The 53024-nt window shown below is 66.0% G+C and carries 62 protein-coding genes, 3 tRNA genes and 2 riboswitches (1 of these 67 only partly in view); of the genes, 39 read left to right on the plus strand and 26 right to left on the minus strand.

Annotation, left to right across the window (positions count from 1 at the left end):
• Positions 1–151: 151 nt before the first annotated feature.
• On the minus strand, positions 152–1582 hold the full coding sequence (locus ACWGQ2_RS10795; protein WP_452017074.1) for an NCS2 family permease: 1431 nt from the start codon (positions 1580–1582) through the stop codon (positions 152–154).
• 196 nt (positions 1583–1778) lie between these two features.
• Here ACWGQ2_RS10795 and ACWGQ2_RS10800 point away from each other — a divergent pair, with 196 nt between their 5' ends.
• On the plus strand, positions 1779–2774 hold the full coding sequence (locus ACWGQ2_RS10800) for a universal stress protein (RefSeq protein WP_452017076.1): 996 nt from the start codon (positions 1779–1781) through the stop codon (positions 2772–2774).
• 9 nt (positions 2775–2783) lie between these two features.
• Here ACWGQ2_RS10800 and ACWGQ2_RS10805 read toward each other — a convergent pair whose 3' ends face one another.
• Together ACWGQ2_RS10805 and ACWGQ2_RS10810 are read right to left on the minus strand one after the other, a co-directional pair.
• On the minus strand, positions 2784–3713 hold the full coding sequence (locus ACWGQ2_RS10805; RefSeq protein WP_452017078.1) for a cation diffusion facilitator family transporter: 930 nt from the start codon (positions 3711–3713) through the stop codon (positions 2784–2786).
• A 9-nt stretch (positions 3714–3722) separates the two neighbouring features.
• Complete coding sequence (locus tag ACWGQ2_RS10810; RefSeq protein ID WP_452017247.1) at positions 3723–4082, minus strand: metallopeptidase family protein; 360 nt, start codon at positions 4080–4082, stop codon at positions 3723–3725.
• A 156-nt stretch (positions 4083–4238) separates the two neighbouring features.
• Here ACWGQ2_RS10810 and ACWGQ2_RS10815 point away from each other — a divergent pair.
• The 9 genes from ACWGQ2_RS10815 to ACWGQ2_RS10855 all read left to right on the plus strand — a co-directional run bounded on the left by ACWGQ2_RS10815 (position 4239) and on the right by ACWGQ2_RS10855 (position 7685).
• Positions 4239–4311: transfer RNA gene (locus ACWGQ2_RS10815), tRNA-Glu, on the plus strand.
• A 61-nt stretch (positions 4312–4372) separates the two neighbouring features.
• Positions 4373–4446 (plus strand) — tRNA-Asp (locus ACWGQ2_RS10820).
• A gap of 56 nt (positions 4447–4502) precedes the next feature.
• A tRNA-Phe gene (locus tag ACWGQ2_RS10825) sits at positions 4503–4578 on the plus strand.
• Between the two features lie 147 nt (positions 4579–4725).
• Positions 4726–5169, plus strand: coding sequence for a pyridoxamine 5'-phosphate oxidase family protein (locus tag ACWGQ2_RS10830; RefSeq protein ID WP_452017080.1), 444 nt, complete (start codon positions 4726–4728; stop codon positions 5167–5169).
• 193 nt (positions 5170–5362) lie between these two features.
• On the plus strand, positions 5363–5815 hold the full coding sequence (locus tag ACWGQ2_RS10835) for an Asp23/Gls24 family envelope stress response protein (protein WP_452017249.1): 453 nt from the start codon (positions 5363–5365) through the stop codon (positions 5813–5815).
• A gap of 79 nt (positions 5816–5894) precedes the next feature.
• A complete protein-coding gene (locus tag ACWGQ2_RS10840; RefSeq protein WP_152224870.1) occupies positions 5895–6086 on the plus strand; it encodes a DUF2273 domain-containing protein in 192 nt (63 codons plus the stop codon).
• Complete coding sequence (locus ACWGQ2_RS10845) at positions 6083–6478, plus strand: hypothetical protein (RefSeq protein ID WP_452017082.1); 396 nt, start codon at positions 6083–6085, stop codon at positions 6476–6478. The genes ACWGQ2_RS10840 and ACWGQ2_RS10845 overlap by 4 nt, the downstream gene beginning before the upstream one ends.
• On the plus strand, positions 6475–7077 hold the full coding sequence (locus tag ACWGQ2_RS10850) for a DUF6286 domain-containing protein (protein WP_452017084.1): 603 nt from the start codon (positions 6475–6477) through the stop codon (positions 7075–7077). The genes ACWGQ2_RS10845 and ACWGQ2_RS10850 overlap by 4 nt, the downstream gene beginning before the upstream one ends.
• On the plus strand, positions 7074–7685 hold the full coding sequence (locus tag ACWGQ2_RS10855; protein WP_452017086.1) for a hypothetical protein: 612 nt from the start codon (positions 7074–7076) through the stop codon (positions 7683–7685). Before ACWGQ2_RS10850 ends, ACWGQ2_RS10855 begins: the two co-directional genes overlap by 4 nt.
• Positions 7686–7728: 43 nt before the next feature.
• Here the strand turns inward: ACWGQ2_RS10855 and ACWGQ2_RS10860 are convergent, their stop codons facing one another.
• From ACWGQ2_RS10860 to ACWGQ2_RS10870, 3 genes are all read right to left on the minus strand, one after another.
• Positions 7729–8583, minus strand: a complete 855-nt coding sequence (locus ACWGQ2_RS10860; protein WP_452017088.1) for a hypothetical protein — start codon at positions 8581–8583, stop codon at positions 7729–7731.
• Positions 8584–8585: 2 nt separating this feature from the next.
• The gene (locus tag ACWGQ2_RS10865) at positions 8586–9389 is read right to left on the minus strand and encodes an exodeoxyribonuclease III (RefSeq protein ID WP_452017090.1); all 804 of its coding nucleotides are present in this window, start codon (positions 9387–9389) and stop codon (positions 8586–8588) included.
• Positions 9390–10043: 654 nt separating this feature from the next.
• Positions 10044–10823: an IclR family transcriptional regulator gene (locus ACWGQ2_RS10870; protein WP_452017092.1), complete on the minus strand. Its 780-nt coding sequence runs from the start codon at positions 10821–10823 to the stop codon at positions 10044–10046.
• A gap of 139 nt (positions 10824–10962) precedes the next feature.
• Between ACWGQ2_RS10870 and ACWGQ2_RS10875 the strand changes: the two genes are divergently transcribed.
• Together ACWGQ2_RS10875 and ACWGQ2_RS10880 are read left to right on the plus strand one after the other, a co-directional pair.
• Positions 10963–11670, plus strand: coding sequence for a CoA transferase subunit A (locus tag ACWGQ2_RS10875; protein ID WP_452017096.1), 708 nt, complete (start codon positions 10963–10965; stop codon positions 11668–11670).
• Positions 11671–11674: 4 nt separating this feature from the next.
• Positions 11675–12325: a CoA transferase subunit B gene (locus tag ACWGQ2_RS10880; protein ID WP_452017098.1), complete on the plus strand. Its 651-nt coding sequence runs from the start codon at positions 11675–11677 to the stop codon at positions 12323–12325.
• Between the two features lie 295 nt (positions 12326–12620).
• Here ACWGQ2_RS10880 and nadE read toward each other — a convergent pair whose 3' ends face one another.
• Positions 12621–13442, minus strand: coding sequence for an ammonia-dependent NAD(+) synthetase (gene nadE / locus ACWGQ2_RS10885; RefSeq protein ID WP_452017100.1), 822 nt, complete (start codon positions 13440–13442; stop codon positions 12621–12623).
• A gap of 112 nt (positions 13443–13554) precedes the next feature.
• Here nadE and pyrE point away from each other — a divergent pair, with 112 nt between their 5' ends.
• Positions 13555–14124 carry an orotate phosphoribosyltransferase gene (gene pyrE / locus ACWGQ2_RS10890; protein WP_452017102.1) on the plus strand — a complete coding sequence of 190 codons (570 nt, stop codon included), beginning with the start codon at positions 13555–13557 and terminating at the stop codon, positions 14122–14124.
• Between the two features lie 21 nt (positions 14125–14145).
• A complete protein-coding gene (locus ACWGQ2_RS10895; RefSeq protein ID WP_452017104.1) occupies positions 14146–15153 on the plus strand; it encodes an alpha/beta hydrolase in 1008 nt (335 codons plus the stop codon).
• Between the two features lie 9 nt (positions 15154–15162).
• On the opposite strand, the gene ACWGQ2_RS10900 is transcribed toward ACWGQ2_RS10895, so the two are convergent.
• On the minus strand, positions 15163–15915 hold the full coding sequence (locus ACWGQ2_RS10900) for an HAD-IIA family hydrolase (protein ID WP_452017251.1): 753 nt from the start codon (positions 15913–15915) through the stop codon (positions 15163–15165).
• 176 nt (positions 15916–16091) lie between these two features.
• On the opposite strand from ACWGQ2_RS10900, the gene ACWGQ2_RS10905 reads away from it, so the two are divergent.
• The 3 genes from ACWGQ2_RS10905 to ACWGQ2_RS10915 all read left to right on the plus strand — a co-directional run bounded on the left by ACWGQ2_RS10905 (position 16092) and on the right by ACWGQ2_RS10915 (position 18306).
• Positions 16092–16730 (plus strand): TrmH family RNA methyltransferase, encoded by a 639-nt coding sequence (locus ACWGQ2_RS10905; protein ID WP_452017106.1) that lies wholly within the window; start codon positions 16092–16094, stop codon positions 16728–16730.
• Positions 16731–16867: 137 nt separating this feature from the next.
• Complete coding sequence (fbaA, locus tag ACWGQ2_RS10910; protein WP_452017108.1) at positions 16868–17887, plus strand: class II fructose-bisphosphate aldolase; 1020 nt, start codon at positions 16868–16870, stop codon at positions 17885–17887.
• Positions 17887–18306, plus strand: coding sequence for a DUF3151 domain-containing protein (locus ACWGQ2_RS10915; protein WP_452017110.1), 420 nt, complete (start codon positions 17887–17889; stop codon positions 18304–18306). Before fbaA ends, ACWGQ2_RS10915 begins: the two co-directional genes overlap by 1 nt.
• A 62-nt stretch (positions 18307–18368) precedes the next feature.
• Here the strand turns inward: ACWGQ2_RS10915 and ACWGQ2_RS10920 are convergent, their stop codons facing one another.
• Both ACWGQ2_RS10920 and ACWGQ2_RS10925 read right to left on the minus strand, forming a co-directional pair.
• Positions 18369–18854 (minus strand): DUF427 domain-containing protein, encoded by a 486-nt coding sequence (locus ACWGQ2_RS10920; RefSeq protein ID WP_452017112.1) that lies wholly within the window; start codon positions 18852–18854, stop codon positions 18369–18371.
• Positions 18746–19474, minus strand: a complete 729-nt coding sequence (locus ACWGQ2_RS10925; protein ID WP_452017114.1) for a hypothetical protein — start codon at positions 19472–19474, stop codon at positions 18746–18748. Before ACWGQ2_RS10925 ends, ACWGQ2_RS10920 begins: the two co-directional genes overlap by 109 nt.
• A 196-nt stretch (positions 19475–19670) precedes the next feature.
• Between ACWGQ2_RS10925 and ACWGQ2_RS10930 the strand changes: the two genes are divergently transcribed.
• The gene (locus tag ACWGQ2_RS10930; protein WP_452017116.1) at positions 19671–20960 is read left to right on the plus strand and encodes an adenylosuccinate synthase; all 1290 of its coding nucleotides are present in this window, start codon (positions 19671–19673) and stop codon (positions 20958–20960) included.
• Positions 20961–21012: 52 nt separating this feature from the next.
• Here ACWGQ2_RS10930 and ACWGQ2_RS10935 read toward each other — a convergent pair whose 3' ends face one another.
• On the minus strand, positions 21013–21510 hold the full coding sequence (locus ACWGQ2_RS10935) for a MarR family winged helix-turn-helix transcriptional regulator (protein WP_452017118.1): 498 nt from the start codon (positions 21508–21510) through the stop codon (positions 21013–21015).
• Positions 21511–21573: 63 nt separating this feature from the next.
• Between ACWGQ2_RS10935 and ACWGQ2_RS10940 the strand changes: the two genes are divergently transcribed.
• Positions 21574–22413 carry an alpha/beta fold hydrolase gene (locus ACWGQ2_RS10940; protein ID WP_452017120.1) on the plus strand — a complete coding sequence of 280 codons (840 nt, stop codon included), beginning with the start codon at positions 21574–21576 and terminating at the stop codon, positions 22411–22413.
• Between the two features lie 18 nt (positions 22414–22431).
• Here ACWGQ2_RS10940 and ACWGQ2_RS10945 read toward each other — a convergent pair whose 3' ends face one another.
• The 3 genes from ACWGQ2_RS10945 to ACWGQ2_RS10955 all read right to left on the minus strand — a co-directional run bounded on the left by ACWGQ2_RS10945 (position 22432) and on the right by ACWGQ2_RS10955 (position 24598).
• Positions 22432–22794, minus strand: coding sequence for a VOC family protein (locus ACWGQ2_RS10945; RefSeq protein WP_325788614.1), 363 nt, complete (start codon positions 22792–22794; stop codon positions 22432–22434).
• Positions 22795–22895: 101 nt separating this feature from the next.
• Positions 22896–23888: a DUF2804 domain-containing protein gene (locus ACWGQ2_RS10950; protein ID WP_452017122.1), complete on the minus strand. Its 993-nt coding sequence runs from the start codon at positions 23886–23888 to the stop codon at positions 22896–22898.
• Between the two features lie 11 nt (positions 23889–23899).
• A complete protein-coding gene (locus ACWGQ2_RS10955; protein WP_452017124.1) occupies positions 23900–24598 on the minus strand; it encodes a hypothetical protein in 699 nt (232 codons plus the stop codon).
• A 186-nt stretch (positions 24599–24784) separates the two neighbouring features.
• On the opposite strand from ACWGQ2_RS10955, the gene ACWGQ2_RS10960 reads away from it, so the two are divergent.
• From ACWGQ2_RS10960 to ACWGQ2_RS10970, 3 genes are all read left to right on the plus strand, one after another.
• On the plus strand, positions 24785–25234 hold the full coding sequence (locus tag ACWGQ2_RS10960) for an Hsp20/alpha crystallin family protein (protein ID WP_452017126.1): 450 nt from the start codon (positions 24785–24787) through the stop codon (positions 25232–25234).
• A 103-nt stretch (positions 25235–25337) separates the two neighbouring features.
• On the plus strand, positions 25338–26456 hold the full coding sequence (locus ACWGQ2_RS10965; protein ID WP_452017128.1) for an NAD(P)-dependent alcohol dehydrogenase: 1119 nt from the start codon (positions 25338–25340) through the stop codon (positions 26454–26456).
• Between the two features lie 41 nt (positions 26457–26497).
• Complete coding sequence (locus ACWGQ2_RS10970; protein ID WP_452017130.1) at positions 26498–27304, plus strand: carbon-nitrogen hydrolase family protein; 807 nt, start codon at positions 26498–26500, stop codon at positions 27302–27304.
• On the opposite strand, the gene ACWGQ2_RS10975 is transcribed toward ACWGQ2_RS10970, so the two are convergent.
• Positions 27301–28713: an amino acid permease gene (locus ACWGQ2_RS10975; protein ID WP_452017132.1), complete on the minus strand. Its 1413-nt coding sequence runs from the start codon at positions 28711–28713 to the stop codon at positions 27301–27303. The genes ACWGQ2_RS10970 and ACWGQ2_RS10975 overlap by 4 nt on opposite strands.
• Before the next feature lie 336 nt (positions 28714–29049).
• Here ACWGQ2_RS10975 and ACWGQ2_RS10980 point away from each other — a divergent pair, with 336 nt between their 5' ends.
• Both ACWGQ2_RS10980 and ACWGQ2_RS10985 read left to right on the plus strand, forming a co-directional pair.
• Entirely contained in the window at positions 29050–29622 is a 573-nt protein-coding gene (locus ACWGQ2_RS10980; RefSeq protein ID WP_452017134.1) for an RNA polymerase sigma factor, read from the plus strand.
• Complete coding sequence (locus ACWGQ2_RS10985) at positions 29594–30424, plus strand: hypothetical protein (RefSeq protein WP_452017136.1); 831 nt, start codon at positions 29594–29596, stop codon at positions 30422–30424. Before ACWGQ2_RS10980 ends, ACWGQ2_RS10985 begins: the two co-directional genes overlap by 29 nt.
• 95 nt (positions 30425–30519) lie before the next feature.
• On the opposite strand, the gene ACWGQ2_RS10990 is transcribed toward ACWGQ2_RS10985, so the two are convergent.
• Together ACWGQ2_RS10990 and ACWGQ2_RS10995 are read right to left on the minus strand one after the other, a co-directional pair.
• Entirely contained in the window at positions 30520–31011 is a 492-nt protein-coding gene (locus ACWGQ2_RS10990) for a CoA-binding protein (protein WP_452017138.1), read from the minus strand.
• Positions 31004–32365, minus strand: a complete 1362-nt coding sequence (locus tag ACWGQ2_RS10995; protein ID WP_452017140.1) for an O-acetylhomoserine aminocarboxypropyltransferase/cysteine synthase family protein — start codon at positions 32363–32365, stop codon at positions 31004–31006. The genes ACWGQ2_RS10990 and ACWGQ2_RS10995 overlap by 8 nt, the downstream gene beginning before the upstream one ends.
• A 121-nt stretch (positions 32366–32486) precedes the next feature.
• Here ACWGQ2_RS10995 and ACWGQ2_RS11000 point away from each other — a divergent pair, with 121 nt between their 5' ends.
• Positions 32487–32759, plus strand: coding sequence for a hypothetical protein (locus tag ACWGQ2_RS11000; protein WP_452017142.1), 273 nt, complete (start codon positions 32487–32489; stop codon positions 32757–32759).
• On the opposite strand, the gene acs is transcribed toward ACWGQ2_RS11000, so the two are convergent.
• The 4 genes from acs to ACWGQ2_RS11020 form a co-directional block, all read right to left on the minus strand.
• On the minus strand, positions 32756–34729 hold the full coding sequence (gene acs / locus ACWGQ2_RS11005; protein WP_452017144.1) for an acetate--CoA ligase: 1974 nt from the start codon (positions 34727–34729) through the stop codon (positions 32756–32758). The two genes, ACWGQ2_RS11000 and acs, sit on opposite strands and share 4 nt — an antisense overlap.
• Complete coding sequence (locus ACWGQ2_RS11010) at positions 34720–35586, minus strand: ABC transporter permease (protein ID WP_452017146.1); 867 nt, start codon at positions 35584–35586, stop codon at positions 34720–34722. Before ACWGQ2_RS11010 ends, acs begins: the two co-directional genes overlap by 10 nt.
• Positions 35586–36653: an aliphatic sulfonate ABC transporter substrate-binding protein gene (locus ACWGQ2_RS11015; protein WP_452017148.1), complete on the minus strand. Its 1068-nt coding sequence runs from the start codon at positions 36651–36653 to the stop codon at positions 35586–35588. The genes ACWGQ2_RS11010 and ACWGQ2_RS11015 overlap by 1 nt, the downstream gene beginning before the upstream one ends.
• A 120-nt stretch (positions 36654–36773) precedes the next feature.
• The gene (locus tag ACWGQ2_RS11020; RefSeq protein WP_452017150.1) at positions 36774–37601 is read right to left on the minus strand and encodes an ABC transporter ATP-binding protein; all 828 of its coding nucleotides are present in this window, start codon (positions 37599–37601) and stop codon (positions 36774–36776) included.
• Positions 37602–38012: 411 nt separating this feature from the next.
• A riboswitch (SAM riboswitch) is annotated at positions 38013–38127 on the plus strand.
• A gap of 35 nt (positions 38128–38162) precedes the next feature.
• Between ACWGQ2_RS11020 and ACWGQ2_RS11025 the strand changes: the two genes are divergently transcribed.
• The 5 genes from ACWGQ2_RS11025 to ACWGQ2_RS11045 all read left to right on the plus strand — a co-directional run bounded on the left by ACWGQ2_RS11025 (position 38163) and on the right by ACWGQ2_RS11045 (position 42086).
• Positions 38163–39557, plus strand: coding sequence for an LLM class flavin-dependent oxidoreductase (locus ACWGQ2_RS11025; RefSeq protein WP_452017152.1), 1395 nt, complete (start codon positions 38163–38165; stop codon positions 39555–39557).
• A 24-nt stretch (positions 39558–39581) separates the two neighbouring features.
• Positions 39582–39944 (plus strand): hypothetical protein, encoded by a 363-nt coding sequence (locus ACWGQ2_RS11030; protein WP_452017154.1) that lies wholly within the window; start codon positions 39582–39584, stop codon positions 39942–39944.
• Between the two features lie 105 nt (positions 39945–40049).
• Positions 40050–40823 (plus strand): alpha/beta fold hydrolase, encoded by a 774-nt coding sequence (locus tag ACWGQ2_RS11035; protein ID WP_452017156.1) that lies wholly within the window; start codon positions 40050–40052, stop codon positions 40821–40823.
• A 66-nt stretch (positions 40824–40889) separates the two neighbouring features.
• Positions 40890–41306 (plus strand): CoA-binding protein, encoded by a 417-nt coding sequence (locus ACWGQ2_RS11040; RefSeq protein ID WP_452017158.1) that lies wholly within the window; start codon positions 40890–40892, stop codon positions 41304–41306.
• An 18-nt stretch (positions 41307–41324) separates the two neighbouring features.
• The gene (locus ACWGQ2_RS11045; protein WP_452017160.1) at positions 41325–42086 is read left to right on the plus strand and encodes an SDR family oxidoreductase; all 762 of its coding nucleotides are present in this window, start codon (positions 41325–41327) and stop codon (positions 42084–42086) included.
• A gap of 3 nt (positions 42087–42089) precedes the next feature.
• On the opposite strand, the gene ACWGQ2_RS11050 is transcribed toward ACWGQ2_RS11045, so the two are convergent.
• Complete coding sequence (locus ACWGQ2_RS11050) at positions 42090–42641, minus strand: DUF6434 domain-containing protein (RefSeq protein WP_452017162.1); 552 nt, start codon at positions 42639–42641, stop codon at positions 42090–42092.
• Positions 42642–42851: 210 nt separating this feature from the next.
• Positions 42852–42957, plus strand: a riboswitch (SAM riboswitch).
• A 106-nt stretch (positions 42958–43063) separates the two neighbouring features.
• Between ACWGQ2_RS11050 and ACWGQ2_RS11055 the strand changes: the two genes are divergently transcribed.
• The 5 genes from ACWGQ2_RS11055 to ACWGQ2_RS11075 are packed head-to-tail and all read left to right on the plus strand — an operon-like array spanning position 43064 to position 48065.
• Positions 43064–43855, plus strand: coding sequence for a methionine ABC transporter ATP-binding protein (locus tag ACWGQ2_RS11055; RefSeq protein WP_452017164.1), 792 nt, complete (start codon positions 43064–43066; stop codon positions 43853–43855).
• On the plus strand, positions 43848–44513 hold the full coding sequence (locus ACWGQ2_RS11060) for a methionine ABC transporter permease (RefSeq protein WP_452017166.1): 666 nt from the start codon (positions 43848–43850) through the stop codon (positions 44511–44513). Before ACWGQ2_RS11055 ends, ACWGQ2_RS11060 begins: the two co-directional genes overlap by 8 nt.
• 20 nt (positions 44514–44533) lie before the next feature.
• Positions 44534–45952, plus strand: coding sequence for an LLM class flavin-dependent oxidoreductase (locus tag ACWGQ2_RS11065; protein ID WP_452017168.1), 1419 nt, complete (start codon positions 44534–44536; stop codon positions 45950–45952).
• On the plus strand, positions 45949–47163 hold the full coding sequence (locus tag ACWGQ2_RS11070) for an acyl-CoA dehydrogenase family protein (RefSeq protein WP_452017170.1): 1215 nt from the start codon (positions 45949–45951) through the stop codon (positions 47161–47163). The genes ACWGQ2_RS11065 and ACWGQ2_RS11070 overlap by 4 nt, the downstream gene beginning before the upstream one ends.
• Before the next feature lie 26 nt (positions 47164–47189).
• The gene (locus ACWGQ2_RS11075) at positions 47190–48065 is read left to right on the plus strand and encodes a MetQ/NlpA family ABC transporter substrate-binding protein (protein WP_452017172.1); all 876 of its coding nucleotides are present in this window, start codon (positions 47190–47192) and stop codon (positions 48063–48065) included.
• On the opposite strand, the gene ACWGQ2_RS11080 is transcribed toward ACWGQ2_RS11075, so the two are convergent.
• The gene (locus ACWGQ2_RS11080; RefSeq protein ID WP_452017174.1) at positions 48062–48889 is read right to left on the minus strand and encodes a DUF1206 domain-containing protein; all 828 of its coding nucleotides are present in this window, start codon (positions 48887–48889) and stop codon (positions 48062–48064) included. The genes ACWGQ2_RS11075 and ACWGQ2_RS11080 overlap by 4 nt on opposite strands.
• 121 nt (positions 48890–49010) lie before the next feature.
• Between ACWGQ2_RS11080 and ACWGQ2_RS11085 the strand changes: the two genes are divergently transcribed.
• Together ACWGQ2_RS11085 and ACWGQ2_RS11090 are read left to right on the plus strand one after the other, a co-directional pair.
• Positions 49011–49403: an MmcQ/YjbR family DNA-binding protein gene (locus tag ACWGQ2_RS11085; protein WP_452017176.1), complete on the plus strand. Its 393-nt coding sequence runs from the start codon at positions 49011–49013 to the stop codon at positions 49401–49403.
• Entirely contained in the window at positions 49400–49987 is a 588-nt protein-coding gene (locus tag ACWGQ2_RS11090) for a DUF1990 family protein (RefSeq protein WP_452017178.1), read from the plus strand. Before ACWGQ2_RS11085 ends, ACWGQ2_RS11090 begins: the two co-directional genes overlap by 4 nt.
• Here ACWGQ2_RS11090 and ACWGQ2_RS11095 read toward each other — a convergent pair.
• Both ACWGQ2_RS11095 and ACWGQ2_RS11100 read right to left on the minus strand, forming a co-directional pair.
• The gene (locus ACWGQ2_RS11095; protein WP_452017180.1) at positions 49920–50357 is read right to left on the minus strand and encodes a hypothetical protein; all 438 of its coding nucleotides are present in this window, start codon (positions 50355–50357) and stop codon (positions 49920–49922) included. The two genes, ACWGQ2_RS11090 and ACWGQ2_RS11095, sit on opposite strands and share 68 nt — an antisense overlap.
• 37 nt (positions 50358–50394) lie before the next feature.
• A complete protein-coding gene (locus ACWGQ2_RS11100) occupies positions 50395–50931 on the minus strand; it encodes a GNAT family N-acetyltransferase (RefSeq protein WP_452017182.1) in 537 nt (178 codons plus the stop codon).
• Between the two features lie 131 nt (positions 50932–51062).
• On the opposite strand from ACWGQ2_RS11100, the gene ACWGQ2_RS11105 reads away from it, so the two are divergent.
• Together ACWGQ2_RS11105 and ACWGQ2_RS11110 are read left to right on the plus strand one after the other, a co-directional pair.
• The gene (locus tag ACWGQ2_RS11105; protein ID WP_452017184.1) at positions 51063–51557 is read left to right on the plus strand and encodes a hypothetical protein; all 495 of its coding nucleotides are present in this window, start codon (positions 51063–51065) and stop codon (positions 51555–51557) included.
• A gap of 153 nt (positions 51558–51710) precedes the next feature.
• Positions 51711–52025 carry a hypothetical protein gene (locus ACWGQ2_RS11110; RefSeq protein WP_452017186.1) on the plus strand — a complete coding sequence of 105 codons (315 nt, stop codon included), beginning with the start codon at positions 51711–51713 and terminating at the stop codon, positions 52023–52025.
• A 103-nt stretch (positions 52026–52128) separates the two neighbouring features.
• On the opposite strand, the gene purL is transcribed toward ACWGQ2_RS11110, so the two are convergent.
• Positions 52129–53024, minus strand: partial view of a phosphoribosylformylglycinamidine synthase subunit PurL gene (gene purL / locus ACWGQ2_RS11115; RefSeq protein ID WP_452017188.1) — the final stretch only. Its footprint extends 1414 nt past the window's final position; 896 of the gene's 2310 nt are visible here — the last part of the coding sequence; the start codon falls outside the window, past its right edge; it ends in the stop codon at positions 52129–52131.

Genomic DNA, 53024 nt, shown 5'->3' on the forward strand with positions numbered 1-53024 from the left:
TTCCATGGGGCGGGGCTTCGGGGCGGTCACCCCTGGTTAGCCCCGCGGCCTCCCCCGCGGGTCAAACCGCGTAACCCCCCCCCCCTTAAACGGGCCGGCCCCCCGCCGGCGGGGGGGGCCACTTCCCTGATGCAGCTGCGGAGATAAGGGTTTAGACGCCCAGGGCAGCTTCGATCGGGCCGACGCAGAAGAAGACGGCGAATGCCAGGGCGACAATCCACATGACCGGGTGGACTTCCCGGGCCCGTCCCTGCACCGTGCGGATAAGCACGTAGGAGACGAAACCGGCACCCAGGCCATTAGCGATCGAGTAGGTGAAGGGCATCAGCACAATGGTCAGGAAGGACGGCAGGGCCAGTCCGATGTCCGACCAGTCGATCTTCGCCACCTGGGTGGTCATCAGGTAACCGACGACGACGAGTGCCGGGGCCACTGCTTCGAACGGCACCAGGTAGATCAGCGGGGTCAGGAACATGGCTGCGATAAACAGCAGGCCGGTGACGATCGATGCCAGACCGGTGCGGGCCCCTTCGCCGATGCCTGCGCCTGATTCAACGAACAGCTGGTTGGAGGAGACACTGGCTCCGCCGCCGGCGATCGCGCCCGCTGCGTCAACAAGCAGTACGCGGTCAACGTTGGGGATGTTGCCGTCCTTGTCGATGCTTCCGGCCCCGGTGGAGAGACCCACCATGGTTCCCATCGCATCGAAGAAGATGCTGAGCAGGATCACGAAGGCCAGCAGTGACGCGCCAATGATGCCCATCGTCTCAAAGGACCCGAAGAGGTTGAAGTTGCCGATCAGGGAAAGGTCGGGGGCGCCCCACTGCGGCATGCTCGGGGTGACCAGGGACCAGCCGGTTGCTACGCCTGCGCCCTGGCTGCCGGGGGCGGCAACGGTTTCAATGACGACGGCCAGCGCCGTGGAGGACAGGATGCCAATGAGGATGGCGCCGCGGACCTTGCGGGCCATGAGCACGATGGTGAGGATCAGGCCAAAAACGAACACGAAAGTCGGCCAGCCCAGCAAGTCTCCGCCGGCGCCAAGCTCTACAGGAACAGTGGTGCCGGCGGCGTCGGGGACGCGGCGGACAAAACCGGCGTTGACGAATCCGAGCAGCGCGATGAAGAGGCCGATGCCCACAACGATGGCGGTCTTGAGGCTCGCCGGAACGGCCCTGAAGACCGCTGTCCGGAACCCGGTCAGCACCAGGATAAGCATCGTGATGCCGGCCAGGACTACCAGGCCCATCACATCGGGCCAGGTGAGGTTATCGGTCGTGGCAACGGTGACGGCGACGAACGCGTTGACGCCCAGTCCGGTGGCCAGGGCGAACGGGTGCTTGGCCCACGCGCCCATGATGATGGTCAGGACGCCGGCCACCAGTGCCGTGGCCGCGGCGACGGCAGGGGCACCCAGGACGTTGCCGGCACCGTCTTCTCCTCCGAGGATCAGCGGGTTCAGGACCACGATGTAGCTCATGGCGAAGAATGTGGCCAGACCTCCGCGGATCTCCGTGGCAACCGTGGAGCCCCGCTTGGAGATTTCGAAATACCGGTCCAGTCTTGAACCTTGCTTGAGCATGACTGTTTTCCTCTGAGTGAGTGTTGTGGCTCGGGGATGTGCGAAAGCACCAGTTTCGATATTAGTCCTGCGGTGCCCCGAGCTTTTAATGCGCAGGTCGCGCCGAAATAGATACCGCCGCCTGCGAACCTTCGCGGGTAGGCTTTCAATAGGAGCGCAGCCAAGGGTGGCTGTGTGCACCCGAAGGGAGCCGATTGTGTTCGATGCTGAGTTTGAGGCGGACCCGCTCCGCTCCGGAATCGTGGTCGGTGTGGATGGCTCGGACCAGAGCATCTGTGCCCTCACCTGGGCTGCAAGGGAAGCCCGGCGGCGGCGTGTTCCGCTGCACGTAGTGACGGCCTACACCGTTCCCATCTTCGCGGCGTCGTCCATGGACGCCGGCTACACGGCAGTTGATGACGCCGTGATCCGCGACGGTGCCCGCTCCGTTCAGGAAAAGGCCCTGGCCCGCATCTCCCACGATGGTCTCGAGGTCATCTCCCGGGTTGAAACCGGGGATGCTGCCGCAGTCCTGCTGGAACTCTCCGAGGACGCGGATCTTATGGTGGTGGGTTCCCGCGGCCGCGGCGGATTCGTGGGGCGGCTCCTTGGCTCCGTCTCGAGTGCACTTCCGGCCCACGCCAAATGCCCCACGGTGATCGTTCCGCTGCGGACCGCCGGACGGCTGCCCGAAGCCGGTGTGTCCGTTCCGGCAGGATCCCCGGTGGCAGACGATGTGCACCAGGCCATCGTCGTCGGCGTTGACGGCTCAGAACACGGCCGTGCCGCCTCCCTGGTGGCCGCCGAACAGGCACGCAGCACCGGCCTGCCGCTGCGCATCGTCTGCGCACTGCCCCCGTTCAGCGGATCGCTGGCCTGGGTGCCTGCACCGCTGGACGTTGACGCACTGCACGCCGAACTGATGGAGCAGCTCAACGCTGGCCGGAACTGGCTGCAGAGCCACTTCCCGGACGTGGAGATGTCCGTGGAGCTCGTGGACGGGCCGCCGGCGGAAATTATGGTGGGGCGCACCGCAAACGTTGAACTGGTGGTGCTTGGCACCCGCGGCCGCGGCGGATTCGCCGGTATGCTGCTGGGCTCAACCAGCCAGAGCGTGCTGCACCACGCCAAGGGCCCCGTCATGGTGGTTCCGGACTACGACGATCCGCGTCTGGCTGACCGGGCGAAGTTTGGCCCGATGGCCGAAGAGTAGGAGCAGGACTCAGGCATGCCGTTCACCCTCGTGGACGGCATGCCGCTCCGGCTCGAGCTGGAAGGTGCAGTGCTCCGTGTCGAAGTGGCTGGAGAGGCAGTTCGAAAGCCGGTCCAGGATGGTGTCCATTCCGTGCGGTGTGAGGAACTCCTCATCCACAACCACGTGGGCGGAGAAGACCGGCACCCCGGAAGTGATGGTCCAGATGTGGATGTCATGGGCGTCCTGCACGCCGTCCACGCGGACAATGTGCTCCCGGATCATTTCGACGTCCACCCCCTGCGGCGTTGCTTCCAGGAGCACGTCGATTACTTCCCGGAGAAGCGACCACGCCCGCGGCAGGATCATCGCGGCGATCAGGAACGAGGCCCACACATCCGCCTGCTGGTAGCCGGTCAGGATGATGACGACGGCGGACACCACCACAGCGGCCGAGCCCAGCAGGTCGCCCAGCACCTCCAGATACGCCCCGCGTACGTTCAGGCTTTCCTTGCGGCCCGAGCGCAGGATCAGCAGGGACACCAGGTTTGCCAGTCCGCCGATGACCGCGGCGAACAGCATGATCCCGGTGTGGACTTCCGGAGCGTCACCGATCCGGCGGACGGCTTCCGTGAAGATGACAACTGCAATCACAATCAGCAGCACCGCGTTGGCCAGGGCCGCGAGGACTTCCGCCCTCTGGTAGCCGTAGGTGCGTTTCGACGTCGCGGGCCGGCCTGCTATCCAGGCAGCCAGCAGGGCAATCGAAACCCCCGCCGCATCCGAGAGCATGTGCCCGGCGTCCGCCAGCAGTGCCAGCGACCCGGAGATCAGTGCGCCGGCCGCCTGAATGACGACCACCGAGATGGTGATGAGGAAAACAGCCAGCAGCTTGCGGCGGTGCCTGCCGGTGGCGGTGCCTGACGGCAGCCCGTGGCTGTGGCCGGAATGATCACCCATAATTACAGGCTAGCCCCAGCCCAGTTCATGAAGCCGGGCGTCGTCGATCCCGAAGTGGTGGGCCACCTCATGGATAACGGTGATCCGGATTTCATCGACCAGCTCATCGCGGCTGTCGCACATGCGCATCAGCGGTCCGCTGAAGATGACGATCCGGTCCGGCAGTGAACCTGCTCCCCACCAGGAGTCCCGCTCAGTCAGGGGCGTACCGTCATACAGGCCCAGCAGCTCCGTCCCCGGGTCCTCGTGCGGGCCCGGAACGTACTCGTCCTCAACGAAGACCGCCACGTTGTTCATCGCCTTGGCCAGGTCCTCCGGAATGGAGTTCAGGGCGTCGTCGACGGCGGCTTCGAAGTCATCGGGGCTCATCTCGATCGGCACATTTCCACTCTAGCCGGGGGCCTGTGAAACCCGATTTTGGAAATCCCGTCAGTAGGCCCTATAGTTTTATAGGTCCGCAGCCGGGAAACACGACTGGAACCGAGAAGCCTCGGAGTCAGCCAAGTTGAACGCTGCGTGTTCTGAGCCCCCATCGTCTAGCGGCCTAGGACACCGCCCTTTCACGGCGGCGGCACGGGTTCGAATCCCGTTGGGGGTACTCACGAGAGTGGTAATTCAACCGCTGAAAAGCTGGTAGAGTTTACACTCGTGAAAAGCAAGGCCCTGTAGCGCAGTTGGTTAGCGCGCCGCCCTGTCACGGCGGAGGTCGCGGGTTCAAGTCCCGTCAGGGTCGCTCAGATTTTCTGAAGCGATTTGGAAGATCTCGGTGATCATCTTTCGATGATGCCCGGCTCTGTAGCTCAGTTGGTAGAGCGTTCGACTGAAAATCGAAAGGTCACCGGATCGACGCCGGTCGGAGCCACCAGCTAAGAAACCCCGTACTCAGTGAGTGCGGGGTTTCTTTCTGTCTGCGTGCATTTGGCCTCGTCCGGGACCCCGGAACACCGTTCACCCTTTCCTTCACCGTCACGGGACGGTTCACTTGAGCGGTCGAACCCTATGGAGGTCAAAGATGATTCCAAACAGTGAAGCGTTCCAGTGGGACTCCGTGAGCCCGCATGAGAACGAGGAGCTAAGCGAAGCTCAGTGCTGGTCCCTGCTGGGTGGCCAGGAAACCGGGAGGATCGCCTTCCTGCAGGACGGGAGGCTGCTGGTCTTTCCCGTGAACTACCTGGTGCATGATAAGTCGCTTTATTTCCGGACCAGCGAGGATAGCGGGCTGGCGCTGCTGCCGGGGGATCTGAATACGTCTTTCCAGGTGGACTCGCACGACGGCGAGGCCATGTCCGGCTGGTCCGTCCTGGTCAGCGGGCGCGCGAATGCCGTCAAAGACGAGTCGCTGCTGACCAAGCTGTGGGGGATGCGCAGCACTGCGCCCTACGGCGGCGGGCAGCGGAACATGTTCGTGGGCATCGATCCAACCCAGGTGACCGGCCGCCGCGTCCGGATGAGCTGAAGGCTCCCTGCCCAACGGAGCAGGTGAGGGGCTAGGCTTGGCTCTTATGGAAGATGCCCAGATCACTCCGGGAAACGGTCCTGCCGCTGCCGGAAACCAGCCAGTGAGCCCGACGCCGGCCGGTCCGGGTCCGGTCTCCCCGCCGCCGGGTCCCGGTCCCAAACCGAATACCGCAGTTCCGGCAGCGCCTCACGTGCCGCCGGGGCCTGCCGTTCCTCCGCCGGCGGGCGCCTCCAGTTCCGGGAATGAACCCGGCGGACGCACCTCCATCGCCGAACAGGCAGTGGCAAAGGTTGCCGCCATTGCTGCGCGGGCAGTTCCCGGGGTCCACTCGCTTGGCACCGGTGCCGGCCGGACCCTGGGAGCGGTACGCGACGCCGTCGCCGGCTCCGACAGCAGTGCCACTGCGGGTGTGAACGTCGAAGTTGGTGAAACCGAGGCTGCCGTTGACGTCACTCTGGTAGCTGATTACGGCATTCCGCTTACCGGTCTTGCCGACTCCGTCCGCTCCGCCGTGTATTCCGCTGTCGAAGATCTGGTGGGCCTGAACGTGGTGGAAGTCAACGTGTCGGTGGCGGATGTGCACATCCCCGACGCGCTGGATCCCCGTGCGGTCAAACGGCAGCCGGGCACGGTCCAGGACTGAAATGCGGAATTTTCCGGGCTTTGAAGGATCAACCAACGCTTATCCGGTCCCGCGCGGGACTGAAAGTAAGGCAGGAACAATGAAACCGACCGTGGTGGGTATGGCTGTGGGTGCCGTGCTGGCTTTCACCGCCCTTCTTTTTGATTTCTGGGGTTTCCTGCTGATGGCCCTGTTCATCGCGGTTGGAGCCTTCTTCGGCCGGGCCGCTGAGGGCAAGGTCGATTTCCGCAGCGTGCGGGACGCCCTCACCGGGCGCCGTTCGTCCTCATGAGCACTGCTGTTGTGCCGGGGGAAACCAAACCCCGCTCTGCTGCGCCGCTGGCCGGGCACAACCGGATCAGCACCCAGGCGCTGACCAGCACTGCCCAAGCCGTGGCTGCGGAACACTTTGGTGTTCCGGCCTCGGCGATCCGCGTTGTCTGGAGCGATGACCAGGGCCTGCTGGCCCTGTCCCTGGCGCTGCCGGTCACCATGCCGCCGCTGGGTGCCGTGGTGAAGGACCCGGGCCTGGTGGAGCGCACCGGCGGATCCGTCTGGGACCGGGTGCATGCCGCGAAACCGGCGCTGCTGCAGCGGATCACCTATCTCACCGGTTCAATTCTCTCCCTCGTGGACATCCGGGTGACCGGCATCCGCGTGCAGGAAGGGAGCCGGGTGAAATGACCGACACCACCGCTGCTCCGCCCACCGAGGGCTCCACCGGCCGGATCGTCCGGCGGGAAACCCATGCCGCACGGACCGCCCCGGCAGTGATCGCCGCCGTCGTCGGTATTCTGTTCTGCCTGTATGTCCTGCTTGAGTCAGTGCTGCAGTCCCTGGGACAGGACGAATGGCTGATAGACCCGCCCACCTTCGCCCACTGGCTCGCCGGGCTGCCGGGCGACGCCGACCCGCTGGTTCTGGGGCTCGCCGGTGCCCTGATCTTCCTGGCCGGCCTCTGGTTTTTCCTGATGGCGGTGCTCCCCGGCCGCCGTGCCCGCTACGCCATCCCCAACCCGCGTGCCGCCGTCGTGGTTGATGCTGAAGTTCTGGCCTCCTCCCTGGCCCGCCGCGCCCGTCTGACCGCCGGCGTCACCTCCAGCCAGGTGCTGGTGACCGTCGGCCGGACGCGGGTTGAAGTGAGGGTCCGCCCCACATCCGGAATTCCCGTGGATTCAGAGGCCGTGCGTGACGCCGTGGAGGATGAGCTGGCGCTCACCGGACTCCAGTCGCAGCCGGCCGTGACCGTACTCGTATCTACCGTGGGGGCGATCGGACAGTGAACCGCACCCCGCGCTCCGTGAACCGCCTGCTCCTGGGGCTCGGCGGCCTGCTGCTGCTCGCCCTGGGCGCCGGACTGGTGCTGCTCAGTGCTTACCCGGCTGCCGCCCGCTGGTGGCAGGATACTGCCCCGGCCCTTACCGGGGGACTCCGGCGGCTGCTCAGCGGCACCGCCATTCCAGGCCAGAGCCAGAGCTGGCTCTGGCCCGCGCTGGCCCTGGCCATGATCGTCATTATTGTGCTCCTGGTGCTCTGGATAGCCGCTCAGGGACGCGGGCGGGCGGACACACTGGTTGCCGAATACGACGACGACGGCGCGCCGGGGCGGATTGCCGTCAGCGGCGCGGTGCCGGAACAGGCCCTGCGCGAGGCCCTGCTGAAGGATCCTGACGTGACATCGGTGGGAGTCAGCACGTGGGAACTGCAGGACGGCAACGGGCTGCGCGTGCGGATCGTGCCGCGGCAGGGAGCGGCACCGCACCTCGTGGCCGCCGATGCCACCAGCCTCATCGACGCCCTGGACGCGGCGCTGGGCCGCAGCTCAACCGTGCTGATCAGCATCGAAGCGGGCCGGCGCTACCGGCTGGGCCGGGAAGAAAGGGTCCGCTGACCGGTCCTATGGGGTCCAGCTGCTTTTGCAGCCGCACCCGGTCTCAGGAAGCGCGGGCGAGCTGGCGGATGGGGATCCAGCGGCCGGCCAGCCGCCGGTAGGCTGCTGCGGCGCCGGTCATGTCATTGTCGGCCAGCGATTCGATGCCCAGCCGCACGTCGGACGGGGAATCGTCCGGGTACACCAGCTCCGCCACGGGACCGTAGTCCAGCTCCAGCACGGCGGCGGGGGAGAAGACCTCCATCCACGCCACGAGGTCCGTCAGCTCGTCCAGCAGATCCAGCTCGGGGGCGGCCAGGGCCAGCGCCGCCGCAGCGTGGCGGGCGCGTTCAATGCACTGCTGCACCGGAGCGGAGAGCCGGACGGTGAGCACCCGGCCGTCCTCCTCCACGACCTCGGTCTGGTCATCCTCATGCATCAGCACGAACCAGCCGAAAGGCACACCCCAGGTGGCCGAACGGGTGTGCAGCTTCGCCAGGGAATCAGCGAAGGAATCCGGGTCAATCCGGGCAGCGTGCGCTTCCCGCGCCACCTCCGGCAGCAGCACATCCACCAGCGGTCCGTGGACGGTTTCGCCCAGCGACTCAGCTGCCAGGGACGTCCGGACCGCGAGCTGGTTGGGGCAGTACAGGCGTGTGGTGGTGCCGTCCGGGCCGGGATGGTGCAGCACCCGGACCAGGTCCGTGGAATTGTGCGGGAACGGGTCGGAAACGGCGCGCACCAGCCGCCGGACGGCGTCGCTGCGTTCCAGCACCTCTGTCTCGTGGCGGGCGCGTGAACGCTGGTTCAGGATGCGGAGCTGCTGGGCGTCGTCGAAGGCATCCAGCGGTTCGTAGGCGCGCAGGTAGGACACGTACGGGAACGTCCGCCCCACGGTAGCCTCCGGTGTCCCGGCCATGCCTAGTCCAGTTCCACAATCACGGGAGCGTGGTCCGAAGCGCCCTTGCCCTTGCGTTCTTCCCGGTCGATGCTGGCGCCGGTAACCCGGGCCGCCAGGGCGGGGGAGCCCAGAGCGAAGTCGATGCGCATGCCCTGCTTCTTCGGGAAGCGAAGCTGCGTGTAGTCCCAGTAGGTGTAGACGCCCGGACCCTCGGTGTAGGGGCGGGACAGGTCCTGGAAGCCGGAGTCCAGGAACGCCTGGAAGGCAGCCCGCTCGGGTTCAGTGATGTGGGTGGCATTCTGGGCGCGGAACCAGTCGATGTCCCAGACGTCCTCGTCGCGGGGAGCAATGTTCCAGTCGCCCATCAGGGCCAGATTCAGGTTGGGATCAGCCTCGATCCAGGAGGACGCCTGGTCGCGGAGGACCTTCAGCCACTCAAGCTTGTACGGCATGTGCGGGTCATCGACGGCACGGCCGTTGGGAACGTAAAGGCTCCAGATCCGCACACCGCCGCAGGTGGCGCCGATGGCCCGGGCCTCGGCGGCGGTGGTCTCCTCGGTCTTGCCGAAATGCGGCTGGCCCGGGAAGGTGCGCTCGACGTCGTCGAGGCCCACCCGCGACGCGATGGCGACGCCGTTCCACTGGCTCAGCCCGAAGTGCGCCACTTCGTAGCCGTTGAACTCGAACATCTCCCACGGGAAGTTGTCATCCTTGGCTTTGGTCTCCTGGATAGCCAGGACATCAACGTCAGAGCGCTGCAGCCAGGCCTCAACGCGGTCGGCACGGGCACGAATTGAGTTCACGTTCCAAGTAGCAATCTTCACCCTTGCTACGTTACCCAATCCGCGCAAGAGGGGCCTACGTTCCAGCGTGGCTCCTTGGTGGGTCTTCCGGGCGGCTGGCCCGCAGATGGTCCGCGGGTGTCCGCCGGGCGGCCCGGAACGGCGGCAACGAAACTCCTGCGCTCGCAGAGCTCGCTTGGAGTATTAAAGCCGCCTAACCCGGCCCGTCCGGCGGACCGTTGCGCAGGCACCTCACCTGCCCGGCAGATCCGGCGGGAACCGGCGGCGGGGATGCCTTTGATTAGCCGCCTAAGCTGGCTCATCCGGCGGGCCGTTGCGCCCGGACCTCACCTGCCGGGCGCGTGCATCAGACGGGGGAGCGGAAGCCTCTCCGGCCGGCTGATCGGAGGGGTAATAGTGCGAGGCAGGATCGGCGCTGAGGGGAGCAGTTCAGCAGAGCTGCGTGAATCGGGCTGGAATCGCTCCGATTTGGGACAATCCATCCGGTTTGGCACTTTCCTGCCGTGGCGCCGCGCAGGAAAGTACCAAACTGGCAGGGAAGTCCCAATGTGGAGGAAAACCGTGCTTCCGGGGTGTCCCGAACCGGCAGGGAAGTCCCAAAGTGGAGGCACACCCTGCTCTCTGCTCGTCCCAAAGTGCAGGGAAGTTCCAAAGGGCAGGGTGGCAGGGAACGGGCTACCGGGTCGGAGAAGGGCGGAGTTTCTTGGAGAGTTCGTGGGCGTGGTGGAGGAGGAGGCGGCCCAGATCGGGACGGCGCTCAGGAGCGAAACGGGGAGCTATGCCGGTCAGGCTCAGGGCCCAGGCAGGCTGGTCCGAAGGGTCAAAGACGGCTGCACCCATTCCCCAGCTTCCGGTGACGATCAGGCCCGGATTAACGGCGTAGCCCAGGGTGCGGGTTTCGCGGATGCGGGCCCGGACCGAGTCCGGATCATGGCCCTCGCCATATTCGGCAAAGAGGTTGGCCGAGGCAAGGTAGCTCTCCACCGTGCTTTCCGGGAGGAACGACAGGATCGCCAGGCCTGCGGAGGCGACGCCGAGCGGAAAACGCTTGCCTTCGTGAAGGACAAACGAGCGGATGGGGAACGCGCCGTCCTCACGCAGCAGGCAGACGGTCTCATTTCCGCGGCGGACCGAGAAGAATGCACTCTCACCCGTGGCTTCGGCCAGGGCCCGGACGTGTTCCCGGGCCAGGGTGGAAATGTCGTACCGTTCGGCGGCCACTGAACCCATGAGGTAGAGCTCAGGACCCAGCAGCCAGCGCCCGGAACTGGCGTCGTGGTCCAGGAACCCCTCGGCAGCCAGCGAGGAAAGCAGGCGGTGGGCAGTCGGCCGGGGCAGGGACGCAGCCCTCGCGACGTCGCTGGTGGCAATTCCGTGCGGCATCGCCGCGCTCACCGTCCGCAGAACACCGGCAAGCCGATGGACAACCTGGGCCCCCTTTACCCCTTCAATCATGTCCACATTATGAACGCATTTCGGAGCGCAGGCCATCATCCGAACACTTTGACCGTGTTGATTGACCGCACACGGGCCGGTACCTAGCCTCGGGAACCAGACACTAGCAAGTCCACATTATGAGCATAGGAGCCTGCTGATGGGGAACAAGATACTGGGCAGCGCCGGCGAAGCCCTTGCGGAGACCGTTCAGGACGGCATGACCGTTGCCGTTGGCGGGTTCGGCCTGAGCGGGATCCCGGTCAACCTAATTACCGCATTGCGGGACAGCGGAGCCACCGGTTTGACGATTGTTTCCAACAACATGGGCGTGGACGGCAAGGGACTGGGACTCCTGCTGGAGAACAGGCAGGTTTCGAAGGTGCTGGGTTCCTACGTCGGTGAGAACAAGCTGTTCGCCGAACAGTATTTGTCCGGGGACCTGGAGGTGGAGTTCGTTCCGCAGGGAACCCTGGCCGAACGGCTGCGTGCCGGCGGAGCGGGGATTCCGGCCTTCTACACTCCCACCGGAGTGGGCACTCCGGTGGCAGAAGGAAAACCCGAGGCAGTCTTCGACGGGCAGCGCGCCATTCTGGAGCGCGGCATCGTCGCCGACATTGCCCTTGTCCGTGCCCACGTGGCGGACGCTGAAGGCAATTTGCGGTACCGGATGACGGCACAGAACTTCAACCCGCTGGTAGCGGCGGCAGGCCGGATGACGATCGCCGAGGCCGAGGAAATCAGCACCGGTTTCCTGGACCCGGAACGGATCCACACTCCAGGAATCTTCGTCCAGCGAGTGGTGAGAGCAGAAAACACTGAAAAGCACATCGAGCAGCGGACCGTGCGGGTCCGGGTGGAGGCCTAAGACCATGTGGACGCGGGATGAAATGGCGGCCATTGCCGCAGCAGAGCTTGAAGACGGCCAGTACGTCAACCTGGGCATCGGCATTCCCACGCTGGTGGCGAACCACCTGCCGCCGGGAGTGAACGTCTTCCTGCAGAGCGAAAACGGGCTCCTGGGCATGGGCCCCTTCCCTTATGAGGGAGAGGAAGACGCCGACCTGATCAACGCCGGCAAACAGACCGTCACGGTGCTTCCCGGCGGCAGCTTCTTCGATTCGGCCACGTCCTTCGGCATGATCCGCGGCGGCCACGTACAGACCGCGGTTCTTGGTGCGCTTCAGGTCTCATCCTCCGGAGACCTGGCGAACTGGACCATTCCGGGCAGACTCGTCAAAGGCATGGGCGGCGCCATGGACCTGGTGGCAGGCACCCCGCGCGTCATTGTGATCACCGATCACGTCGCCAAGGACGGTACTCCAAAGATCGTCCGCTCCTGCGACCTGCCCCTGACCGGCGTCGGCGTTGTGGACCGCATCATCACCGACCGTGCAGTTTTCGACGTCGTCGACGGCGCCCTGATCCTCCGCCGCCTGGCTCCCGGTCAAGACCTCGATGAGCTGCGGAATAACACCGGTGCTGAGTTTGCGGTGGGCCTGGAATCAGTTCCAACCGCCTGACTCAACCGCCCTTCCCACGCTCTGTTGCACCTGTTACCTGCTGAGGTCACACCAGCCACAGCCGTAACGAGGAGTGGCAACGGTGGTCGGCGCATCGGGTCCGGCCGAGCCGGGCACGCTCCACCTGCCCAACCGCCGGCGGGCGGGTCCCGGGTTAGGGGCTCGCCCCCTGCCACCTACCCAATCGCTGGCGGGCGGGTCCCGGGTTAGGCGGCTTTAATACTCCGAAGCGAGCTCTGCGAGCGAAGGAGTTTCGTTGCCGCCGTTCCGGGACCCTGCCCCACCCAGCGAAGAACTACTTCCACCACGAATCAAGAATCGAAACCGGAGTAGTCCGCTTGTGCCTCGTCATCAGGTACCGCTTCTCGATCTTCTCCGCCGCTTCGTCGGAGACGTCGCGGCCTTCGAGGTAGTCGTCGATCTGGTCATAGGTGATGCCCAGTTCGGTTTCGTCCGTCTGGCCGGGAACGCCGTCGAGCAGGTCAGCCGTCGGTGCCTTGCCGACGAGCTTGTCGGAGGCTCCCAGTGCGCTGAGCAGGGAGCGGACCTGGCGCTTGTTGAGGCCGAACAGCGGCAGGATGTCTGCGCCGCCGTCGCCGTACTTGGTGAAGAAGCCGGTCACGGATTCGGCGCCGTGGTCCGTGCCGATGACCAGCAGGTTGTGTTCCCCGCCGACGGCGTACTGGGCGGTCATCCGTACCCGGGCCTTAATGTTGCCCTTGTTGAAGTCGCTTAGGGTGCCGGTTTCCATGGCGGCGTAGGCCTTCTCGAACCCGTCAACGGCGTCGCCGATGTTGTAGGTCCATGAGGTCTTCGGCTGGATGAACTCCAGCGCGGCCTGGGCGTCGTCCTCGTCGTGCTGGACCCGGTACGGCAGGCGCAGGGCTATGAAGTTTGCGTCCGTGCCCTCGGCGTTCAGTTCGTCCACGGCGAGCTGGGCCAGGCGGCCTGCGAGCGTGGAGTCCACGCCGCCGCTGATGCCCAGCACAAACCCCTTTGCATGGGCGGTGTGCAGGTAGTCCTTGAGGAAGTCCACCCGGCGCCGGATCTCCGCTTCCGGATCAATGGCGGGGTGCACACCCATTTCGGCAATGATTTCGGCTTGAAGTTCGCGCATGGCGTTCAGCCTATACAACGCGCAGTTTCCACGGGCAGAGGCCGCGCGTTCTGTGACGCGGTGCCCTCCCGTCCCGAAGGGCTGCAAGGGGGTGCTCGGATAGGATTGGGGCATGACTTCCCCGCAGATCACCGCGTCCCGTGCCCGCCTCCTGGAACTGATCAAGGAGCTGGCGGTGGTGCGTGGAAAGGTAATTCTTTCGTCCGGCAAGGAAGCCGATTACTACATTGACCTGCGCCGCATCACCCTGCACCACGAAGCTTCGCAGCTGGTCGGCGAGGTCATGCTGGACATGATCGAATCCGCCGGCATTGAGTTCGCCAGCGCCGGCGGGCTGACCATGGGCGCGGACCCGGTCGCCACTGCCGTTATGAACGCTTCGGCCCGCAGCGGCGGAACCGTGGACGCGTTTGTGGTCCGCAAGGCCCAGAAGTCCTACGGCATGGGCCGCCAGGTGGAAGGTCCCGACGTCGCGGGCCGCGACGTCGTTGTCCTGGAAGACACTTCCACCACCGGCGGCTCGGCACTGACCGCTGTAGAGGGCGTGCGGAACGCGGGCGGCAATGTTGTGGCCGTCGCGGTGATCGTGGACCGGGACACCGGTGCCAAGGAACGCATTGAAGCCGAAGCCGGCGTGCCGTACCTGTTCGCGTTCGGCAAGGACGAGCTCGGGCTCGACTAAGCACCACCGGTTGCGGAGCCCATGAGCGATGACCCAGCAAAGGTCCTCCGCTATGCGGAGAGCCTGGGCCGCTTTTCCCGGCGGCGGTTCCTGGTGGGAGCCGCTGCGGGCCTGACGCTGGCCGCAGACCTCTTTGTCACGCGCCTGATCCAGGAGCAGCGTGAGGAGCTGGAGATCCTGACGGTGCGCGACGACGAGGCGGCCTCCCGCTTCCCGCGCGCCATGTGGTTTATGTTCCCGGGGTACAAGACCAGCTGGGAAGAAGCAGTCTGGATTGTAAATTCACTGCGCCCGGCGCTGGCCCGGCGCGGGCAGATGGCTGCGGTGGGGTACTCCAACAAGGGCCTGGACATGGACACGCTCGAAGCCGAGGTGTTCCGGCATATCCGCACCCGCCGGCTCAACCGCGTCTACTTCTACGGCCACAGCTTCGGCGGCATGGTGGCCGTGGAAATGGCCGCACGGCTGCTGGCCCGCGGCGTGCAGGTGGAAGTGATCATCCTGGACTCCAGCCCGGCCGGACGGTTCGACGTCCTGGACCAGAACATGATCCGCGGCGTCGTGCTGCTTTATGAGGCCGGCTACCGGATTCCCAGCGCACTGCGCGGCGGTTATGAGCTGGGGGAGCGGATCCTGCACAAGGACGAGCGCAGCTGGGGCACGGTTGTGGACCAGACGCTGGAACAGCTCTCCCCGCTGGCGCCGTCGAGCACCCTGATCCAGTCTGAGTCCTCCTACATCTACCATTACGACGCCGCTGCCTACGCCGGTGCGATCGGGGACGCCGAGCTGGCGTTCATTGGAAACCCCAACGACGAGACCGTGAACTACTACACCGCCCGCGCCCGCTGGACCGAGGTGTTCCCGGAGAACATGGTCTCCAACTCCCTCATCACCGAAGACGCCAGGCCGGCGCACGCCAGCCCGCAGTGGAACCCGCTGGTCTACCAGCGGGTGGTGGATGAGGTGCTGGACACCTACGTGCCGCTGCCGGCCGTGGGCGGCGGAGGAAACAAGAAACCGTTCTAGGCCGGCAGGCTAGACGGTTTTGATCAGGTCCGCGACGGAATCGAGGATCTGGGTGGGCCGGAAGGAGTAGCGGGGAATGTCCTCCCGCTGCGTGCTGCCGGTGAGCACCAGGACCGTGGTCAGCCCGGCCTCGATGCCGGCGATGATGTCCGTGTCCATCCGGTCCCCGATCATGCCGGTGGTTTCCGAGTGGGCATCAATCTTGTTCATGGCCGAGCGGAACATCATCGGGTTCGGCTTGCCCACAATGTAGGGTTCCCGGTTGGTGGCCGCAGTGATCAGGGCGGCGACGGCGCCGGTAGCCGGCAGCGGACCTTCCGGGGACGGCCCCGTGACGTCCGGATTGGTGGCGATAAACCGCGCGCCGTCCAGAATCAGCCGGATGGCCTTGGTGATGGTGCCAAAGGAATAGGTGCGGGTTTCGCCCAGCACCACGTAGTCCGGATTGGTGTCGGTGAGGATCAGCCCTGCCTCATGCAGCGCCGTCGTAAGTCCCGCTTCACCGATGACGAAGGCGCGGCCCGGTGTGCTGGAGCCCTTGAGCTGGTTCTTCAGGAACTCGGCGGTGGCCAGGGCGGAGGTCCAGAGGTTCTCCTCCGGAACGTCCAGCCCGGAGGCGTGCAGCCGCGCCGCAAGGTCCCGGGGCGTGTAGATCGAGTTGTTGGTCAGCACGAGGAACCGCTTGGAGGTGTCCACCCAGCGGTTGATCATCTCCGCGGCGCCGGGAATCGCCTGGTTCTCATGGACCAGCACGCCGTCCATGTCCGTCAGCCAGCACTCGATGTTCTCGTTCTCGCCCACAGTTTGCCTCCAGTGCGTGTTCTGCATTGTCCCCGCGCCGTCCAGGGTCCTGGCACAGGCAGGATGCTCCCGGTGCGGATGCGGGATGGTTCAGTCTTTCACCTTACGCTGGAAGGGTGATAGAGAGCCCTGAAGTAATGCCCCCAGCAGAGCCGGCCGATATGCCGCAGGTTGGCGTCGGACCGTGGGAGGGGCCGTGGCCGGAGGGTGATCAGTGGGATCCCGAACTCCTGGCCGCCGGCGACCGGCGCAACGTCGTCGACGAGTACCGCTACTGGAAGCATGATGCGATCGTGGCGGATCTGGACTCCAAGCGCCACGAGTTCCACGTTGCGATCGAAAACTGGCAGCACGACCTGAACATCGGGTCCGTGGTGCGCACCGCGAATGCGTTCCTGGCCAAGGAAGTGCACATTATTGGCCGACGGCGCTGGAACCGGCGCGGGGCAATGGTCACCGACCGCTACCAGCACGTCCGCCACCACCCCACCGTGGAAGAGTTCACCGAATGGGCCCGCGCCGAGGGACTGGCGATCATCGGAATCGACAACTTCCCCGACTCCGTGCCGCTGGAAACCTATGACCTGCCGCGTAACTGCGTCCTGGTCTTCGGGCAGGAAGGCCCCGGCCTGACCCCCGAGGTGCATGAGGCTGCCGAAGCCACGCTCTCAATTGCGCAGTTCGGTTCCACCCGTTCCATGAATGCTTCCGCTGCGGCCGCGATCGCCATGCACGGCTGGGTCCGCCGGCACGTGTTTGGGCAGAAGGTGAACTGACACTTCGCACACGTGTCGCATGTGCGAAGCCCTGAAGCGGCGTTATCTGATGCACAAAGGTCTCTTGTGGCTAGGATGGGAGAAGCCAAAGAGGGCCCGGCCCTGCCGCAGTTTCGAATCTTCGCTAAGGAGTCAGCATGCCTATTGCAACCCCCGAGATCTATGCAGAGATGATCGACCGGGCCAAGGCGGGGGGATTCGCATACCCGGCAGTCAACGTCACGTCCTCCCAGACCCTCAACGCCGCGCTCGCCGGCTTCGCTGAAGCCGGCTCGGACGGCATTGTGCAGGTTTCCACCGGCGGTGCCGCTTACTGGTCCGGCGCTTCCGTCAAGAACATGGTGACCGGTTCCCTGGCCTTCGCCGCATACGCCCGTGAAGTGGCCAAGAGCTATGACGTGAACATTGCGCTGCACACCGACCACTGCCCCAAGGACAAGCTGGACGACTTTGTCCTGCCCCTGCTGGCCGCCTCCGAAGAGCGCGTCAAGCGCGGCGAGGACCCCATCTTCAACTCCCACATGTGGGACGGCTCCGCGGAGACCCTCGAAGAGAACCTGAAGATTGCCCAGGACCTGCTGGCCCGCACCGCAGCAGCCAAGATCATCCTCGAAGTTGAGATCGGCACCGTCGGCGGAGAAGAAGACGGCGTCGAGAATGAGATCAACGAGAAGCTCTACACCACGGTCGCAGACGGCATGGCCACCATTGAGGCACTCGGCGACGGCAGCAAGGGCCGCTACCTCACCGCGCTGACCTTCGGCAACGTCCACGGCGTCTACAAGCCGGGCGGCGTGAAGCTGCGCCCGGAGATCCTCGAGGAAATCCAGACCGCCGTGGGCAATTCGATCGGCAAGGAACGCCCGTTCGACCTGGTCTTCCACGGCGGCTCCGGTTCCTCCGCCCAGGAAATCGCCGACGCCGTCTCCTACGGCGTGGTGAAGATGAACATCGACACCGACACCCAGTACGCCTACACCCGTCCGGTTGCCGACCACATGTTCCGCTACTACGACGGCGTGCTCAAGGTGGACGGCGAAGTCGGCAACAAGAAGCAGTACGACCCGCGCGTCTGGGGTGCCTCAGCCGAAAAGGGTATGGCCGCACGCGTGGTCGAAGCCGCACAGTCCCTCGGATCGGCAGGAAAGCACCTCTAATGTCAGACGAATTCCGTAAGAACCTGCTCGGCCCCGAGCCCACGTACCTGCCCGAGGAAACCGACGTCGTCGCCCGCCTTGCCGCCGGTGACGAGGCCGTGGACCTGGCTGCCAGGTTCCCCACCTCTTCCCAGGTCTGGGCCACGCTGGCAGACGAAGCCTTCGCAGACGGACGCCCCGTGGAGTCCTACGCGTACGCCCGGGTGGGCTACCACCGCGGCCTGGACGCGCTCCGCCGCGCCGGCTGGCGCGGCACCGGCCCGATTCCGTGGGAGCACGAGCCCAACCGAGGGTTCCTGCGCGCGCTCTACGCCCTGGGACGTGCCGCAGCCGCGATCGGCGAGGCTGAAGAAGTGGACCGGATCGAGAAGTTCCTGGACGCCTCCGACCCGGCTGCCAAGGCTGCCATCGAGGCCTAACCAGCCGTTATAAACAGCAAAGGCGCCTTCCGTGCGGAAGGCGCCTTTGCTGTGTCAGGGAGTCACCAGCCCCAGGTACCCGGTGCGCCTTTGAAGGGCCCGGTCACCCGGCTGGTGATCCAGCCGCCGTAGAAATCACCCTCCTGCGGCTGGACCTCTTCACCGTCCACCGTGACGGAGTCCATCAGCCCCGGATACAGAGCGGCAGTGTGGGCGAGCTCCTCGAAGCCGGGAAACGGATGCCGGTAGGTCCACGCCGCCCGGGCAGCCCGCCGCTGGCCGGAAACGACGTCGAAATAGGAGGCGGCGCCCTTGAACTCGCAGTGTGTGACACCGCTGACCGGCTGCAGGACTCCCGGCGCAAAGACGTCCAGCGGCAAGTAGTAAACCGGCGGATGGCTGGTCTCCAGGACCCGCACGGAATCCGTGGTGTCGGCGATCAGGGTTCCGCCAAGCCAGACCTTGATCCGCTCGCTGCTTGGTTCGACCCGGGGCGGACGGGGATAGGACCAGACGGATTCGGCATGCGGGTGAAAGCGCTTTTCCATGCGCGGATTCCTTTTCTCTGGACCGGGTTCCTGGCGGTAATGGTGGTGGTGACGGCCAGAATCTGCGGCCGTGCCGGAACGGAGGAGAAGCCAAACCGGACCGGTGGAGAGACCGGTGCGAGGGGACCCAGATCCCTCCCGTTCCAGGAGCACTGCGCCGAGGACAGCCTGCGGATTGACCGGACGCCGTAGAACTCCAGCCGGTCCCCGGTGGTTCCGGCAGTGCGGACACCGCGGACAATGAGGCGGGCCAGCGGATTGACCGCCTGCAGCCACCGCGGGTGAACGGCCAGCGGCGCGGGAACCGTCTGCAGGACGCGGCCCAGCAGAGTCACTGCTCCCAGCTGGGCGCTGAGCCGCAGCGGCCCGCCGTCGACGCTCAGCCTGCCGTCTGCGAGGTAGGCGCTGACCGGGACCACATCCACCGCGTCAAAGGTGTAGGTGGAGGAGACGTACCGGGCTACCGGCTCGGAAGGCGCCAGCAGCAGCCTGGAACCGAAGCGGTTTTCCACCATCACATCGGTGAACGGGCCGAAGGGTGACTCCGGCCAGTGCCCAACAACCAGACGGGTTCCCGACGCAGTGCCCAGCCCGGCGATATAGCCGCGGAAGCGCTCCATGCCTAAACCGTACGCTCCCGCAGGCAGCTTCCAAACGGGGAAAGCCGCAGATCGGCTAAACTTGACAGGTAAGAGCCCCGCAACCCGGATCACGGACACCTGTGTCCCGAGTCTCACGGTGCAGGGGCGTTCTCATGCACGGTAGCGGTTCAGCGCCTGGCGCGGCTCCCTAGCGTAACTAATGGGGGAGGATCCCATGCCCGCAATTGTCATCGTCGGCGCCCAGTGGGGCGACGAAGGTAAAGGTAAGGCCACCGACCTGCTTGGCGGCCGCGTCGACTACGTCGTCAAGCCCAACGGGGGAAACAATGCCGGCCACACCGTCGTCGTCGGCGGTGAAAAATACGAACTGAAGCTGCTGCCCGCCGGCATTCTGAGCCCCAACGCAATTCCCGTAATCGGCAACGGCTGCGTGGTGAACCTCGAGGCGCTCTTCACCGAAATCGACGGACTGGAAGCGCGCGGCGCGGACACCTCCAAGCTGCGGATCTCCGCCAACGCGCACCTGGTGGCACCGTTCCACCAGGTCATGGACAAGGTCACCGAGCGGTTCCTGGGCAAGCGTGCCATTGGCACCACCGGCCGCGGCATCGGCCCGGCCTACATGGACAAGGTGGCCCGCCTGGGCATCCGCGTCCAGGACATCTTCGACGAGTCGATCCTGCGCCAGAAGGTTGAAGGCTCGCTGCGGCAGAAGAACCAGCTGCTGCTGAAGGTCTATAACCGCCGCGACGTGGACGTCGAAGAGATGGTGCAGTACTTCCTCTCCTACGCGGACCGCCTGCGCCCCATGGTCATCGACTCCACCTACGAACTCAACCGCGCACTGGATGAGGGCAAGGTCATCCTGATGGAAGGCGGCCAGGCCACGTTCCTGGACGTGGACCACGGCACCTACCCGTTCGTGACCTCCTCCAACCCGACGGCCGGCGGTGCGTCCGTGGGCTCGGGCATCGGCCCCACCCGCATCAACCGGGCCGTGGGCATCATCAAGGCCTACACCACCCGTGTTGGCGCCGGCCCGTTCCCCACCGAACTCTTCGATGACATGGGCCTGTACCTGCAGAAGACCGGCGGCGAGTTCGGCGTGAACACCGGCCGCCCGCGCCGCTGCGGCTGGTACGACGCCGTGCTGGCGCGCCACGCTTCCCGCGTCAACGGCTTCACGGACTACTTCGTCACCAAACTGGACGTGCTCACCGGCATCGAAAAGATCCCGGTGTGCGTGGCCTACGACGTCGACGGTGTGCGTTTCGACGAAATGCCGATGACGCAGACCGATTTCCACCACGCCAAGCCGATCTTCGAGTACTTCGACGGCTGGACCGAGGACATCACCGGCGCCAAGACCATTGAGGACCTGCCGGAGAACGCCCGGAACTACGTGCTGGCGCTGGAGAAGATGTCCGGCACCCGGTTCTCCGCGATCGGCGTCGGCCCGGACCGCGACCAGACGATCGTGATCCGCGACCTGATCAGCGAATAATCCGTTTTACGCAAAAGCCCCGCAGCCTGCCAGCCGCGGGGCTTTTGCCGTTTCAGGAACCGCTTTCCTTTGCCGGGCCGGACGCCTTCGTCGCGTCCAGGACGTCCTGCAGGGTGCGCATGGCCGCTTCGAAGCGGCGCTTGCCGGTGTACGCTGCCCACTCCTGTTCGAGTTCAACAACTTTTGCTGAAGCCTCGGCCAGCATTTTCCGCCCCCTGGGGGTAGGCAGAATAAGTTTGGCCCTCGCATCCGTTGGGTCCGGTTCGCGGGTGAGATAGCCCAGGTCCTGCAGCTCATTAACCAGCTCGGACGTGGCCGCCAGACTGAGCTGTGCCCTCGCTGCCAGCTGCGTGAGCCGGATGCCCCGAAGGCCTACGCTCCCCGTGATCTGGAGATGCGCGGGGCGAAGGTCGCCGTAGCCATGCGCTTCCGCCTCCGCCAGAAGTTCCCTTCGAAACTCTGCCAGGAGCCGGACCAGCAGTTGGCCCACGGGCAGTCTGCTGCCGCCCTGGAATGGCTTTTCGGAACCTCTTGACTCGCTGTCGCCCACGGCTCAGAGTCTAGACAGAAGCTTCGGAAACCGAAACAACAATCAGCGTCTTGGAGGCGCAAAATGAGTACGCAGCATTCTGAAGTAACTGTGGTTGAAACGGTCCTTGGGCCGATGTCCGTAACGCGGACCGGTTCCGGCCGGCCTGCTTTCCTGTGGCACAGCATGTTCCTGGATTCAACGACTTTCTCTCCGGTGGCCGGCGAGCTGGGCCGGCACCGTGAACTGTTTCTGGTGGACGCACCCGGGCACGGCAGCAGCCCCGGTCCGCGGAGAATCTACGACCTCCAGGACTGCGCTGTGGCAGCGGTACAGCTGCTGGATGCCCTCCAAATCGATGCGCCGGTGGACTGGCTGGGCAACGCCTTGGGCGGCCATGTTGGCATCCTGCTGGCCGAGGGATGGCCTGCCCGCATCAGGACGCTAACCATGATCGGTACACCGGCTTATCCACTGCCGGCACTCCAGAGGCGGAAGACGGCGCTGCTGGTGCAGCTATACCGGGTTCTTGGCCCGTCCCGGCTGGCCGGTCTTGTGGTGGATGCCCTGGTGGGAGATGCCGGAGACCCGGAATCCCGCGCTGCAGCTGGGAAGTCCGTGGGTGAGTCATTTGTGCGAGGCGACAAGCGGGGAAAGTACTGGGCGATGCGTTCCCTGATGCTTCGCCGCCCGGATCTGCGTGCTGCCCTGGAACGCGTGCAGGTGCCTACCCTGATGATCGCGGGCACCGAGGACGCCATGTGCAGCATTCCGGAGGCCGAACGGCTGGCCGCTGCCATGCCGCAGGGAGCGGTTATGCCTGTTGCCGGCGGAGGACACGCGGCACCCCTGTTCACCGCCACAGGGGAAGTGACCCGGGCGGTCCTGGATCTTTGGGAGGCAGGGCAGCTCCCTGCCCGGTGATCCGGGAATCCAGCTGTCCTAGTCCCGGGCGGAGAGGATGCAGAATTCGTTGCCTTCGGGATCGGCCAGCACCACCCAGGGCACATCCGGTGCCTGCCCGACGTCGGCGCGGACCGCGCCGAGTGCCAGCAGCCGCTCCACTTCCTCTTCCTGTGTGCAGCCGTGCGGAACAAGGTCCATGTGCAGGCGGAGTTTGGCGGTCTTCCGGTCCGGAACCGGGATGATGTCGAGCGGCGGTCCGGGGACCCCGTCGGCGGGGGCCAGGGAAATGCCGCCGTCGAACTCCTCAGCCACCCGGTAGCCCAGGGCCTGGGTCCAGAACCGGGTCTGGGCGTCCACATCGAGGGCATCAAGGGCAAGGGAAGCGAATCTGCTGCTCACGTGAAGGCTCCTTCGGTTCGGGTGAGGTGCGAATGAACCTAGCAGTGCGTCCGGGGGCGGGGGAAGAACCGTTGCCGGTCCGGCTGGTGACGAACCGGCAGCTACCAGCGGTTGCGGGCTTCCTCAATCCAGCCGTGCACCCCGTTCAGGTCATAGCGCGTGCCATCCGGAGCGGCAGCCCACCCGGACCACGCCCCAAAGGCCTGCCACGTCTTCGAGGCAACGGCCACCACGTTGGTTGCCGCCAGCCGCCGGTGGAACGGAGTGAGGGTCGCCTCGATCCAGTCCCCGCGGACATGCCATGGCGCGTGCGGATCGGCCAGGTTGTAGCTGAACTCCAGTTCGGCGTCGTAGTGGTGCAGCACTCCGTCCACGATCAGCGCGTTTTCAGTTGCAGGCGTGCCTTCGGTCCACATGCCGCCCAGCTGCAGGCCCAGCCGGGTACCGGCGGAGATGCCGTAGCCAGCCGCCCAGTTCCAGCGCCGGGAGTAGGGCCAGCGTCCGCGGCCGCGGTCCAGGACGGCGAACGCGCCGTCGCCCACCGGATACTGCCGGCCATCAACAGTGATGGTTCCGCTGACCTCGCGGGCCACGTCCTTGAGCGTGTACTGGTAACGGGTGTCCGACCACGGAACCACAACGCCCAGCACGTCGCCCGCAGCGGGCGCATAGAGTTCGACGCCGACGCGTTCGGACTCCGCGCGCAGGTGCGTCCCGCCGTCGTCGTCATGGAAGCGCAGGTGCAGCCCGCCCATGGTGCCCACTGCGGTCATGGGCGGAAGAGTCCCCGGAAGGATGGCCGTGGATCCTGGCGGAAGGGTGAGCGGATCGCTGGTGATCTCCCTGCCGGTGGCACGCTCATACACGTACAGCTGGAGGGTGGCAGCGTAGTCGAGGTGCGCAATGGTCATGCCGAGCACCAGGTCCGGGGTCAGAACACCCCAGTACTCCCAGCGCTTAGTCCGCCAGCCGTGCCGCAGTCCCTGGGGGAGATCCGCGAAGGCGTGCAGCGGGGTGCGGGAGAAGCCCGCCGCAGCCGGGTTCAGCTTTCCGTTTCCCAGGGACAGCTGGACGGGTTCCTTGATTTCTTCCATGGCGCCACAGTCTAAGCGGTGCGGCTCAAAGATGCTGTCCAGCCGGCTCTGCCACGAACAGCGGGTCCCGGCTCGGCGGCCTGCTTGCCGGAACCGCTGGACACGTGGCAATCCCGGATGCGCGGTGCGCTCCGGCCGGCCGGGCGCATCGCGGACTTCCGGCGGACATTCTTCCGGATCGGCGAACGCGCCCGGACACTTCGGGGGACCGCGGGAGCAGCCGGGCCGGACGGCAGTTCCGTGCGGAGATCTGTCCGCGGGGCACCTGCGGCGGCTGCCCTTGCCGGAGCCGTGGCCTTCAGGACTTCAGGCGTACCGGTTGCCCCCGCCGGAAACAGTGCCTGAAGAAACTCTTCCCGGGCGAAGGCCGCTGCGGTGAGGAATTCTCTGGCTGCCGGTGCCGCCGGGTCTGTGGCCAGTCGGCGGGCGGCACGCATGCGCAGTGCCCGCCAGGCCAGCCAGCACAGTACGGCGAGGGAAGCGCCGGTGCCGTACAGCAGCACCACTGCCTGTACCAGTGACGTTGTGCCTCCGGAAAACACGCCGATCCCCAGCAGGGCAGCAGCCACCCATACGGCGCTGGCCCAGCCCGCTGTATCCAGTACTGGGGATGGTGTTGAACCGGCGAGCCGGCTGGGGAGTGCAAGGAGTTTTTCAATGCGGGCTGCATGGTGTCCTGTTCCGGTGCGGAACAGCGCAGGCTGGGTCACTGCTTCCTTTCCTTCCAGACATGGTTCGAATGAAAGAAAACGGATTTCTCCGCTGCAACATCTCGGGTTAGCACTCTCGTGTTGCAAGTGCTAATCTACTGCCGAAAGTTGAGTGAAGCCAACTCAACTTTGATGAAATGGCAGATCAGCCCGCTGTGTAAAGCGGAGTGAAGGAGTTGATTTGTGATGGCAACACGTTTTGATCCGTTCCGTGAACTCGACCGTTTTGCCCAGGCCGTGCGCAGCGAGTCACTGCGCCACATGCCGATGGACCTCTACCGGCAGGACGACCGCTACGTTCTGAGCCTTGACCTTCCCGGCGTCGATCCGGGTTCCGTTGACATTGACGTCGATGGCCAGCTGCTGACCATCCGCGCCGAGCGGACCCTCCGCGGTGAAGAAGGTGTGCAGTGGCTTTCCCGCGAACGTGAGGGCGGTTCGTTCCTGCGCCAGCTCAGCCTGGGCCAGGGCATCGATACCGAGGGCATCACCGCCCACTATGAAAACGGCGTGCTGAACGTGGTGATCCCGGTCAGCGAGAAGGCCCGCCCGCGCCGCATTGAGGTGCAGTCGGGGTCTTCAGCGTCTCTGGGCGCCAGCGAATCACACCGTGAACCCGAGGCGGTCAGCGCCTAACGGCACCAGTGCCGTTCAGGGCGGCGGGCGGAGTTTCCGCCTGCCGCCCTGATCCGTCTGCAGACCCCTGACGCTGCCGGGCCGGGCCGCGTAGCGTGGCCCTATGACTACCCAGGCGCGCGCCGCGATCCTGCGCGGCATCAATGAACCCTTTGAAATCACCGACGTCCTCCTGGACGACCCCCGCCCGGACGAGGTCCTGGTCCGGGTGCAGGCCGCCGGTGTGTGCGGAACGGACCTCGGGGTCCAGGCCGGGCACATTCCCTTTCCGCTTCCCGGAGTCCTGGGCCATGAGGGTGCCGGAATCGTGGAAGCCGTGGGCTCCGCCGTGACGTCCGTGGTGCCAGGGGACCATGTGCTGCTCAGCTTCACCAGCTGCGGGGAATGCCGGAACTGCCGCAGCGGCCACCCTGCCTACTGCACGTACTTCCTGGAGCTCAACCTGGTGGGCGGGCAGCGCCTTGACGGCAGTGCCACCATCAGCAAAGACGGAAAGGGAGTGCACGGACACTTCTTCGCACAGTCCTCCTTCTCCGACCTGGTCCTCGCTGATGAGCGCGGGGTCACCAAGGTGGATCCCGCTGCTGACTTGTCCCTCCTGGCGCCGCTGGGCTGCGGCGTCCAGACCGGTGCCGGGGCCGTTATGAACGTGCTGCGGCCCGAACCAGGTTCCACGCTCGCTGTTTTCGGTGCAGGCCCGGTGGGCCTTTCCGCAGTCATGGCCGCTGCCCTCGGCGGGTCCACCCGCATCGTGGTGATGGACCTGGTGGACTCCCGGCTGGAGCTTGCCCGCGAACTCGGGGCCACCGACGTCGTCAATTCCGGCAGCAGCGACGCTCTGCAGGCACTGTTCGAACTGACCGACGGCGCCGGGGTAACCCACGCGCTGGAGACCACCGGCAGTACCCGGGTAGCGGCGACTGCCGCAGACGCGCTGGCGCCGCTGGGCAAGCTGGGCCTGATCGGTGCCCCGGCTCCCGGGTCCACGGTGGAACTGGATGTGAACTTTATGCTCAACGGCCGGCAGGTTATTGGCATTACCGAGGGTGACTCAACACCGCAGCTGTTTCTGCCGGCACTGGTGCAACTGATTCAGCAGGGCAGGTTCCCGCTGGAGAAAATGATCACCCGCTACGCGTTCAATGACATCAACACCGCCGCCGCGGATGCGAAGTCCGGCCAGGTGCTGAAACCTGTGCTCCACTTCGAGGACCTGCACTAGGCTGGGATCACACCCGGTCCCGAAGGCAAGGCGGTTCCTCAATGTTGGTTAGCGTAGGTCAGTTCAAACCCAGTGGCGACGTCGAGGCGAACCTTGCGGTGATGCGCTCGCTGGCGGAGAAGGCAAAGGCCGAAGGATCGGAACTGATTGTGTTCCCCGAAGAGTCGATGTTCAGCATCGGCAAGGTCGAGGGTCCGCTGGCCGCGGCCGTCGACGCCGGGTGGACCTCCTTTGTGCAGCAGCTGTCCCTGGCCGCCGCTGAACTGGGCATCGCCGTCGTCGCCGGCGGGTACGAATCCTCGGGTGAGGACCGGCCCTACAACACGCTTGTGGCAATCGAAGCCGACGGCCGGATCGCGGCAACATACCGCAAGCTGCACCTCTACGATGCGTTCAGCTACTCCGAATCCACCCGGATCAAGGCGGGCGACCGAGGCATCCAGGTGGTGGAACTCGGCGGACTGCGGGTGGGCCTGATGACCTGCTACGACCTGCGCTTCCCTGAACTGGCCCGGGCACTGGCCGTGCAGGGAGCGGACCTGATTGCCGTGCCCGCAGCGTGGTTCAAGGGTGAGCACAAAATTGACCACTGGGAAACGCTGCTGAAGGCGCGGGCCATTGAAAACACTGTCTGGGTGGCAGCTGCCGGAACATCCAGCGGCCACACGATCGGGCACTCCGTCATCCTGGACCCCATGGGTGTGCCGCAGGTCTTCCTCGGTGAGGAGACCGAGGCTGTGGCCACAGCAGACGTGGCCCGCAGCCGCATTGAGGAAGTCCGTGAGTATCTTCCGGTGCTCGCCAACCGGCGCTTTGCCCCTGCCGAAGAGATTCTCGAAGGCCCCTAGTTCCCGCGGACGGCGTCCGGTTCCGGCAGCTCGATCGGTTTCCGGCCCTCGGCCCCAACCAGGAACCGGTACGCAGCGAGCATCAGGAGCAGCCACACCACGCCAATGGCCAGTGCGGTGCGCCCGGGGGCAGTAAACGCGAGGATCACCGTCACCAGGGCCATAAAGGCGAGGACCACATAGTTCAGGACCGGCCATCCCGGGAAAGGGAAACCGGCCGACGGCGTGCCGTCCCGGCGCATCTGCCGCCGCATGCGGTGGTGGCTGAGCAGGATCGATGACCAGGTGAAGATGGTGGCGAAGGTGGCGGTGGAGGCGACCACCAGGAACAGCTGCTCCGGGATCCACAGGTAGAGGCCCAGCCCGGCGATGAGGCTGGCCATGATGATGGCCACGGGCCACACCGGCACCCCGTAGCGGGAAACATTGGTGAAGCTGCGCGGAGCATGGCCCTGTTCGGCCAGGCCATACATGGTCCGTGAGGCGGCATAGAAAATAGAGTTCATTGCGGACAGTGCAGCAGTGAGTACCACGGCGTTGATCAGGTGTTCAGCGAACGGGATGCCAAGCCCTGAGAAGACCTGCACAAACGGGCTGCCTTCGGAACCGATCCGGTCCCAGGGCAGCAGGCAGAGCATCACGCCCAGGGACAGCACATAGAAGAGCAGGATGCGCACCGGCACGGTGTTCACGGCCTTGGGAATGGCGCGCTGCGGGTCGCCGGTCTCCCCGGCGGTGACGCCGAGGGTCTCAATCCCGCCGAAGGAAAACACCACGATTCCCAGACTCATCACGATGCCCCACACACCAAAGGGCGCGAACCCGCCGTGGTCCACCAGATGATTGACGCCCGGTTCGTAGCCGCCGGTGCTGACGCCGAAGACAATCAGGTACAGGCCGCCGGCAATCATCGCGATGATGGTGGATACCTTGACCAGGGTGAACCAGAATTCCATCTCCCCGAAAACGCTCACCCGCATCAGGTTCAGGCCGCCGATCAGCAGCATTGCCGCGATCATCCAGACCCATCCCGGTGTATCCGGGAACCACAGGCCCATGTACATGCTCACTGCCGTCATATCCGCGATCGCCACAATAATCATTTCGAAGGCGAACGTCCAGCCGGTCAGGAACCCCATGCGCGGACCAAGGTAGCGGCCGGCGTACTGGGAGAAGGACCCGGCAACGGGGTGGCGGACTGCCATCTCGCCCAGCGCCCGCATGACCAGGAACACTGCGCAGCCGGCAACGATGTAGGCGATCAGGACAGCCGGTCCCGCTGCCTGGATGGTTTCGGAGGAACCGTAGAACAGTCCGGTGCCGATTGCGGAACCCAGGGCAATGAAGCGGATGTGCCGCAGAGAGAGGCCGCGCTTGAGATCCGTGTGATGAGGTGTGGTGCTGGGCATTGTCTTCCTGGGCCGGGCCGACGGAGCCGCGGTATAGCTGGTTCGGAGCGGGGCAGGAGGATGGTTTCGGTCTGCCGCGCCGGATCCGCCGCGAAAGGGCGAACCGCCGTCAAGTCTTCCATATTCTCCTCCGAAGGCTTCCCGCCCGGGGGCTGCCGAAAAACTTTCTCGGTGGCCGCGTAACCTTTCCGGCACCCGCAGCGATTACGTGTGTGTAATGGCCGCGCCGGAGCTCATCCCCCCAACGAGCAACGGCGCGGCCATCTCCTGAGCAGGATCAGCCTGGGCGGGGTACGATTTGGTTCGCCCCAACGTCCCAGACCGAAGGACCCCGTCTTGGCTGACCCGCTGACAGAGCAGATGGTCTCTGCAGCGCGTGCGAACAGCCCGGCGGCGCTGCGGGCGGTTTATGAGTCGCTCTCCCCGGCGGTCCTCGGCTACCTGAGGTCCAAGGGATGTGATGACCCGGAAGCGCTGACCCAGGACGTCTTCCTGACAGTGTTTTCCAGAATCTCAACGGTTTCCGGAGGAGCGGCAGGCCTGCGCACCTTCGCGTTTTCAGTAGCCCACGCCCGAATGGTGGACGACCACCGCCGTCGTGAGCGCCAGCCTGCCACGGCCCCGTACGACGCGCAGCTGGACACCAGGTTCACTGACTCGGCCGAGGACATCGTTCTGCAGTCCCGGCTCGGGGCAACCCAGATGCTGGAAGGACTCACCGAAGCGCAGCGTGAAGTCCTGCTGCTGCGGGTGGTGGCCGATCTTTCGCTCGAGGACGCCGCGGTGATCATGGGGAAAACGGTTAATTCCGTCAAACAGCTTCAGAGACGAGCCCTCTTGGTGCTCAGGGAACGGGTCACAGGGAAGGAGGCCGCGGAAGATGAACAGCATGTCCAGCAGGCCCAGTGACGCCGAAGCAGTCGGGCGCCTTCTGGCGGAGTCCGGCGTCGAGGAAACGCAGGAGCTCACCGCCGCACTCACCCGGCTGCGGTCCGAAGCGAGCACACCGGCCCCGGCGCCGAACCCTGAGCTGGAAGCCTTCTTCACCGCGGGCGTGACGCCCCTGCGCCGGCCTTCACGCAGGCGGGGTTTCCTGCTGGGCGGCGCGGTTATCGCGGCAATGGCAGCCGGAACCACGGGTGTGGCAGCGGCCAACGGCGGCCTCTGGATCACTGCCGAGGACACCCATGAGGCTCCGCCTCCGGCCAGCTTTGAGCAGGTGCCTGCGCCGGCGCAGGTTCCCGAACAAATTGATCCCGCCCAGATGCCCGCGGACCTTCCCGCGGAGCCCGAAAAAACGGAACAGGAACCGGAAGCGGATGCCGAAGTTCCTGAAGCGGATCCCGCCGAAGCCGGCCAGCTGGAGGACGGCTCCGCTGAACCCGGCTGGGGCGGCGTGCCCGGCACGGGCAGCGGCGAGCACCCCGGCAACGGCAGGTGGCCGGAACACGAGATGCAGGGCGATTCGCCGGGCCACGGTGCGCCCGGCCGCGATACACCGGGCCGCGACGAGAGCCAGGAGGGCCCCGGCAAGGGTCAGGGAGGCGCCGGCCGCCCGGGTGGAAAGGATGACCACGGGCACGGGAAGGACAACGGCCAGGGCCAGGGGCGTGACAACAACCAGGGCCGAGGTGAACCCGGCAAGCCCGGTTCGGACGGCAAGGACAGCAACCGCGGCGGACCTCCGCACGGGCGTGGGCCCGGCGGCTGACCCCCTCAGCAACCAACGAGAGGCCAGTTACGGCTCTTTTCAGGCGTGAAAGGAGCCGTAACTGGCCTCTCGGCGGTTGACGGGAGCGGGTGCGGCTAGGCGGTGAGCTGCCGCTTGGAGGAAATCACGCCGGTGTTGAAGCCGGCGAGGTTCAGGCCGCCGTGGAACCGGGCGTGCTCAATCTTCACGCAGCGGTCCATCACCACGTTCATGCCCGCTGCTTCAGCGTCCCGGGCCACCTCCTCATGCCAGGAGCCCAGCTGCAGCCAGAGCGTCTTGGCGCCCACGGCCTTGGCTTCCTCCAGCACAGTCGGCAGGTCATCGTGCCGGCGGAACACATCCACGATGTCCGGGGTCTCCGGCAGGTCCGCCAGCGAGGCGTACACCGGCTGGCCGAGGATCTCCTTGGCCACCGGGTTCACGAAGTACACCTTGTACGGCGAGGAGGAGAGCAGGTACGTGGCCACGAAGTAGGACGCGCGGGACGGCTTGTCCGAGGCACCCACAATGGCGATCGACTTGGCTGAACGCAGCAGGGACAAGCGTTCCGGGGCGCTGGGCCCCACCCAGGTGCGGTTCTCAGACATTGGCTGACTCCTCGGTAGCGAGCGGAAGGCTGCAGGACACAGCGGGTTCGACGGCGGCGGCCGCCCCGCCTGCCGCAGCTGCGGTCAGTGCCTGGTCCAGGTCCCAGAGAATGTCCTCGAGGTCCTCCAGGCCCACGGAAATGCGCACCAGGTCCTCCGGCACGCCGCCGGCCGCCAGCTGCTCGGGGGAGAGCTGCTGATGGGTGGTCGACGCCGGGTGGATCACCAGGGTGCGGGAGTCGCCCACGTTCGCCAGGTGCGAGGCCAGCTGCAGGGATTCGATGAACGTCTGCCCAGCCGCCCGGCCGCCCTTCACACCGAAGCTGAACACGGAGCCCGGTCCCTTGGGCAGGTACTTCTTGGCCCGGTCATGGTGTGGATGGGATTCAAGCCCGGCGTAGGACACCCAGGCCACGCGCTCGTCCGCCTGCAGCCAATCGGCCACGGCCTGGGCGTTGCGCAGGTGCTCATCCACGCGCTGGGCCAGGGTTTCAACACCCTGCAGCAGCTGGAAGGCGGACTGTGCGGAGAGCGTGGGCCCAATGTCGCGCAGCTGTTCGGAGCGCAGCTTGGTCAGGAAGCCGTACTCCCCGAAGTTCCCCCACCAGGAGATGTTGCCGTAGGACGGCACCGGCTCGGTCATGGCCGGGAACTTGCCGTTGCCCCAGTTGAAGGTGCCGGCTTCCACGACGACGCCGCCCAGGGTGGTGCCGTGCCCGCCGATGAACTTCGTGGCGGAGTGGATCACAATGTCCGCGCCGTGCTTGAACGGCTGCACCAGGTAGGGAGTGCTCAGGGTGGCGTCGAGGATCAGCGGCACACCGGCGTCGTGCGCCACCTTGGCCAGACCCTCAATGTCGGTGACCTCGCCGCTGGGGTTGGCTACCACTTCCGCGTACACGGCCTTGGTGTTTTCCTGGATGGCCGCGGCGTAGTCCGCCGGGTCGGTGCCGGGAACGAAGGTGGTTTCGATGCCGAAGCGGCGCAGCGTCACGTCCAGCTGCGTGACCGTTCCGCCGTAGAGCTGGGAAGCGGCGACGATGTGGTCCCCGGCGGAGCAGATCGCCGCGAAGGTGACGAATTCCGCTGACATGCCCGACGCCGTCGCCACCGCACCGATTCCACCCTCAAGGGAGGCGATGCGCTCCTCGAACGCGGCGACCGTGGGGTTGCCGATCCGGGAGTAGATGTTGCCGTACTTCTGCAGCGAGAAGAGGTTCGCGGCGTCGGCGGTGTCCTTGAAGACGAAGGACGTCGACTGGTAGATGGGCACGGCGCGGGCACCGTGGATGGCGTCAGGTGTTCCCCCGGCGTGCAGGGCGCGGGTACGGAATCCGAACTGGCGGTCACTCATGGACTGAGTGCTCCTTCCTTGGGGGAACCGCGGGTAGGCGGTTCGCCAATGGTTGCTTTATTGGGTGCTGGATACCAACAATGTTGAGGACAGTTGCAGCGGGGCAATCCTGGGAGCGGGCATGGACGAGTACGTGATCGTGGTTGAAACCGGCTACAAACTGGCGTCCGCGAACCACAAGATCACTCCCACCGAGCCGATGACCCGCGTCGCCGCGGAGCAGATGTTCACCGAGATGATGGACGGAGGGCATCCCGAACTGCTGCCGGAGAAGAACGACACCTCGTTCCTGGAGGTCTCGCCCGTGGAGTTCCTGCGCCTGCACCGTGCCATGGGCGGAGCGGTGGAACTGGACCGGGTGACCCTGGCCAGGGTTCACAGCACTGCGCATTAGGCTCCGGCCCGCCGCGCTTCGCACACGGCGTGGATCGCGGGAATGCAGGGTTCGTTCTGCAGGCTGGTGGTGTCCCCGAGGGTGGTGCCCTCGAACAGCTGGGTGAGCAGGCGGCGCATGATCTTGCCCGAGCGGGTCTTGGGCACATCCGGAACCACGACGACGGCGGCGGGCTTGGCGATCGGCCCGATCTCCTTCGCGACGTGGGCCCGCAGCTGCGCGGTGACAGTTTCAGTATCCGGCGACGCGGAGTCGGTGAGCACCACGAACGCGGCGATGGCGTGACCGGTTTTGGGATCCGCGACGGGGCAGACCCCGGCTTCCACCACCCAGGGGTGGGAGACCAGCGCGGATTCGATTTCGATCGTGGAGAGCCGGTGCCCGGAGACGTTCAGGACGTCGTCCACCCGCCCCAGGATCCAGGTGTCGCCGTCGTCGTCATACCGTGCGCCGTCCCCGGCGAGGAACCAGCCCTGCTGCGCGTACTGCCGCCAGTAGGAGGAGAGGTAGCGCTGCGGATCTCCCCAGCAGGTCCGGGCCATGGACGGACCGGTCTTATCCACCACAATGAAGCCCTGTACGTTCGGGGGCACCTCGTTGCCGTGCTCATCAACGATCCGGGTGGACACGCCGGGCAGGGCGCGGGAAGCGCAGCCGGGCTTGAAACTGGTGTCCGTCTGCCGCGGGGACAGGATGGTGGCACCGGTTTCGGACTGCCACCAGGTGTCGATCACCGGAACCTCGCCGCGGCCGATGTTCTCCCGCATCCAGCGCCAGGCTTCCGGGTTAACTGCTTCACCTACGGTGCCCAGCAGCCGGATGGAGGACAGGTCCCAGGTGTCCGGGACGCCGTCGGGGAACCAGCCCATGAGGGAGCGGACCAGGGTAGGGGCGGTGTAGTAGCTGGTGACCTGGTAGCGTTCGATGATTTCGAAGTGCCGGCCGGGATGCGGGGTGTTCGGTGTGCCCTCGAAGATCACCTGGGTGACGCCGTTGGAGAGCGGCCCGTAGATCTCATAGGTGTGGGCGGTGACCCAGGCCAGGTCCGCAGTGCACCAGTGGACGTCCGTGTCCCGGGCGGATTCGTCCGGATTGGCGAACAGGAACCCGTAGCTCCAGGACGCCTGCGTGAGGTAGCCGCCCATGGTGTGCACCAGGCCCTTGGGCTTTCCCGTGGTGCCGGAGGTGTACATGATGAACAGCGGCGTCTCGGCGTCGAATGCCTCCGGTTCGTGCACATCGGAGGCGGTGTCCACGGTCTCGTGCCACCAGAGATCCCGGCCCTCGGTCCAAGCGATCTCGGAGCCCGTGCGCCGGATGACCAGAACATGTTCAATCGCGTTGTCCCCGGAAACGGCCTCGTCCGCGTTGTCCTTGACCGGGACGGCGGCACCGCGCCGGAACTGGCCGTCCGTGGTGACCAGCAGCTTCGCGCGGGTGTTCTCCACCCGGAACTTCAGCGCCTCGGCCGAAAACCCGCCGAAGACCAGCGAGTGGATGGCGCCGATCCGTGCACAGGCCAGGGTGATGATGATGGTTTCGGCGATGACGGGCAGGTAGATGACCACCCGGTCGCCCTTTTCGATCCCGAGGGCCAGCAGGGCGTTGGCAGCCTTGGAGACTTCCTTCTGCAGCTGGGCGTAGGTGATGCTCCGGCGGTCACCGGGTTCGCCCTCGCAGTGCAGTGCCACTTTGTCCCCGCGCCCGGCGGCCACGTGGCGGTCCACGCAGTTCACTGCGACGTTGAGCTTGCCGCCGGCGAACCACTGGATTTCCGGCACGCTGTACTCGGCGTCGGCCTCCGGAACCTCCGGGCCGGACAGGCGCTGCGGCGGGGTGAAGGTGTGGGCGGTGTGCCACGGCTGTTCCCACTGCAGGCGCCGGGCGGCGTCCTCCCAGAACGCAATGCGCTCTGCCTCGCCGGCGAATTCCGGTTCGGCTGCTGTCTGGATTGCTGTGTCTACGCCCACTTCTTCACTGCCCACTTTTCTGCGACGCTCAGCAGGGCATCCGTCGTTTTGCCGATGACTGCCAGCAGCACGATCGCCAGGAACATCCGGTCGGTGCGGCCGTTGTTCTGCGAGTCGGTGAGCAGGAAGCCCAGCCCCATGGAGGAGGCGATCAGTTCGGCGGCCACCAGGAACAGCCAGGACTGGGCCAGTGCCAGCCGCAGGCCGGAGAAGACAGCCGGTACGACGGCGGGCAGCTGCACCGTGGTGAGCAGCTTCAGTCCGTTCAGGCCGAAGGCGCGGGCGGCTTCGACAAGGTTCTTGTCCACGTGCCGCAGGGCCAGGGACACGGTGGTGAAGACCGGGAAAAACGCGCCGATGGTGATCAGTGTGACCTTGGAGTCCTCGCCGATGCCCATCCAGAGGATCAGCAGCGGCACCAATGCCAGGGAAGGAACGGCTCGGACGGCGCCGAACAGCGGGCCGAGCAGGACGTCGGCCAGCCGGGACAGGCCCAGCAGGGCGCCCAGGACCAGGCCCAGTGCGGCGCCGAGCGCGAAACCGGTGAGGACGCGCTGGGTGGAGATGGCGATGTGGGTGCCCAGCTCGCCGCGCTCAATCAGGTCCGCTGCGGAGGTCAGGACCGCGCCCGGGGAGGGCAGCTGCACGGCGCTGAAAACCCCGAGGACGGAGACCAGCTGCCAGAGGCCCAGCAGCAGAACCGGTACCACCAGGCCCAGGGCCACGCGGGCCCAGGTCCGAGACAGGACGCCGCCGGAGACGGTCTTCCGCACCGGTGCTGCGGGCAGCGCGGCTCCCGGGCCCTGGATGCCGCCGGGGACGGCGGAACTGCCGGTCAGGGAGGTATTGCTGCTCATTAGGAGTCCTTGACCGTTGCGGCGTCGGCCTTCTGCACGAAGGTGTCATCCAGCAGCGAAGCAACGGCGTCGTCGATCGCCTGTTGGTTGGCGACGTCGCCGGTTTCAACGAACACGGGGCCGACCTTTTCCAGGACCGTGCGCTGCGCATCGCCCGGGGCGGCGTCGACGTCGAGGTTGCTGCGTTCCAGGATGACGGTGCGGGCCACCTCGAGGTCCAGGCCGGCGACGTCGGCGAGGATCTGCGCGGTTTCCTCCGGGTTTTCGGCGGCCCAGGCGCGGGCCTTTTCGTAGGCGTCAACTACTGTCTGGGCCAGTTCGGGCTGCTCTTCCAGGAAGGACTCGGTGGCGTTGAGGAAGCCGTAGGTGTTGAAGTCCAGGTTGCGGTAGAGGAACTTCGCGCCGGCGTGCTCGGCACCGGCCATGATCGGATCGAGGCCGGACCACGCATCCACTGCACCGTTCTCCAGGGCGGTGCGGCCGTCGGCGTGCTGCAGGTTCTCAACCGTCACGTCGGAGGTGCTCAGACCGGCTTCTTCCAGTGCCTGGACTAGGAAGAAGTAAGGGTCGGTGCCCTTGGTCGCGGCGACGGACTTCCCTGCGAGGTCCTCGACGGAGGTGATGTCCGAGTCGGGGGAGACCAGGAGTCCGGCCCATTCCGGCTGGGAGTAGATGCTGATGGTCTTGATTTCGGAACCGTTGGCGCGGGCGAGGAGGGCAGCCGAACCGGCGGTGGAGCCGACGTCGATCGCTCCGGCGCGCAGCGCCTCGTTGGCCTTGTTGGATCCCGCGGACTGTACCCAGTTGACCTCAACGCCCTGCTCTTCGAGGGTGGCTTCGAGCCAGCCCTGGTCCTTGATCACCAGGCTGAGCGGGTTGTAGGTGGCGAAGTCGATGTTCAGGGTGCCGCCGTCGGCCGTTTCGTTGGCGGCTGCGCCGGAGGAATCTTCGCCGGCAACGCAGCCGGTCAGGGCCAGGGAGACGGCGGCGGCGGTGGCTGCCAGTGCGGTGAGCGGGCGGCGGGAGACACGGGGTGGGCGGCGGGAGAAGCGGGAACGGCTGTTCATGGGGATTCCTTCGAGACGGGTGGAGCAGAAAAAATCAGGGATAGGTACAACTGGTGCGGGCACAAAGCGTCCGCGGTTTGGCCCCGTTTTGAGCGCGGGGGCAGGGGAGGCGTGGGCGCTCTAGTGGCGGTCGACGCCGAGGCTTGCCAGGAGTTCGCCGCGCATTCGGGCGAGTTCGGCTGAGGCTCGGTCCCGGGGGCGGGCGCCGGGAACGGTGATGGTCTGGGTGATGGTGGCCCCGGGTTTGCCGGGTTCGCGGCCGAGCACGATGATCCGGTCGGCGAGCTGGAGGGCTTCATCGACGTCGTGAGTGACCAGCAGGACGGTGGCCGGGGCGGCGCGGTGCACGTCCAGCAGCAGGTCCTGCATCTTCAGGCGGGTCAGTGCGTCCAGGGCGCCGAACGGTTCGTCCAGCAGCAGGACGCCGGGCTTGCGGGCCAGGGCGCGGGCCAGCGAGGCGCGCTGGGCCATGCCGCCGGAAACGGCGCGCGGCTGGTGCTTGGCGAAGCTGTCCAGTTCCACGAGCTTGAGCAGTTCGGAGACCTTGGCCTGGCCTTCGGAGGCGCTGGTGCCCTTCGGCAGGCCGATCGCAACGTTGGCCTGCAGGGTCTGCCAGGGCAGCAACCGGGGTTCCTGGAAGGCGACGGCGCAGCGGTCATCGATGCCGCGCACAGCGGTTCCGTCGATTCGAACCTGGCCGGTGGACGCGGCGTCGAGCCCGGCAGTGGCGCGCAGCAGCGTGGACTTGCCGCAGCCGCTGGACCCCAGGATCGCCAGGACTTCCCCCGGGCGGACTTCAAAGTTGATGTCGCGGAGCACCACGTGGGCGTCTGCGCCGGAGCCAAAGCTGCGGCCAACGCCGTCGAACGTCACGGACAGGGCGGTGTCGGGTGCGGTGGGCGCGGCAGCGGACACAGCATGGGACCCAGAGGACAGTACAGCAGTCATTGAACACTCCATCGGTCCTGGCAGTAGCACCCTACGGAAAACGTCCTGGGCCGTTACCGGCCTCCTGCGACGTCCACCTCGCTATCGCAGTGCCTCAAGGAGGAAGCACTCCGACCAGGGTTGCTGCGGCTTCACTGATCCAGGTCTCTCAGCCGCTCGGGATGGTCAAGCACCAACTAAACGCCCTGAAGTCCGATCCCGGCAAGTCCCCGCGTAACATTTCGAATCCAGTCCCCTTCCCGCCGGTGTCCCCATCGAGAGGCCAGTTACGGCTCTTTTGAGCGCCCAAAGGAGCCGTAACTGGCCTCTCGATGGTTTTTGGGAGGGGAGAAGTACGACGGCGGCCGTTACGCCGCGTGACAGGCGGGGCTTGCGTGCCACCGGGGGAACGGGCGCATACTGAACCCGCAGGATCATGAGTCCCAACGCGAAGCTCTGGCTGGTTGGGCGGCAACCCTCTCCCGTAGCGGGGTGCCCCAGATGACGATCCGGTCGCCGGCAGCACCGCCCGCGGCAAGTACGGCGCTCCCTCTGCGGTGCGTCCTTCCGTAAAGGACCCTCATGGCCACCACGCCCGCCCGCCACATCCGCTTCAACGCCTTCGACATGAACTGCGTGGGCCATCAGTCGCCCGGCCTCTGGCGCCACCCCGAAGACCGTTCCGCGGACTACACCAAGCTCAGCTACTGGACCCATCTGGCCCAGACCTGCGAACGCGGCCTGTTCGACGGGATCTTCATTGCCGACGTCCTCGGCACGTACGACGTGTACGGATCCTCCAACGAAGCGACCCTGCGGCAGGGCACCCAGGTCCCGGTAAACGATCCGCTGCTGCTGGTCTCCGCCATGGCGCTGGTCACTGAACACCTCGGCTTCGGCGTCACGGCCGGAACCGCCTACGAGCACCCGTACCCGTTCGCCCGCCGGCTCTCCACCCTGGACCATCTCACCGGAGGGCGGGTCGGCTGGAACGTAGTGACCGGCTACCTGCCCTCCGCCGCCCGGAACATGGGCCAGGAAGACCAGCTGGAGCACGACGAGCGCTACAACCACGCCGATGAATACCTCGAAGTTGTCTACAAGCTGCTCGAGGGCTCCTGGGAAGACGATGCCGTGGTCCGCGACCGGGAGACCGGCGTGTTCACCGACCCGGCCAAGGTCCATGACATCAACCATGAGGGCAAGTACTTCAAGGTCCCCGGCATCCACATTTCGGAGCCCTCGCCGCAGCGCACACCGGTGATCTACCAGGCCGGTGCGTCGCCGCGCGGCATCGCTTTCGCGGCAGAGAACGCTGAAGCAGTCTTCGTCGGAGCGTCCACGGTGGAGAAGCTCAAGGCGACCGTCACGAAGATCCGCGACGCCGCCGAAGCAGCAGGACGGGACCGGCACTCGATCCGGATCTACACGCTGCTGACCATCATCACCGCCGCCACTACCGAGGAAGCCGAAGCCAAGCACCTGGATTACCAGAGCTACATCAGCGACGAAGGCGCGCTGGCGCTGATGTCCGGCTGGATGGGCGTGGACCTCTCCACCTACAACCTCGATGAGCCGCTCGGCTCGGTGAAGTCCAACGCCATCCAGTCCGCTGCGGCGAACTTCCAGAAAGTGAAGGACGACGGCGAGCCCTGGACGGTGCGCGACATCGCCGAGAGCGCCGGGATCGGCGGGCTGGGCCCGCGGCTGGTGGGCTCCGGCGAGGAGGTTGCCGAGGAACTGATCCGCTGGGTGGAGGAGACCGACGTCGACGGCTTTAACCTCGCGTATGCCGTCACACCGGGCACCTTCGAAGACGTGGTGGAGTTCGTGGTTCCGGAGCTGCAGAAGCGCGGCGCGTACCCCACGGAGTACGCCCCCGGCACTCTGCGGAACAAGCTCTTCGGTGCCGGAGACAAGCTTCCCGCAGAGCACCGCGGTGCACGGTACCGGCTGGCACCGGCAGTAAAGGGATAGAGGCCCCTCGGCTATCCTCGATCCATGACTGCCGACGGACCGTCCAATACCATTCAGCTCACCGTCAGTTCCAAGCGTGCCCGGGCACACGGCGAACTGGTGGTCCAGGCACCGATGGCTGCCCTCCCGCCCGCCGTGGAGCGTGCCCTGGCCGGACTTCCGCGCATGACACTCACCGCCATCTGGCGGGAACGGGCGGAAATCGTGGCCGGTGGGAACTGGAAGTCCTTCGGCGCCGTCATTGTCCTGTCCTTCGAACCAATCGATGCCCGCACCACACGCGTGAGCGCAGCCAGCACCCCGAACGTCCCCACCACGCTGTTCGACTACGGCCAGGGCAAGGCCGACGTCACCGAGGTGCTGCGGGCCGTCGCCGCGGAACTCTAAGGCAGCTCCGGGACGGCATGCTTATTGACCCCCGGGGGCGGCCCTTCTACCTTGGAGGGACGGCCCGTCATCTTCGGCTCCCACCCTCCCGCCAAGGAGACCCCCATGGATCCAGCAGCCAGTGCCTCAGGACGTGTGCTTTCCGCTGACGGAACGCCGATTGCATGGCAGCGGCAGGGCGAGGGACCGCCCCTGGTGGTGGTGGACCCGATCATGATGGACCGGACTACGTCCTCCATGGCCGGGGTTGCCGAATTGCTGGCGGAGGGGCACACCGTCTATACATACGACCGCCGGGGCAAGGGCGAGAGCGGAGACGGGGAGGAATACACCCCCGAATCCGAAGTGGACGATCTGCTGGCCGTCGTGGAAACCGCCGGCGGAACGGCAGACCTCCTAGGAACTTCTTCCGGCGCCGTGCTCGCACTGCGGGCGGCGTCGGAGTCAGCTGTTATCTCCAGCGTCATCGCCGTGGAACCGCCGCTCACCGAGGGCGGCGACGGAGAGCCGGATATCCGCCCGGAGCTGGAAGAGCTGCTGTCCACAGGTGACCGCGCCGGAGCCATCCGGCTTTTCCAAGAATCCATCGGAGTGCCGGAAGAGATAATCGATGCCTCCGATCCGGCGCCGTTCGAGCAGGCGGCGCACACCATCTCCTATGACCTGACCCTGCTGCTGGAAACCGATGTGCAGAGTCTGACCGGAATCCGTGTGCCTGTGCTGGTGCTGGCCAGTTCCGGAAGCGATGACCGGCTGCGCGAATGGGCCCGCCAGACAGCCGAGCTGCTGCCCGAGGGCTCCTTTCAGCTGCTGGAGGGCAGCTGGCATGGGCTGGAGGACGCCACCCTCGCCGCCGCCGTGGACGCCTTCCTGGAATAGTGCCGCAGCCCGCCGTGTTCCCCTGGCGTAGGGTGGGAGCCCGGCAGACATCCCAGGAGGCACAGCATGGCGCACCGCAATGACCCGGAAGTCATCACCAGGCTGCTCACGGACAAGGGCCGGTGGGCGGTAGTCGGCTTGTCGAACAACCCGGCCCGCCCCGCTGTGGGTGTTTCCCGGTTTGTGCAGGATTCCCTGGGCATGGAAATTATCCCCGTCAATCTTTCCGGCGAGGCAGTGCAGGGCAATAAGGGCTATACCCGGCTCTCGGAGATACCCGGCCCGGTGGACGTGGTGGACTGCTTCGTGAACTCCGCCAAAGTGGGGAACATCGTGGACCAGGCCATCGAAATTGGTGCCAAGGCCGTCTGGCTGCAGCTGGGTGTGGTGGATGAAGGGGCAGCGCAGCGTGCCGCAGCCGCTGGCCTCGACGTCGTTATGGACACCTGCCCGGTGATCGAAGCCGGGAGGTTTGGACTCTAAAAGGCCAGGGAGGCCGGAATGAGCACTGTACTGGTGGTGGGCGCGACCGGCGGAATTGGCCGGCTGGTTGTCCAGGAGGCCGTCCGGAAGGGGTATACCGTCCGTGCGCTGGCCCGCAGTCCGCTCAAGGCAGCTCAAGTACTGCCGCCGGAGGCCGAAGTGGTGGAAGGTGACGTCACCCGGCCCGCGACCCTCGCCAAAGCGGTCGACGGCGTGGATGCCATTATCTTCACGCACGGCGCCAACGGCGGAGAAGACCCGCAGGCGGTGGATTACGACGGCGTGCGGAACGTCCTGCTGGCACTGCACGGACGCCGTGTCCGGGTGGTGCTGATGACGGCCATCGGCCTGACCAACAGGACGGCCTTCGGCACCCTGGTGGACTGGAAACGGCGGTCCGAACGCCTGCTCCGCGCCAGCGGACTGCCGTACACCATCATCCGGCCCGGCTGGTTCGACTACAACGAGCCCGGCCAGGACCGGGAAGTAGCGCTGCAGGGAGACCGGCGGCGAACCGGCACCCCGGCTGACGGCGGCATCGCCCGCACCCAGATTGCGCAGGTACTGGTGCAGGCCCTTTCCTCGGATGAAGCCCTGGGCAAGACCCTTGAACTTATCGCCGGGGACGGAGAGCCGGTCACCGATTTCGAAGCCTTCTTCGAACCGCTGCAGGCTGACCCGCCGGGCACCCTGGACGGAGTGCAGGACGATCTGAACATGCCGTTGGAGGAAGAGCCGGAAAACATCCGGGAAGAACTGGCTGCGATCGGCAGCCGCTAGGGCCTAGCCTCGCTGATCAGCGGGGAGGGAGCGGTGTAGTTTCCAAGCTGCGAGCATCTGGTCCCTGGTGCCGCCGGGATGTGTAGCGTGCCAGTCCCGCGCGAAGCGGTTCAGCTCGAACTGCGGGCCGATCGGCCGGGCGGCAGCCGCTCGTGTGGCGTGCCAGTGATCCAATGCAGCAGCCAGTGTAGCCGTCCCGTCATTGGCGGCGAAGAACTCACGCATGGGCGCATCAAAGCGGAAACCCGGCCCGAGGGCGTTGACGAAGAACTCCCGCAGCACCTGGCTACAGGGGTGCCCGGCCGGAACCACCGTGTGGATAGTCAGCGGAGGAACAAGCCGCTGTTGGCAGCTTCGGGGCTTCGCAGCAGGGGCCGGAAGCGGCCCGCCTGCCAGGAACGCGGCAATCCGTTCGGCCAGCAGTTCCTTGGAACCTCCGGCCGGGATCTGCTGCGCGCGGGCAAACGCCTGCAGCTCCTCCTTCAGCCAGTACCAGCGGCGGAATTCGCCTGCACCGAGGGAGGAAGAGAGGGCAGGGCGTTCCGGAAGGGTCACGGTCCCATCTTCTCGGATCCGCCAGGTAATCGGTGCTCCCGCGCCGCGGACGGACCCTCCGTTTGAATTGGCACGGGACCGTGGCTGCATTCGTCCGGCACGGCGTAACAAAACGGATTGTGACGCAGTGCCGCGTTACGTACCGACGCATAGGGCCGCACAGGGAAATGTTCTGGCCCTCACGGGGTGCAGCCGGTTTAGATAGTGCCGTAACCATCCAGAGCGGCTGAGAGACCTGGCTCCGTGACGCCGCAGCAACCCCCTTCCGCGGGCTAACCCCGCCGAAGAAGGGTGCTACCGCCAGGACCGATGGAGAAGCACCTGCTCTAATCCGGTCCGCTGCACCCGTGCCTTGCTGCACGGGCGCAGACCGGGGACCGCTGCGTGCCCCTCTTCCCGGGTTTAGACCTCAGGAGGACAGCATGATCAGAATTGAAAACGTCTCCACCGTCTTTGGAGGCGGTGAATCCGCCTTTATGGCCGTGGACAGCGTCAGCCTCGAAATACCCAAGGGCAGCATCCAGGGCATCATCGGGTTCTCCGGCGCCGGGAAGTCCACCCTGCTGCGCAACATCAACCTGCTTGAACGGCCCACCTCCGGACGGGTCCTGGTGGACGGAACGGACCTGACCGGCCTGGCGGACGCAGAACTGCGCGCCGCGCGGCATGAGATCGGAATGATCTTCCAGCACTTCAACCTGCTGAACAACCGCACTGCTGCGCAGAACGTTGAACTCTCGCTGAAGTTCGCCGGCGTGAAGAGTGCTTCCGAACGCCGCACCCGCGCACTGGAGGCGCTCGCCGTCGTCGACCTCTCGGAGAAGGCCGGCACCTACCCGGCCAAACTCTCCGGCGGGCAGAAGCAGCGGGTGGCCATCGCCCGCGCCCTGGCCACCCGGCCCAAGGTGCTGCTGTGCGACGAGCCGACCTCCGCCGTCGACCCCCGGACCACCGCCTCGGTGCTGCAGTACCTCAGCGACGTCAACGCACGGTTCGGCATCACGATTGTGGTGGTCACCCATGAAATGAACGTCATCAAGGCCATCGCTGACAACGTGGCTGTCATGGAGGAAGGCCGGGTGGTTGAACAGTTCGCGCTCGCAGAGCTGAACCGGCCAGGCTTCACGCCGGCCACCGCCATTGGCCGGTACCTGATCTCGGATGAAATCACCCTGGATCGTGCGGACCGCCGGGAAGGAGCCCGCGTTGCTTGAGCGCATTGCCGAAGTCTGGCCGGAACTGCTTGCCGCCCTGGGCCAGACCGGCACCATGCTGCTGGTCGCCATTCCGCTGGCGGTGCTGATCGGCACCCCGCTGGGCGTCCTGCTCTACACTCTGGGACCGGACGGGCTGGGTCACAAACCCCGGCTGCACCGGGTACTGGACTCACTGGTGAACCTGGTGCGGTCCTTCCCCTTCCTGATCCTGCTGATCGCGATCATCCCGTTCACCCGGTTTGTGGTGGGAACCACCATCGGCACCGCAGCTGTGATCGTGCCGCTGACCATCAACGCGATTCCGTACTTCGCCCGGTTCGTGGAGCAGAACATCACCGCTCTGGGCGGGGGCGTGGTGGAAGCGGCCCGCTCCATGGGAGCTACCCGCGGGCAGATTGTGCGCGACGTCCTGCTGGTCGAGGCGCGTCCGGCGCTCATCAGTTCCGTCACCATCATGACCGTCAGCTTCATCTCCTACTCCGCGATGGCGGGACTGGTGGGCGGTGGCGGAATCGGCGACTTCGCCATCCGGTACGGCTACTACCGCTACGAAACCGGGCTGATGCTCACCGCGATTGTGCTGATGGTCCTGCTGGTGCAGGCCGTGCAGCTGGGCGGTTCCTGGCTCTCCCGCCGCGCTGACAAGCGCCTCTGACTTCTATCGAAAGCTTTGCCATGACTATTCCCAGTACCCGCTTTGTAGGTCCGCGTCCGCGCTTGCTGCTGAACGCCTTCCTGATGAACACCACCAGCCACATCCGCGGTGGCCAGTGGCGCCACCCCGACGCCGAACAGCATCGCTTCAACGAACTGTCCTTCTGGACGGACCTGGCCCGCCAGCTGGAAGACGCGAAGTTCGACGCGCTGTTCTTCGCCGACGTCGTTGGACTGTACGGCAACCACGACGGCGGGTGGGCCTCCCACGTGCGCCGCGGTCTGCAGGTGCCCGCCAACGATCCGCTGCTGCTGCTCGCCGCGCTCTCCGGTGCCACCCGTGAGATTGGGCTGGCCGCGACGTCGTCCGTGGTGCAGAGCCATCCCTTCCAGTTCGCCCGGCAGATGTCCACGCTGGACCACCTCTCCGGCGGCCGGGCCGGCTGGAACATCGTCACCTCCGTGCTGGAGAACGCGCACCGCAACTTCGACGGCGACGGCCTCACCGGGCACGACCGCCGGTATGACTGGGCGGATGAATACACCGACGCCGTCTACAAGCTCTGGGAAGGATCCTGGGACGACGGCGCGCTGGTCCAGGACAAGGCCAGCGGCCTGCACACGGACCCGGACAAGGTCCACAAGATCCATCACCGCGGCGAATGGTACTCGATCGACGGACCGCACCTGAGTTCACCCTCTCCGCAGCGCACTCCGGTGCTCTTCCAGGCCGGCAGCTCCGGCCGCGGGCAGCAGTTCGCCGCAGCCAACGCCGAAGCCACGTTCATTTTTGCGCCCAACCCCGCCCATGCCGCGAAGGTAGCCGCCGGGGTCCGGGCACGCGCCGTCGATGCCGGGCGGCTGCCCGGGGACATCAAGGTGTTCACCGGCCTGTCCTTTGTGGTGGGCGGTACCGAAGCCGAGGCGCAGCGTAAAAAAGCTGAGCTGGACGAGTACCTGGACCTCGATGCCGTGATCGCGCACATTGGCGGCGGCCTGGGGGTCGACCTCGGCGGATTGGACCTGGACACCCCACTGGGCGAGGTGCAGACCGAAGGCGGCCGCGGCGTGCTGCAGGCGATCATCGACTCCACCCCGGGCGGGAACCCCACCCTGGCCGACGTCGCCCGGTACCGCACTGAAGCGCAGCAGATCACCGGAACCCCGGAGCAAATCGCCGATGAGCTTGAGCGCTGGCAGGATGCCGGAGTGGACGGCGTCAACATCATCAACGGCATCCTGCCCGGTTCCTACACGGACTTCATCGACGGGGTACTGCCGGAACTGCGCCGCCGCGGTCTGGCCCAGAGCGAATACGCCCCCGGCACGCTGCGCGAAAAGCTCTTCGGAGCCGGCCCGCTGCTCAACGACCGGCACCGGGCCGCACAGTTCCGCGGCGCCTTCACAAACACCCTTGCACCCTCAGGAGCCACCCGATGACCGCCAGCCTGCTCACCCGCTACGGCCACAATCCCGCCCCGGAAGCGGCCCGCTGGTTCGCCGTCGCCGACGAGGTAGCCGCCATCCTCGGCGCCGATGCACTCGAACGCGATGCCGCGAACAAACCGCCGTTCACGGAAGTCGAAATCCTGCGCCGGTCCGGGCTGCTGCCGCTGACCATTCCTGCCCGCTTCGGCGGCGCCGGAATCGACTGGAGCACCGTCTTCGAAATCGTGCAGCGGGTGGCCCGGGCGGATAACTCGATCGGCCAGCTGCTGGGTTATCACTACATTTTCCAGTCCTTCCCCTACATCGACCTGGATGAGGCACGCGGGCAGGAACTGGCGGACGAGTGCCTGGCGCAGCAGTGGCTCTGGTCCTCCACCGGAACGCCGCAGGGACCGCAGGCCGCTGCCGTCCGCACCGGCGGCGGATACCTCGTGACCGGCAAAAAGCCGTTCTCCACCGGCAGCCGGGTGGCGGAGAGGGTCTACGGCCGGGCAGTGCTCGACGGCGGTGACCGGCTGGCGCTGATCATCGACACGGCTTCCGAGGGCGTTGTCCGCCACGACGACTGGGACGTCCTGGGTTCCCGACTCACCGCCACCAACACCATCGAGTTCCGGGACGTGTTTGTTCCGGACACGGCAGTAATCACCAATCTGGGAGCGCACGACGGCGAACGCAGCCCGCACCAGGTGCTCACCACCCCGGCCTTCCAGCTGCTCTTCGCCCACGCCTACCTCGCCGCCGCGGAAGGAGCCGTGCTGGCCGCCCGGGACTACACCCTGGGCAGTGCCCGGCCGTGGTTCCACGCGGACGTGGCAGCGGCGTCGGACGATCCGTTTATCCAGAACCACTACGGGTCCTTCGCCGCCAGGCTCCAGGCACTGGCCGCCGTCGTTGACCAGGCCACCACCGCCCTGCAGTGGGCGTTCGACGCCGGCAAGTCACTCACCGCCGCTGACCGGGCCGGGGTGGCAGAGCAAATCGCCGCGGCGAAGATCACCGCTCACGAAGTGTCCCTGGATGTCACCGCACGGATCTTCGACGTGACCGGCGCCCGCGCCGCCGGGTCCAAGTACGGGTTCGACAGGTACTGGCGGGACGTCCGCACCCACACCCTGCACGACCCCGTTGCCTACAAATACAACGAACTTGGCCGGTTCTTCCTCAACGGAACCGAACCGGTTCCCTCCGCCTACCGCTAACTCACTCCACTCTTCAAAGGACTCCCATGGAACGCAGGAACTTCCTCAAACTCGCCCTCGCCGGCGCCGGCGCAGCCTCCCTGACCGCGGCCACCGGCTGCGGCCTGGCTGGCGGCGCAGCAGCCAGCGGCGACAAGACCATCAAGATCATCGCCACCGAATCCGCTCCGTACCAGGAGCCCACCAAGATCGCCGCCGAGCTGCTCAAGGCAAAGGGCTGGACGCTGGAAGCCACCTACGTCACGGACATCATCCAGCCGAACCTGGCGGTCTCCAACGGCGAATTCGATGCCAACTACTTCCAGCACGGTGCCTACCTGCAGCAGTTCAACGTGGACCAGAAGCTGGAAGTGCAGCCGCTGTTCTACGTCTACGGATCACCGGCCGGCATCTGGTCCCAGCGCTGGGATTCGCTGCAGGACCTGCCCGACGGCGCGCGGATCGCCCTGCCGGTGGACCCGGCCAACAACGGACGCGGGCTGGTACTGCTGCGCGATGCCGGGCTGCTGGAGCTCAAGGACGGCGTGGGCGTCATCCACACCTCCCAGGAGAGCATCACAGCGAATCCGAAGAACTTCGAGTTCGTGGAAGTGGACCAGCAGTCCCTGTCCAAGACGCTGCCGGACGTGGATGCCGGGGTGCTGTTCGTGCGGCTGGCCGCGGAGATTGGGCTGTCCCCGGATGACGCGCTGGCCTTCGAGAAGGAAGCGGACCAGATTCCGTTCCGCTGCATCGTGGCCGGAACAGCTGAGTTCGCCGAGACGGAGAAGGCGCGTGTGCTTCAGGAGGCTTACCAGTCACCCGAGGTCCGCGAGTGGTTCGCGAACTACATGGACGGTGTGCTGCCTACCCCGTGGGACGCAGATCCGCTGGAGGAACTCGACTCCTGGTGGCAGGCCTAAAGCTTGCCGAAGCGGGCCCGGATAAAGCCCATATACAGGCCGTAGAAGATCAGTCCCACGCCGACGGCGCCCAGCGCCAGCCAGCCCAGAGGCGCCTCATGCAGGGCGCGCAGGGCGCCGTCGAGCCCGGTGGATTTCTCCGGATCAGCGGTCACCGCGGCTGCGATCACCAGGCCGCCCAGGATCAGCAGGGACAGGCCCTTGGCCACAAAACCGGCAATCCCGGTGACAGTTGCAACCCGCTGCCAGGTGCGGCCGGGAACCGGGCCAAGGTCGTTGCGGAACTTGCGGGTGGCGCCCTTGTAGATGAAGTAGATGCCGATGCCGGCGATCACGGCACCGGTCAGGCCCACCACCAGCTGGCCCGCGGGCTGGCTGAGCACCCGGCCGGTCCAGGTGACCTGGCTCTGCTCGCTGTCGCTGGACCCACCCAGGGCGAACACGCCGAACGAGATGCCGATGGCGCCGTAAACCACAGCCGAGCCGGCGTCAGTGGCGCGCTTCTTCCAGACCTCTGCCTTGCTCTCACCTGAATCCAGGAACACCCGGGTGGCCTGGAACAGCGCCAGCGCCAGGCAGCCGAGGAAACAGGCCCAGATCAGGAAAATGCCGCCCGGCTGGTCCGCGAGTGCGGCTACGGCACCGGAGGAATCGGCGTCGCCCCCGCCGCCGGCAGCAATCTGCAGGGCGATGACGCCGATCAGCGCATGCAGGACGCCGCTGGCAACGTAACCCATCCGGGCCGCGCGCTCGAACGCCTTTGATTCCGCGGCCCGCTCTGCTGCTTTGGCTACTCTGCCTCCGCGTGTGCCTGCCCGGTCCATGCCCAATGTGTCCTCCAACGCCCTGGCGGCATACACGGGGCAGCCGCAATCTAGTTCGTGTGCTTACTTCCATCCTGCCACCTGTGATGCACCCGTACCTACGCCGGGCTAAGGTCGGTTTATGGACGCCGCATCGCTGAGGCAGTACTGCCTGTCCCTGGCCGGATCATACGAGGACTTTCCCTTTGGCCCGGAAACCTCAGTCTTCAAGGTGCGTGCCGGCGGCCCTTCACGCCCCGCGAAGATGTTCGCGATGAGCACCCTGGACGCCGATCCGCTGATGGTCAGCCTCAAATGCGAACCCGAACTGGCCCTTCAGCTGCGGGCTGCCCATCCGGAAATCACCGGCGCGTGGCACATGAACAAGACGCACTGGAACCAGCTGGATCTCACGGGCGAGCTTGAAGAGGAACTGGTGCGGAACCTCGTGGAGGACTCCTATGACCTGGTGGTGGCGTCGCTGCCCCGCCGGGACCGCGAGTCGCTGGCCTGGAAGGGACTGGCTGAGGGGTGAGCGGACGGGAGCTGACCTACGCGGACGCCGGGTACACCGAGCGGCCGTACCCCCAAGTCCTTGAGGGCGGTTGGACGGAGGGCTACCGGGTGGTCCTCCGGTCCGAGGTGATTGACGTGCCGGACCCAGCCGAAGGTTACCTGCGGCTGGCGGACGGCTTGCTCGGCTGGGACCTTCACCGCCGCAGCGGACTGCGCGTGGCGGCAGATACTCCGCGGGCTGCCTCCGGTGTGGAGATGGCTTCGGGGGTTGGCCTTGGTCCGCTGCGCTGGCAGGCTCCGTGCCGGGTGCTGTGGAGTGCCGAGCCGGTGCTCGACGGCGGTGTCCCGGTTCCCGGGCAGCGCGCAGGGTTCGGCTACGGCACACTGCGCGGCCATCCCGTCGCGGGGGAGGAAGGGTTCTACGCGGAGCTCACTCCAGACGGACAACTGTTCTTCCGGGTTGCGGCGTATAGCCGGCCTGCCAACTGGTTCATGGCACTGGGCAGTCCGGTGAGCAGGTGGACCCAGGAGTTGATTACCCGCCGCTACTTCCGGGCTGCCCGGCGTCTGGCAGCGGGGGAGTTGCCGGCGTCTCGGTACTAAAGAGGCTGCGGGTGAAGTTGACGGCCAGCAGTGAGGGAAGGCCGGTACTGATGGTTGGGTGGTCAAGGGCGAGTCCTGCCAGGAGCAGGGCGACGCAGACGCCCAGCATGATCGCACTGAACATCCGGCTGCCGCCGTCCCGCAGGATCAGCCCGGTGGCCTCGGGACCCCTCCGGTACTGCACCAGGCACCAGATGCCGCCCGCGACGCCGGAGACACCGCACCCCGCTGCGATCCAGGGAACCGCGGCATCGTAGCCATCGCCGTCGGGCAAGTAGGGAAGGTTCACCACTACTGTCACGGCTCCCATGAGAAGCAGCAACAACCCAAGGAGCAGCAGCGTCCGTCTGCTGCGTGCATATGCGTTCATTTCCGGCCCCCTCGAAAGCTGAGCCGACCCTACCAGCTCAGCCGTCGGCGTCGGGCAGCTGGGACTCGCAGTGCAGCACAAAGGCGAGCTCCGGGCCGGAGGACTCAACGGGCATAAAGCCTGTGGTCAGGAGCAGGGAGATGGACGCCTCGTTGGTTTCATCCGTGTACGCGGTGACGCAGTCGACTCCGGGCTGGGCCAGGGCGAACCTGCTGAGCGCGATCACGGCTTCGGTGGCGTAGCCCAGTCCCTGCCGGGAGGGGGCCACGTTGTAGCTCACCTCTACGGCGCCCTCGACGGGCGGGCCCAGGAATCCGACGGTGCCGATTACCGTGCCGTCGCGTTCGCGCATCATCCGGGCACCGAATGTGCCGGCACGGGGGCCGAGCAGGCCGGATTGGTAGTACTGCTGGGCGGCGTCTTCATCGACGCCTTGGGGGAAGTCCGCGGCCCAGTCGGCGCAGCGGACGCCCACCAGGAGGGCATCGACTTCTGCTGCCGTCATCTCAGCCAGCTCAAGGCGCTCAGTGAGCAGGCTGCTGGCCGGCGTCTGCTCCTGCGAAAGTGTGGTCACGAAAAATATTCTCCCCCATCGAGAGGCCACTTACGGCTCATATGAGCCCTCAAACGAGCCGTAAGTGGCCTGTCGATGGGGGTGTGGATAAACGGCACGGCCGTTTCACCCGCTGTTCCATAATGCTGGGCATGCGAACCCCACAGGAAATGCCCGGCATGCTCGGTCAGCGCCTATTCACTGTCTACGACTCCGATGCCCTCGGAGTCAGCAGGGAACGGCTGCGGCACGTTCGGATCCGGCGGATCAGCCGCGCCATCCGGGCGCTGGACAGGCAGGACCAGCCCCCGATCGAGCTCACAGTCCCGGAACGGGCAGCGGCCTACACACGTGTGACGTCGTTCTCCGTAGCTTCCTACTTCACTGCTGCAGAAGCTTGGGGATTTCCGCTTCCACTGCGTCAAGGGCAGGCGCCTGAATTGCATATAACTCGTCCTGCTGGGCTGTCCCGCCCTCGTAGGGCGGGCGTCGTCGGGCACCGCTCCCGGCTGCTGCCCGGAGAGGTGACCACGCTGGAAGGTTTGGTCCTCACATCCCGGGTGAGAACCTGGCTGGACCTGTCGAAGGAGCTCACTGTGGAGGACCTCACGGTGATCGCTGATCACCTGATCCGGATTCCCCGGTAGCAGTACGAAGGGCGGTCCGAACCCTATGCAACACAGGACGAACTGGATGCGATCATCGGACTCCATCCGGGTCAGCGCGGAATCCGGACAGCGCGGGCGGCCCTGCGGCTGAGCCGGGTGGGGGCGGATTCCCCACCGGAAACCCAGCTGCGGTTGGCGCTTGCTGCGGCCGGACTTCCCGAACCGGAGGTGAATGCGCCAATCGTGGACGACGACGGCGTCCTCCACCATGAGCCGGATCTGGGATATCGAAAGTACCGGGTTGCGGTCCAGTATGAGGGTGCCGGCCATTCTGATCCGGAACAGGTGGCTCGGGACATCAGCCGCGAAGAGCAGACCCGCGCGCTGGGCTGGACCGAAGTTCGCATTTCACGGCGGCACATGGTCGACGGCGCCCGGCCGGCAGTGGAGAAGGTCCGGGCTGCGCTGTGGGCGGCCGGCTGGCGTGCTGACCGTCCGGCGGCATGATTCTGTGCCGCCATCCGTACAACGAGAGGCCAGTTACGGCTCGTATGACGCTTCAAACGAGCCGTAACTGGCCTCTCGATGGGTTCGGAATGGTCCGGGAAGGTTAGCCGAAGTGCTTCGGCAGGGTCCCCTCGTGGGCTTCCTTCAGCTCATCGAGCGGCAGGACGAAGTGTCCCTGGAAGTCCAGCGCACCGATCTCGGTGTCCACGACGCCGATGCGGGAGTGTGCGAAACCGCGGGCGGAGCACATGTCCTTGAACCGGACTTCCTCGCTGCGGGCCACGGAGACCACAGCACGGGCCTGGGACTCGGAGAACAGCAGCGTGAACAGGTCCACGCCGTCGCGCTCAGCCACTTCATCCAGCCCGATCCGGGCGCCGACGCCGAAGCGCAGCGCCATCTCGGACAGCGCAGCGGCGAGGCCGCCTTCGGAGAGGTCGTGTGCGGAGTCGATCATGCCGTCACGGGAAGCGTTGATCAGCAGGTCGCCGAGCAGCTTCTCCGCCTGCAGATCCACCTTCGGCGGCTGGCCGCCCAGGTGTCCGCGCAGGTTGGCGAACTCGGAACCGTCCAGCTCGTCGCGGGTGACGCCCATCAGGTAGATGGCCTGACCGTCTTCGCGCCAGCCCGACGGCGTGCGGCGGGTAACGTCGTCGAACACGCCCAGCACGCCCACCACGGGGGTGGGGTGGATGGCGACGCCGCCGGTCTGGTTGTAGAGCGAAACGTTGCCGCCGGTGACGGGCACGCCGAGTTCCTGGCAGCCGTCGGCCAGGCCGCGGACGGCCTCGGCGAACTGCCACATGACCTCGGGATCCTCGGGGGAGCCGAAGTTCAAGCAGTCGGTGACGGCCATCGGACGGGCGCCGGAGGTGGCGACGTTGCGGTAGGACTCGGCGAGGGCCAGCTTGGCGCCCTCGTACGGGTTCAGGTAGGTGTAGCGGCCGTTGGCGTCGGTGGAGATCGCCACACCCAGGCCGGTTTCCTCGTCAACGCGGA

The organism is Arthrobacter sp. NPDC055585 (assembly GCF_053619115.1).

Bases quoted from the DNA above. Each gene is read 5' to 3' on its own strand.
- ACWGQ2_RS11065 (WP_452017168.1), top strand. From the start codon at position 44,534: ATGACTATTCCCAGTACCCGCTTTGTAGGTCCGCGTCCGCGCTTGCTG.
- ACWGQ2_RS10990 (WP_452017138.1), bottom strand. From the start codon at position 31,011: ATGTCTGAGAACCGCACCTGGGTGGGGCCCAGCGCCCCGGAACGCTTG.
- ACWGQ2_RS10845 (WP_452017082.1), top strand. From the start codon at position 6,083: ATGAGCACTGCTGTTGTGCCGGGGGAAACCAAACCCCGCTCTGCTGCG.
- ACWGQ2_RS10975 (WP_452017132.1), bottom strand. From the start codon at position 28,713: ATGCCCAGCACCACACCTCATCACACGGATCTCAAGCGCGGCCTCTCT.
- ACWGQ2_RS10915 (WP_452017110.1), top strand. From the start codon at position 17,887: ATGTCAGACGAATTCCGTAAGAACCTGCTCGGCCCCGAGCCCACGTAC.
- ACWGQ2_RS10840 (WP_152224870.1), top strand. From the start codon at position 5,895: ATGAAACCGACCGTGGTGGGTATGGCTGTGGGTGCCGTGCTGGCTTTC.
- ACWGQ2_RS11055 (WP_452017164.1), top strand. From the start codon at position 43,064: ATGATCAGAATTGAAAACGTCTCCACCGTCTTTGGAGGCGGTGAATCC.
- ACWGQ2_RS11080 (WP_452017174.1), bottom strand. From the start codon at position 48,889: ATGGACCGGGCAGGCACACGCGGAGGCAGAGTAGCCAAAGCAGCAGAG.
- ACWGQ2_RS10960 (WP_452017126.1), top strand. From the start codon at position 24,785: ATGGCAACACGTTTTGATCCGTTCCGTGAACTCGACCGTTTTGCCCAG.
- ACWGQ2_RS11025 (WP_452017152.1), top strand. From the start codon at position 38,163: ATGGCCACCACGCCCGCCCGCCACATCCGCTTCAACGCCTTCGACATG.
- ACWGQ2_RS11105 (WP_452017184.1), top strand. From the start codon at position 51,063: ATGCGAACCCCACAGGAAATGCCCGGCATGCTCGGTCAGCGCCTATTC.
- fbaA (WP_452017108.1), top strand. From the start codon at position 16,868: ATGCCTATTGCAACCCCCGAGATCTATGCAGAGATGATCGACCGGGCC.
- ACWGQ2_RS10995 (WP_452017140.1), bottom strand. From the start codon at position 32,365: ATGAGTGACCGCCAGTTCGGATTCCGTACCCGCGCCCTGCACGCCGGG.
- ACWGQ2_RS11070 (WP_452017170.1), top strand. From the start codon at position 45,949: ATGACCGCCAGCCTGCTCACCCGCTACGGCCACAATCCCGCCCCGGAA.
- ACWGQ2_RS10940 (WP_452017120.1), top strand. From the start codon at position 21,574: ATGAGTACGCAGCATTCTGAAGTAACTGTGGTTGAAACGGTCCTTGGG.
- ACWGQ2_RS11020 (WP_452017150.1), bottom strand. From the start codon at position 37,601: ATGACTGCTGTACTGTCCTCTGGGTCCCATGCTGTGTCCGCTGCCGCG.
- ACWGQ2_RS10905 (WP_452017106.1), top strand. From the start codon at position 16,092: ATGCCCCCAGCAGAGCCGGCCGATATGCCGCAGGTTGGCGTCGGACCG.
- ACWGQ2_RS10830 (WP_452017080.1), top strand. From the start codon at position 4,726: ATGATTCCAAACAGTGAAGCGTTCCAGTGGGACTCCGTGAGCCCGCAT.
- pyrE (WP_452017102.1), top strand. From the start codon at position 13,555: ATGACTTCCCCGCAGATCACCGCGTCCCGTGCCCGCCTCCTGGAACTG.
- ACWGQ2_RS10900 (WP_452017251.1), bottom strand. From the start codon at position 15,915: ATGGACGGCGTGCTGGTCCATGAGAACCAGGCGATTCCCGGCGCCGCG.
- ACWGQ2_RS10950 (WP_452017122.1), bottom strand. From the start codon at position 23,888: ATGGAAGAAATCAAGGAACCCGTCCAGCTGTCCCTGGGAAACGGAAAG.
- ACWGQ2_RS10875 (WP_452017096.1), top strand. From the start codon at position 10,963: ATGGGGAACAAGATACTGGGCAGCGCCGGCGAAGCCCTTGCGGAGACC.
- ACWGQ2_RS11035 (WP_452017156.1), top strand. From the start codon at position 40,050: ATGGATCCAGCAGCCAGTGCCTCAGGACGTGTGCTTTCCGCTGACGGA.
- ACWGQ2_RS10970 (WP_452017130.1), top strand. From the start codon at position 26,498: ATGTTGGTTAGCGTAGGTCAGTTCAAACCCAGTGGCGACGTCGAGGCG.
- ACWGQ2_RS11010 (WP_452017146.1), bottom strand. From the start codon at position 35,586: ATGAGCAGCAATACCTCCCTGACCGGCAGTTCCGCCGTCCCCGGCGGC.
- ACWGQ2_RS11015 (WP_452017148.1), bottom strand. From the start codon at position 36,653: ATGAACAGCCGTTCCCGCTTCTCCCGCCGCCCACCCCGTGTCTCCCGC.
- ACWGQ2_RS10860 (WP_452017088.1), bottom strand. From the start codon at position 8,583: ATGGCCGGGACACCGGAGGCTACCGTGGGGCGGACGTTCCCGTACGTG.
- ACWGQ2_RS11095 (WP_452017180.1), bottom strand. From the start codon at position 50,357: ATGAACGCATATGCACGCAGCAGACGGACGCTGCTGCTCCTTGGGTTG.
- ACWGQ2_RS10850 (WP_452017084.1), top strand. From the start codon at position 6,475: ATGACCGACACCACCGCTGCTCCGCCCACCGAGGGCTCCACCGGCCGG.
- ACWGQ2_RS11075 (WP_452017172.1), top strand. From the start codon at position 47,190: ATGGAACGCAGGAACTTCCTCAAACTCGCCCTCGCCGGCGCCGGCGCA.
- ACWGQ2_RS10870 (WP_452017092.1), bottom strand. From the start codon at position 10,823: ATGATTGAAGGGGTAAAGGGGGCCCAGGTTGTCCATCGGCTTGCCGGT.
- nadE (WP_452017100.1), bottom strand. From the start codon at position 13,442: ATGCGCGAACTTCAAGCCGAAATCATTGCCGAAATGGGTGTGCACCCC.
- ACWGQ2_RS10930 (WP_452017116.1), top strand. From the start codon at position 19,671: ATGCCCGCAATTGTCATCGTCGGCGCCCAGTGGGGCGACGAAGGTAAA.
- ACWGQ2_RS10920 (WP_452017112.1), bottom strand. From the start codon at position 18,854: ATGGAAAAGCGCTTTCACCCGCATGCCGAATCCGTCTGGTCCTATCCC.
- ACWGQ2_RS11040 (WP_452017158.1), top strand. From the start codon at position 40,890: ATGGCGCACCGCAATGACCCGGAAGTCATCACCAGGCTGCTCACGGAC.
- ACWGQ2_RS10925 (WP_452017114.1), bottom strand. From the start codon at position 19,474: ATGGAGCGCTTCCGCGGCTATATCGCCGGGCTGGGCACTGCGTCGGGA.
- ACWGQ2_RS11000 (WP_452017142.1), top strand. From the start codon at position 32,487: ATGGACGAGTACGTGATCGTGGTTGAAACCGGCTACAAACTGGCGTCC.
- ACWGQ2_RS10895 (WP_452017104.1), top strand. From the start codon at position 14,146: ATGAGCGATGACCCAGCAAAGGTCCTCCGCTATGCGGAGAGCCTGGGC.
- ACWGQ2_RS10880 (WP_452017098.1), top strand. From the start codon at position 11,675: ATGTGGACGCGGGATGAAATGGCGGCCATTGCCGCAGCAGAGCTTGAA.
- ACWGQ2_RS11085 (WP_452017176.1), top strand. From the start codon at position 49,011: ATGGACGCCGCATCGCTGAGGCAGTACTGCCTGTCCCTGGCCGGATCA.
- ACWGQ2_RS10795 (WP_452017074.1), bottom strand. From the start codon at position 1,582: ATGCTCAAGCAAGGTTCAAGACTGGACCGGTATTTCGAAATCTCCAAG.
- ACWGQ2_RS11030 (WP_452017154.1), top strand. From the start codon at position 39,582: ATGACTGCCGACGGACCGTCCAATACCATTCAGCTCACCGTCAGTTCC.
- ACWGQ2_RS10810 (WP_452017247.1), bottom strand. From the start codon at position 4,082: ATGAGCCCCGATGACTTCGAAGCCGCCGTCGACGACGCCCTGAACTCC.
- ACWGQ2_RS11045 (WP_452017160.1), top strand. From the start codon at position 41,325: ATGAGCACTGTACTGGTGGTGGGCGCGACCGGCGGAATTGGCCGGCTG.
- ACWGQ2_RS10805 (WP_452017078.1), bottom strand. From the start codon at position 3,713: ATGGGTGATCATTCCGGCCACAGCCACGGGCTGCCGTCAGGCACCGCC.
- ACWGQ2_RS10985 (WP_452017136.1), top strand. From the start codon at position 29,594: ATGAACAGCATGTCCAGCAGGCCCAGTGACGCCGAAGCAGTCGGGCGC.
- ACWGQ2_RS10965 (WP_452017128.1), top strand. From the start codon at position 25,338: ATGACTACCCAGGCGCGCGCCGCGATCCTGCGCGGCATCAATGAACCC.